Genomic DNA, 50,965 nt, shown 5'->3' on the forward strand with positions numbered 1-50,965 from the left:
CATTTGTACGTCTCCTTGATGTTGGAGACGCAACCATGCAGGCAGGGCGCACCGATGAAAATTATGTTGCCTATATGCGACCCGAAAAGGCGATTGAACTGATCTATAGGCTTGGCCGCAACATAACCGTCTATGCAACATATTCGAACCACTCGCCCCGGTAGAGTGGGGCTGCGTCGTCCTCGAGGCGGTTCGGTCGCTGTGCGTGGCGATCGAACAGACGGAACATCTGCCGGCGATCGGCGACGCCCTGATAGATCTTACGTATCGGAGAGGGGGACATTGGCGGGCTCCTTTGGCCTCGTCAGGCCGGAGCGCGGCTCATCCTTCGTGGATGTCCATCCTCTTCAGCCCTTCAGACCCCTCCCCCGCGGCCGCCTCTCCGTCCGGCCGGGTCAAGGGCCGGCGCAGCCGGGCGAAGCTTTACCCTTGACGCGGCCGGCGGGCATGCGGCAGCCGGGCTTCCCTTCCTCCTTTCTTCTTCGCCCTCCACCCTTGCCTTCAGCTCGGCGTTCCAGTCGACAAAGCGTGGCCGAAGACGGATGAAGCCGCATCCAGCCTCCATCGACGCATCTTCCAGGCGGCCCGCGTATCGGTCCCCTTGGGAGTTGTTGTCGGTGGCGGCGACCAGCAGCGCGCCGTCACGCGCCGCGAGGGTGCGGATCGCGGCATCGGTCGCCGGCGACCAGCCGCCGCCGGTACTGAGATACAGGCTGTCTGCGCGCTCGTATTCGAGCGCGGCCAGGCTCATGGCGTCGATGGCCGCTTCGGTAACGCAAAGACGATGGGCGTGGACCGGGCCAAACTGGAAGAGGACCTTCGCGCCTCCTGTCGAGAAGCCGCGCCACTCGGGGCCGCGCTCCTCCCAGCCTGTTATGCGTCCACAGCAATCCCGGTGAGCCGCCCACATGCTGCCGCGCGGACCCTCGCGCAGGACGTCGTTGCGGCTTGCAGTGCGGATGACGGCATCGGGCAGGAACCGTTCGCCGTGAAGATAGCACCAGGTCATCGATCCGGGCCACGGCTTGCGGCGCCTCGCCCATCGATCACGGACCGGGGCGGCTGGCTCGATCTTGCGCAGCGGCCGCGACCAATCCGGATCCTGTGGGGCAAAGCCGACAAGCGAAGCGACACGTTCGAGAACGTCGACGAAGGGAACGCGGTCCAGATGTTCGACCAGGCTGAAAACATCGCCCTTGGCGTCCGAAAGCGGGTCGAACCATCCCCGGCCCTCGTGGATGACGATGACGATCTTGCCGCTGCGACGGTATTTGACCGCTCTGCGTGTGCTCTCCTTCAGGTCGATCGCGAAGCCGGCATTTTCCAGCACGGCCGCGCATAGCACCCGGTCACGCAGCTCTATCAGTTCATTCTTTTCCATAGCTTTGCCGGCACGCCCCTGCGTCCGCCTTTCCTTCTTTTCCTTTCCCCGCACCTCGCGGAGCCCCTTCCGGACGCCGCGAAGAGCAAAGGGGGCAAGGGCGCGGCTGGCACAACTAAGGGAAATATCAGCGCGCACCACCCTCCCCGTGCCAGCCGCGGCGAAGCTTCCCTTGCCGCCGCAGCTCGCAAGCGGCACCGCCGGAAGGAAGAGGGCCGGCTCATTGAGCCGGGCCGCCAGAGAAGGGATCGAACTCGACGACCATCTCGACCTCGTCGTCGTCAAGCTCGTTGCTCGGCAGGACGCCGAGCTGGTCGTTTGACCGGAAAAGCGTGACGGGGACCATGAGCGTTTTGGCCAAGTGGAAAGCGTGAGCGCGTGCGAGGGAAAGATCGTCGGACATCTGAGGCTCCATCTTCGGAGCGGGCCAATTCCCGCTCGATGGCTACCGGCAGTGTCCGGTCCCGGTCGCGATCACCGCGAAGGCGCCAGCCGAGCGGCCGCAGCTTGCTAGCGGACCCCTCGCGGGTTGATCGTGGAAGACCCGGGGCCGGACCAGGAAGCCATTACCTGAGAGCGGGATTGGACCGCCTGTTTGGGGGCATGCCGGCGATCAAAACAACGATCCGTGGGCGGGGATCACGGCCTTCGTCGCGTGGGCAATCATTGGCGGCGAAGCCGAGCCCTGCGGTGCTAAGACGGAAAGGGGCCGGCTGCTTGAGTAAAAGACGGTGTAGATCCGGCACCCTCCCCGCGCCGATCAAGGTGGGTCGCCGCATATCTGCACCACGAAACGACCCTGGCGCAGACGACCGTCATCGGCCTGCGAGGATCGAACCAAGAGCAGAAGCTCGCTCTGAGGTTGGCGCTCAAATCGGCGTACCTTGAAAGTTCCTGGCGGGTGCGGCCTGAGCAGGTCCCGCTCGTCATCGCGATGATCGAGCCATTGCATCCGGTCCGCGCGGCGCAATACGGCCATTTGCCTGTAGTGGTAGGGCGCTACGTCCGCGTTCGCTTCGGTTGTCAGGATCGCGTAGGACTCCGGCCAGTCCCGTGTGGCCGGGCGCCAGATGCTGGCGAAATAGAACCAGTCGTCATCGGCTAGAGCGAAACTGTAGTGGGTGCCGCGGCTGCGAAAGCGAACTCGGAAGCCGGCACAAGGCAGCGATGACTTGGAAAGGTCCGGCCTTCCGCGCGGACCACGGTGAAGGGACGGCCTCCCCGCTCGCGCGGCTGCAGGCCCCAGGGCAGCTCCACCATCTCAACATCGCCGGCGGAACGCCTTATGATGACGCGCCGTTCATCGAGGGGCGCGTCGGTATCGAAAGCCTTCGCGGTCATGATATGCGAACATACCAAGAACGATCTCGCAATGCAAAGGTGATCTGAACGGAGGACGGATGTGTAATGACTATCGGCTGAAGGTGGCAATCTCCTCGATCATCGAAGAGTTCGCCGACCTGAAGATCAAGATCCGGTTCTCGGAGGGCCGACCGAACGTCGAGGCGCGCGATGACATCAAAATCACCGACGTCGCGCCGATCGTGCGCACCGTCGACGGTGAGCGCGGCGAAGGCGATCTCGTGCAACGGCGCTGGAGCTGGCCGGGCCAGAACAAGCGGCCGGTCTATAATTTCAGGTCCGAGGGTCGGGAGTTCACGTCCAACCGCTGCCTGGTCGTGGCCGACGGGTTCTACGAATTTACGGACCCCACTGATAAGGCCAAGAAGCGCAAGGACAAGTGGCTGTTCACGAAGACGAACGAACCCATCTTCTGTATCGCCGGAATCTGGCGCGACACAAAGGATGTGGGCGGAGCCTTCACCATGTTGACGATGGAGCCTGGTCCCGACATAGCGCCCTACCACGACAGGCAGATCGTCATTCTGGAACGCGCTGCGTGGGTCGACTGGCTCGATCCGACCGTACCCGCGCAATCGCTGATCCGGTCGCTGCCGGCAGGATCGCTCGCGGTCGAACAGGTTGGCTGATGCGTTTTGCCTTTCCGCATAGCCATGCGTTTCCCCGTGGCCGCGTCGATGTCGAAGATGACGGAAGCGGTGGGCCGGAATGCCTGGTTGAGTTTGGCGATGGCATGACTGTCATCGCACGTTGGCACCGGAATGGCGAGGCGATCGATCTTAACGTTCCAACCTACCGCACCGCGAGGGGCACGCAGGTCGCGGCGCATGACTGGCGCCTCAGCCGGCGCAAGGATGGCGTGTGGCGTGCAGAAAGGCGCGGATCGTGAAACGGAGCCTCCGATATATGTAGGGATCCTATTAAGGTTCTTGCCAGTTTGCTTGGCCGCGTCCGATCCGGAATATTCGGGAGCTCTGACGATCTTCTGCAAATGATACGTGCAAGAGGCTGGGCTGGTATTGTCGAAGTCTGTGCCGAATGCCGGTGATTTGTCGATAGTCAGGCGCTATTACTGAAACTACCCCGGAGAGTGGATCGACAGCTATTCGGCCGGGAAACCTCGTATCGATCGCTTCGGGGACCGGACCATTTAAGAGCCAGTCTTGAGACTCCCATTTGAGCACGCCTCCGGCTAAGGCATCGGTACGGAATTTTTGCCAGATTGATGCTGTTTCCGGCGTCGGCCAATTCGGTTGATCCGATAGCGCTACGATCTGGTTACTTGCCAACCATTGATTCATTTCCGTGACGGTGATGAACACCGCTGCGGTATCACGAATGGCGGCCATGGCCGCGACACGGGAGGGCAGACCGTTCCTGATCAGCATCGCCATCATAGCCTGGGGAACACCTGTCTCGAGTGTGGCCGCAGCGCTTCCTTCGATCTGCTCAGAAACCTCCCCATTCGCGCGTCTCCTCATCCGGACCGCTTCGATGGCCCAAACCAAGCGATAGACGAACGCGTCTTCGACCACGCGCATATTGTCCAAGCCCATGGCTGTTACGCTCACGCCGCCGAGCCAGGAACGAAGCAGTTCTTGCCAATTTACCGGGAGGGCCTCCTCTGGCGTAAACGGTCGGATTGCGAACAAGCGTTGACCAAGAGCGCTAAGGCAGCCCGCAAGTTCATCTAGGTCACCTCTAACTGCTGCTGCATCTGCCTGATCAAGCAACGCCGTCAGCTCGAAGCCGATCTCGTCAATGGCGAGACCGGCTTCGAGACCTACGCCCATCGCGAATGTCGACCGCCTCTGAACCGGAGTCGATTTGTTCCAGATCAGTCGCGCACGTGCTTGAAGGATCCAGAGCTCGTTGTTGCGCCATTCAGGCGCTAGGCGCGCGATTTGTCGTGACCACAATGAACCGACGAGAGCCTCGTCGAGAAGACGGGGCAACTCGGCACTGTCAGCATCTAGCGCATCGATAAGGCCCAGCACGGTCGCATCAAGTTTCTCGATCAAGCTTTGGATTGGCTCCGCGTCTCCTTCTTGGTCCTGGGGGAACCAAGCCTCTTGAGAGTTCGCGAGATACTCCATCGCGTCTGCACGCATGAAGACATTTGCGCGCGCTAAGCGGTTCAAAACTTCAGCGACGATTGTGATGATGCCGCTGAAGACCGATCGTGCTTTGGCTGACCGAACAAGATCGCGCCAACCTCGAAGCCGCCATCCGTCTGGTTCGTACATCACGTGGAGGATCAGGCCTTCGAGGTCCACGAACGCACGACCCGCGCGACCGGCAACGTTGGCAAATTCCTCTCCGGACAATGGCGCGCCCGCGCGATAAAGGTTCGGGATCAAGAGGACCGCGGCGTTCAGATTCAGCCCCTGAGCTAATGTGGGCGATGCGATGGTGACCCTCAATATGCTGGCGGATAGCAGCGCCTCGACCTCGCGAAGGAACGGCGCCGGAAGCCGACCATGGTGGATGGCGACGCCGAGGCGCAGGCATCGAACTGCGGGATGGTTCTCGCCGAGCCATTCGCGACCCACGGCAACAGCTCGTGCTACTTGCTGTTCATCGTCAAGGAGGGTCGGGAGATATCCACGGCGGTTGAGGTCGACGATCGCTTCTGCGTATCCCTCCACGTGATCGCGCTGGGTACAGAAGATCAGTGAGCGTTTTCCCTGCGCATTGAATTTCCATGCCGCCGCCAAGGTGAGTTCTCGCGTATCGCGGGGGAAAGGTGTGCGGCGTGGGCGTCGGGCAGGCTCCTGTGGAATGAAATGGCGAATAAAGGGACCGGCCGCCTCCAGGTCGAAACTCAACCGTCCAGACTGTCCCTGCCAAGCGAGAGTCCCGAACCGCTGGCGCGTCGGCCGCCAGTTGGATTGCACTGGGTTGCCGGGGGCATCGCTGCGTATCCAAGCGTTGAGATCGTTGAGCTGATCGCCCTCCGGAAGGATCGCTGATAGGCAAACGATCCGCCGAGCCGCATTGTCTGGACGACGGAGGAGCCTCTGGACGAGGTTTTCGTACCTGATTTCACGTTCGCTCGGGCCGATTAGGTGGCCTTCGTCGAGAACGACGAGCCCGACGTCGTCAATGATCGCAGGATCGTTGCGGAGAGCGAAATCCAGCTTTTCGGGTGTAGCAATGACGATGTTTTTGGATCGCAGCGCATCCTCATCTCCAAGAGCAGCGCCGCTTGCGCCGTACAGAGAGGATACGGTGAAACCGAGACTACCGAATGTCCGACGGAACGACTTTTCTGTCTGGGCCGAGAGGGCGCGCAGTGGCGTGACGATCAAAACGCGACGGCCAACTGAAAGCGCCATCAACGCAGCGATCTCGGCGATGCGGGTCTTACCCGCACTCGTCGGTAGCGCAACGACCAAATCGTCCGTCAAATCTCCGGCACGCCGAGCTGCTTCGATTTGCGAAGGCCATAGCTCTATTTCGGCAACCGAACGGCTAAAGAGCTCGCCGAGGAAAAGGCGTCTTGAAGTTTCATAAGCTTGGGCGCCTGGAGGTCCATTCAGCGGGAGCACCTGATGCAAGCTATTTGACCAGAGATCATCAATCAGGTTGAGCGCGATACGCGCTATCCACCACATTGAAACGGCACCTGCATGTCCCGCCAAGGAAACAGCACGCTTCAACAGCGATCGCGCTTCATCGACGAGGGCGGGTATGCCGGTTTGTAGTGCGAACTCGAAATAAGCCAAAGCACGATACATGGTCGACGTCAGGACCAGGCGGATCACGTCGTCACCGTCAATTTCGCCCTGCTGAGCCAAAGCAGTAATCTGTTCATCGCTGTTGGCGGGAGTGGTCAGCCAGGTTCGAGACCGTGACTTCAGCGTTGTCAGGTCGCGCAAGATGAGGAGCGCGATGGCTTCCTCGGCCGGAGAGAGGTTAGGATTTTCGGGACGTTGCGAGATCAGTGAAAACGCAAGCGCCGAATAGCCAGCAAGATGGTAGGCTGCTGCTCCTGCCACCCTGTGGAAGCCACGTGCAACATCGTCAGGTGGACCGTTCTGAACGAGCGCCTCGAAGGCGTTGCCGGCCTGCACAAAACCGCGACGCCAGACCTCGGGTTCGCCCTGCCTTTCGCGGAGCGCCATTGCGGCTCGAAGCAATGAAAGTCCGAACTCCGCGAGATCGGTATCGACCGTTTCGCCAAAGGCTGGAGCATCGTCGGGGAGAACACCGTCTCGGCGGATGATCGCTCGAGCCTCCCCACGAGCGCGCAAGCGTCCACGGGCGCCATCAGCGGTGGCTCCGTTTAGAAAAGTGGTTAGCTCATCAGCCGTTTCCAAGCGCCAACGCCCCCTCGTATGTCACCCGAATGAATTCTTGGTGATCTTCAATCCGCAGATGGATCACGGTCTGGTACCGGTCCGTTCCTGCGGCCTGCAGATCCTCAGCAAGCGCTTGTGGCGTAGCATTGCCGGACATCGTAAACAGCGCATGGTCTATGCGGTTCGCTGGAACGGCCCGATTGGCCACCTCGTTGCGTATCGTCCTGCCGAGCTGGGCACCCTCGCCGTCGCCTTCCATCAGGCGGTCGGCGACAAATAGCAGGGATGTTGCGGTGGGCCTTCCGCCGTCACGGGATAGTGCGGCTCGCGCGTCGGTAATCGTTCTGCTCGCAAGATTTGCGCGGCTTTTGGCTTCGCCCTTCATGAGGGCAAGCCCACCGTCGGCATCGAGACGAATGCCAATGAAGTCGTCGCCTCGTAGAGCCATCTCGCGGCCATCCTTGTAACGAAGTCGACGAACCGGAATGGTGAATCCAAGAGCTTGTTCCACCAACTCGCTGGCGAAGATTTCGCCGAGTTCCCCTGATCGCGCGCGGGCGGTGCGAGGCAGGCGTTCTGCCAGCAATGCAGCAGCGCCCGCGTACCCGAGAGCTGCGACATCCTCGGCTATTCGGTTCATGTCATCGTAGTGTGAGCGGACAAGGTCCGGCAGGCGGCCGGCTATTCCTGCCCGACCACCTTCGCGCTCAGTGTATCTGAGCAGCCGTTTTCGGTCGTTCTCGCTGACGTCGCACTCACACCACTCATCAAAAAGTGGCACCGATCCCCCCAGTTTCCTTCCTACTCGCCCTATGCATCAGCGGTCGAGGCCGCTGTTCTAATAAGAATAGCAATTGCCGCGGCTTCTGGCAGCACTCCATCTTATTTTCTGTCTCGGAGAAAGGACATCATCGGAAATTACGACCCTTCACGGTGATCTGGCGGATATGGCCATAGTTGTCCGTGAAGGTGCGGCCCTGGAACGATCGCGGCGGCAGACCGCGTGGATCCGGCGACGGCGAGCCGTGGTGAAATTCGTCGCCGCGTCCATGAGGCAATGGAAAGGCGGCGTCGCGCGCGCCGACGCTCGCCAGATCGGCCGAGAGGTCGGTGATCCGCTGCGCGACCAGATGCACGACGGCGCCCTCGCGCTGGATGCGTCCACGCACGGCGAGCATGCCGGCCGATAGCAGCGCGCGGCGGTTCGCATCGAAGACCTTCGGCCAGATGACGAGATTGCCGATGCCCGTCTCGTCCTCCAGCGTCACGAACAGCACGCCCTTCGCGCTGCCCGGCCTCTGCCGGACAAGCACGATGCCGGCGGCTTCAAGCCAGCGGCCATCGCGGGCGTCCATGGCCTCGGCCAGCGAAACGATGCGCCGGCGGCGCAGGTCCTCGCGCAGGAAGGAGACCGGATGAGCGCGAAGCGACAGGCCGGTATGGCCGTAGTCCTCCACCACCTCGCTGCCGGCCGTCATCGGGCGAAGCGAGACGGAGGGCTCGTCGACCTCGGGCACGACGTTGGCTTCGCGCGTGGACGCGGCCGCGAAGAGCGGCAGCGGCTCGTCGCGCAGGCCGCGGATGGCCCAGAGCGCCTCGCGCCGGGCGAGCCGGAAAGCCGGCCGGAAGGCGTCGGCCTCGGCGAGCTGGACGAGCGCGGCCTGCGGCACGTCGGCGCGACGCCAGAGGTCGTCGACGGAAGCGAAGGGCTGGCCCGCCCGCGCCGCGACGATCGTGGCGGCATTGGCGTTGGCGAGGCCCTTGACCATGCGAAGGCCAAGGCGCACGGCGAAGCCGTCCTCGTCGCCGGTCGGCTCCAGCGTGCAGTCCCAGCGCGATGCATTCACGCAGACCGGCCGGATTTCGACGCCATGCTCGCGGGCGTCGCGCACGATCTGGGCGGGCGCATAGAACCCCATGGGCTGGGAATTGAGCAACGCCGCGGCGAACACGTCGGGGTGCCAGCATTTGAGCCAGGACGATGCGTAGGCGATCAGCGCAAAAGAGGCTGCGTGGCTTTCCGGAAATCCGTAGCTCCCGAACCCCTCTAATTGCTTGAATGTGGCTTCCGCGAAATTGCGCTCGTAGCCGTTGGCGACCATGCCGTCGATGAGCTTGGCCTTGAAGGCGCTGACGCCGCCGGTGTGCTTGAATGTCGCCATCGACTTGCGCAGCATGTCGGCCTCGCCGGCTGTAAAGCCCGCACAGACGATCGCCACCTGCATGGCCTGCTCCTGAAACAGCGGGACGCCGAGCGTCTTGCCGAGCACCTTTTCGAGTTCGGGCTTCGGATAATGGGCCGGCTCCAGCCCCTCGCGGCGACGTAGATAGGGATGCACCATGTCGCCCTGGATCGGACCGGGCCTGACGATCGCGACCTGCACGACGAGATCGTAATAGGTGCGGGGTTTCAGGCGCGGCAGCATCGACATCTGCGCGCGGCTCTCGATCTGGAATGTGCCGAGCGTATCCGCGCGTCGGATCATCGCGTAAGTGCGCGGGTCTTCGGGCGGGATCGTCGCGAGGTCGAGGTTGGCGCCCTTGTGCTCGGCCAGAAGATCGAGGCCCTTCTTCATGCAGGTCAACATTCCCAACGCCAAAATGTCCACCTTCATGAAGCGGAGCGCGTCGATGTCGTCCTTGTCCCATTCCACCACCTGGCGGTTTTCCATCGCCGCCGGCTCGATCGGCACCAGATCATCCAGCCGGTCGTGGGTGAGGACGAAGCCGCCGGGGTGCTGGGAGAGATGACGGGGCGCTCCCTGCAATTGTCTGGCAAGGTCGAGGGTCAGGCGCAGGCGCCGGTCGGCCGCGTTGAGATTGAGTTGTTCGACCTGGCCCTTCGACACGCCCTCTTCCAACCAGCCCCAGACCTGGCCGGAGAGCGTCGAGATCAGATCCTCGGGCAGGCCGAGCGCCTTGCCGACGTCGCGCAGCGCCCCTTTGGTGCGGTAGCGGATGACCGTCGAGCAGAGCGCGGCGCGATCGCGGCCGTAGGTGTCGAACACCCATTGCATGACGATTTCGCGCCTTTCGTGTTCAAAATCCACGTCAATGTCGGGCGGTTCGCGCCGCTCCTCGCTGACGAAGCGCTCGAACAACAGATCGTTTCGGCCTGGGTCGATGCTCGTGATGCCGAGGACGTAGCACACAGCCGAATTGGCGGCCGAGCCGCGTCCCTGGCACAGGATTTCGCGCGAGCGGGCGAAGCGAACGATGGAATTGACCGTCAGGAAGTATGGCGCGTAGTCAAGCTTGGCGATGAGCGCCAGCTCGTGCTTGAGCGAGGCGACGACGTTGTCGGGCACGCCTTCTGGATAGCGCCGGTCCGCACCTTCCCAGGTCAGTCTCTCAAGCGTCTGCTGCGGGGTGAGCGAGGGATCGTCGCGCTCTTCCGGATATTGGTAGCGTAGCTCGTCCATGGAGAAGGCGCAGCGCCGCACAATTTCCAGCGTGCGGGCGAGCGCTTCGGGGTAGCGCGCGAACAGGCGGTGCATCTCGGCCGGCGGTTTCAGATAGCGATCCGCATGGCGCTCGCGCCGTTCGCCGAGGTCGTCGATCGTGACGCCATGGCGGATACAGGTCACCACGTCCTGCAGGACGCGCCGGCTGGGCTCGTGGAAGAGTATGTCGTTGGTGATGACCGTCTCGACGCGCATCCGCGCTGCCAGGTTGGACAATTCGTGGAGCCGGAGCTGGTCGTTCGGCCGACGCCGCAACGTCAGCGCCATGTAGGCGCGGTCACCGAAGGCGTCACGCAGCCGGCGCAGATGGAAGCCGCAGTCCTCGTCGGCCATGTCGGGAACGAGCACGGCGATCAGGCCGTCACCATGGGCGACCAGATCGGACCAACGAAGATCGCATTTCGCCTTTCCGGCGCGCTGCTTTCCGAGCGACAGCAGACGGCAGAGCCGCGAATAGGCGGAGCGGTCGGTGGGATAGATGAGGATCGGCGGCGCATCGACAAGATCGAGCCGGCATCCGACGACAAGCCGCACGCCGGTTGCCTTCGCAGCCTCATGGGCGCGCACGATGCCGGCGAGCGAATTGCGATCGACCACGGCCAATGCCTCGATGCCGAGTTCGGCAGCGCGCGCGAACAGCTCCTCGCAGCTACTGGCGCCACGCAGAAAAGAGAAATGCGTCGTGACCTGAAGCTCGGCGTAGCGGGGCTCGCTCATCCGAACACCCCGTGCAGATACCAGAGATGCGAGCCGGTTTCGGGGTCCTCGCCATTGCCGGCACGGTAAATCCAGTAGCGTTCACCGGTCTGGTCCTCGATGCGGAAATAATCGCGGATGGCGGCAAGCTCGGCATCGCGCTTCCACCATTCGGCATGGACCCGCTCCGGACCGTCGGCGCGTTTGACGCGGCGGCGGACGCCGCGCCACGTGAAGGAAACGGGCGGATGATCCGGCAAGAGCGCGATCGCCTCGATGCACTCGGGATGGGCAAAGAGACGCGCCGGCCGTGGCCAATGGCTCGGCCATGCAGCACCTGTGTCCGGCGACAGCGCCGGAATGCGGCAGACGGAACGTTCGGGCACGTCGCTGGCGACGGGGGCCGCCCGATAGATCGCCCGCTCGCCGACGCGGTTGGCCAGCGTGTCCACGAGGTCGGAGATATCTGGTGTCGCGATCTCTATGAGGTCGCTGGCCATCTGCCGGCGTTGCAGCGGCTCGGCTGTGGTGGCGGCCAGCGCCATGAGTTCGATGCCGAAACCCGGATCGATCTTCTCGATCTGGTCGCACAGCAGACGGGTCAGGCGCCGGGCGTCGCGCACCGGTTGCGCCGTACCGACGCGTACCGCCTCGACGCGGGCGTCGACGCGATGGCAAAGGAGATCGAGACGGCGCACGCCGAGACCTTTTGCCTCGAGCGCGGCACAGAGCTGGGTGGTGAGCTTGCCGATGTAGCGGGCGATCGTCTCGGCAGCCCCAATGGGCTCCGCGAAAGCCCGCCGCACCTCGATCAGGTCGGGCGGCCGGATCGGCTCGATCGGCTCGGACAGTTCGCCGAGGGCCTGGTTGAGACGGCGCGCGAATTCCGGCCCGAACCGCAACGTCAATGGCGCGCGCGGCTGGGCCAGAAGATCACGCACGCGTTCGAAGCCGAGAACCCGGAGATCGGCCCCCATTCCAGGCGGCAGGCGCAGAGCCGCGAGCGGCAGTTGGTCGAGCACCGCCGCGCCATGTCCCGGCGGTGCGACGATCGCCGGCTCGGCGGCGAACCGCGCGAGCGCATGGGCCGCGCCCCAGGTGTCCGCCACCGCGGCGCGCGCGGTGACGCCCGACATGGCGAGCCGGCCGATCAGGGTTTCGATCATGGCCGCTTCGCCGCCATGAAGATGGTCCGCGCCGGTCGAGTCGATCACGATGCCGTCCGGAGGATCGGGCGCGACGATCGGGGCGATGCGCTGGAGCACCCAGAGCGCCAGCAGCTCCAGCGCCTCCGCGTCGGCGGCGGGATCAGCGTCCTGCACGATCAGGCCGGGCACCAGCACCTGCGCCTTGGCGGCAGGCATGCCTAGCCGCAGCCCGGCGGCCTGGGCGGCGGCGTCCGCCGCCGTCACCACCCGCCTGTTTCCTTCCCGGCCTATCATCACCAGCGGCGCCTCAGCCGGAGGCGCCGCGTCGCCAGCCTTGTGCCGCAGCCGGTCGGTCGGCCACGCCGGCAGGTAGAGAGAGACAACCCTGCTCATCACACGCTTCCACTTCGAAATCAGCACTCTCGCCGCCCTTGACGTGGGCCAGTTCGACCAGCCAGCGATGGCGGCCGACGCCCGGCACCGGGAGCGTCTCGGACGGAATGACGGAGACGCGCCAGCGCGTCCGCGCGGCGGTCTGCACGCCGAAATCGTAGGCATCGGTGTGGCGTCGCCAGCGGCGCAGCGCGATGCCGATCGATCCTGTTCCCTCGGCTGCAAGCTGAAGCCGACGCGATGCCGTCATTTGCAGTCTGGCGATCTCGCCGACGACAGCGCCGAGACCGCCATGACGAAGCCCCTCCTCCATGCAAGCCAGAACGGTCTTGTCGTCTCCGGCCTCGACGTAGACGACGCGGTCAGCGGCAAGGCCGGCTTGGGCCAGTGCCGGCGCGAACAGATCGGGCTTGGCGATGCACCAGAGGGTCTTGCCGGTCGTTCGCCCTGCTATTCCGGCGGCGAAGAGAGCCGCCGCCGCGCCGTCGATCGCGCCATTGCCGCCGCCGGCGACCTCATGCAGCGCGCCGCGCGCCAGTCCGCCACCGGGGAGTCGCGCGTCGAGCTCGGGAATCCCAAACGGCAGCACCGATTTCGCGCGCCGGGATCGGCCTTCGAGGCGGGCGATCCGCTCTTGAAGTTCGATAACCTTTGAATGGGACGCCGAGGCACGCATCTATCCCTTGAAAGCTGTTCTGTCCGTGTTATGTTCTATGTTTGTTCTCATCCTGACAAAGAGTCAACGGGACTCATTGGATCGGGATGGATGCCGCAGCGGAACCGTGATGCTGCCGCGGCACAATCGTGGAGCAGGCGAATGACGATCACCATTCACGTCCAGGGCGCCAGGCCGGAAGAGATCATCCGCGGCCTGCTGGCCGCGCAGCTGGTATTCGACAAGGCGGGCGTCACCCCGGACGAGGCGGCGACGGCGCGCTTCGTTGTCGAGGGCTGGGACATCGAGGGGTTTCCCGAGCCGGCACCCGACGCGGAATTGGCAATCTGCCATGTCTGGGACGAAGCCGACCAGGCGGCGGTGACAGCGTGCTGCGCGAACTGGCCGAAGGAGACAATCCCGGGCTCCGCCGATCTCAAGCTTGTCACCGAACCTGCGCGCTTCAGGCTGACGCCGGGCGAGAATGACCAGGACTGGGAGTTCGAGACGGCCGAGGCCGGCATTCTCGAGGAGATGTGCCAGGAAGGGTATTTCAACGACGGGCGGCCCGAGGACAAGGTGGCCTATCTTCTGGACGACTGGGATTTCGGGCAGCTGAGCGACGAACAGCGCCGGCTCTACGAGGAACGCATTCGACCCCTGATGCGCATCTGGACCTTCGAACGGCATCGTTTCGAGGAGGAATATGCCCGGCGCCGGGCCGAATGGACGGGCGGTCTTTCGGCCGACGATCGGCAAACAGACCTGTTTGCAGCGTGAGCAAAAAAGCCAGAACCGTCTGGTCTTGCAATTTTGCGTTCGATTCCAATCTCAATGAGAGACAAGAAAAAGAGAACAGGCATGGCGGCTTTTCAGGTCAGGATCGCGTATCTCACGCCGCTGAAGCGATCGCGGCATTATTTCCATCAGCTTGTAATAGCCGGCGACCGGCAAGGCGCGCTCGCACAAGGACGCGCGCTGCTGAAGAAAAGGTCACCGGAGGCGCGCATCGTTCATGCGGCCGCCAATCTGCGTCCCGACAGCAAGGATGCAGAAGCTGCGATCCAGGCCGGCTGGCGATACCGCGACGGCTGGTGGTCCCGGCCGATCCGCGCTGGCGATGACCTGGCGGCGATCGCCCTTCATGGCTACGTCGACAGCAAGGCGATCAACGCACGCAGCACCGCCGGCTGCGTCGATATCGACCGGCACGTCCTACGAATGGCTGCATGACCGGGCAATGTCGGGAGAGCGCTATCGCCACATCCCGCGCATCTTCGTCTTGAGATCCACCCGGACCTCGGGCTGCGGCGCCCTGCCGGGCGCGGCCGACGGCGGCGGCCAGGAAACCTGCTCGAAGCGCTCGAGGATGTGGTCGGGAATGAATCGCGTGCGCGATGCGTAGACGTGGCGATCGCCGCGGGCCGACTGCCCGCTGACATAGAAGCGCTGCGGGGTGACCAGATGCAGTGAGTCCTTCGCGCGCGTCATGGCGACATAGAGGAGCCGGCGTTCCTCGTCGAGATCGTCGCGCTCGCCGACCGCCAGGTCGATTGGAATACATCCGTCGACGGCATTGAGCACGAACACTTTCGTCCACTCCTGACCCTTGGCAGAATGGATGGTGGACAGGATGAGATAGTCCTCGTCGAGGTGTGGCGGGCCCGCTTCTGCGCTCGTGGCGTCAGGCGGGTCCAGCGTGAGGTCGGTCAGAAAGCGCTCACGCGACGGGTAGCCGCCCGCAATCTGTTCGAGTTGCAGAAGATCGGCACGGCGCGCGGCGGCGTCCTCGTGCACGCGTTCGAGGTGCGGTTCATACCATAACCGCGCCCGCTCAAGGTCCGCTGGCCAGGTCGACCTTCCACGCAGCGCCGAGAACAGGTCGACGAAGGCGGGCCAGTCCTCTTCTGCTCGTGCCGGCACCTTGAAGAATTGAAGTCCGAGGACCGGGTCGAGCGCGCGCTCCATCGCCTCGATCGCAGCACCCGCGGCGGATGGTCCGATGCCGGGCAAGAGCTGCATCACGCGAAAGCCGGCCACCCGGTCGCGCGGGTTTTCCGCGAAGCGGAGAAGCGCCAGCACGTCTTTCACATGCGCGGAGTCCAGGAACTTCAAGCCGCCGAACTTGACGAAGGGGATGTTGCGGCGTGTCAGCTCGACTTCGAGAGGACCGGAATGGTGCGACGCCCGGAAGAGAACCGCCTGGGCCCGGAGCGCCGTGCCGCTCTCGCGCTCTTCCAGCACTTTCTCGCAGACGTAGTTCGCCTGCTCGGCGTCGTCGCGCACGGTGACCAGGAGCGGCTTTTCCGCTGAACGCCTCTCGGTCCACAAGTTCTTGGTGAAACGGTCGGCTGCTTCGCCGATGACCGCGTTCGCCGCGTCGAGCACGGTGTTCGTCGAGCGGTAGTTGCGGTCGAGGGTGACGATGCGGGCAGGTTCGGGAAACAGCCCCGGAAAATCCAGGATATTGCGGACCTCGGCGGCGCGAAAAGAATAGATCGACTGCGCATCGTCGCCAACGACGGTCAGTCCCCGTCCGTCAGGCTTGAGCGCGGTCAGGATGGCAGCCTGCAAGCGGTTGGTGTCTTGGTATTCGTCGACGAGGATATGGTCGAAGCGCGAGCGCAGCTGTTCGGCGATTGCCGGTTCCTGGCACATCTGCGCCCACCACAGCAAAAGGTCGTCGTAGTCGAGGACGTTCTGTGCCTGCTTGGCTTCGACATAGGCACCGAACAGGGTTTTCAATTCCTCGACCCACCCCATGCACCAGGGGAAGGATTTGGCCAGAACGGCTTCCAGTTCAGCCTGCGCGTTGACCGTGCGCGAATAGATCGCCAGGCACGTGCCCTTCGCAGGAAATCTGCTCTCGGTCCCGGATAGTCCAATCTCGTGGCGTACGAGGTTCATCAGATCGGCCGAGTCTTCCCGGTCGTGGATCGTGAATGCAGCGTCGAGGCCGATTTCCAGGGCATGGTCGCGCAGCAGTCGGGCGCCGACCGCGTGGAACGTGCCCGCCCAGGTGAGCCCCTCGGTCATGATCGATGCCTTGTCACCGAGCACCCTGGCAGCGATGCGCTCGACGCGGCGCGTCATTTCCGAGGCGGCCCGGCGCGAGAAGGTCATGAGCAGGATGCGTCGAGGATCGGCGCCGTTCACGATCAGGTGCGCAACACGGTGCGCCAGCGTAGCCGTCTTGCCCGATCCCGCACCGGCGATGATCAGCAACGGCGCAGCAGTCGAACCTTCCCCATGCACCACGGCGGACAGTTGCTCGGCGTTGAGGCCGGCAAGGTAGTCGTCTGGTTCCGCGGCGGCCACAGTCGAATCAAGGACAGCAAGGTTCATTGTGCGAATGAATCGTGTTTCCGTTTCGTTCGCAACAAGGATCGGCCTGGTGAGGGTCCACTTTCCCGAATTCCTGCTCGGTGCGATGGATGCTGCGTCAGACCGAATTCAGCGCGGCAGCGCGCAGGAACTACCTCACGAGTTGTTGGCGCTTCCAGCTGTTGGAAAGTGGCGAGCAAACTCCCGCTCGTTGCCCGCGGCCAGGAGCTTCTCCTGTTCGACCCGCGCTCGCGTTCTATCCGCCCGTCGAACTCAAGATAGTCCTCGACACATTTGCGCTGATGAAGGCGACGTTTCCCAGGTCGAAGGGCATCCGCCTGCTCGGGATTTCGCTCGCCTCACTGCTGATGGAAGCGGACGAAGTCGAGTCACAGCTTTCACTTCGGCTGTGAGACCGGCCGACGGACGGCGCCTCCGGTCTCCTACCCTTGCTCCCGAACTAGAAGCTCCGCACGCCTTGGTCTGCTGAGTGAACCGTCAGGAGCTATCTCAGCCCGAGTTTCTTCTTGAGCTCGGCGTTCTCCTGCCGCAAGCGTTCCGCCAGCTGTTTTTTCAGCTGCGTGTTCTCTTGCTCTAGTGCAAGGAGATCATTCAGATCGGCAGGCGCGGCGGCAGTATCGGCGGCCTTTTTCCACTGGTAGTAGGTCTGTTCCGATATGCCCGTCTCGCTGACAGCGGCCTTGATCGACCCGCTGCGGCCGATCGACTTCTCGATCTTCGCGAGGATCTGCGACCGCTCCTTTTCGGAATAGGTCTTGCGCTTGGCGCGAGCCGGAGCGGTAGGGGCCTCCGCCACCTTGGGTGCCGACTTTGTGGCTTCCTTTGCGATCCGCGGCTTGGGCGCTGCCTTTGCCTTTTTCGACCGTGGAGCTTTTTTCTTTGGCTGAGGGGCTTCTACGCTCACGGGCGCTTCGGCAACGGCCTCAGCGGTTTGAGCTTCCTGCGGATCGGGCATAGTGTGCTCCACTGGCGGGTTGTCGTCGCTCGCAACATCATTCGACGGCGCGCCGGAGTCAATCACGGGCGGGGAAGTCGGCTCATCCTGTCCTAGGTCGCGCATGGTTTCCGCGGCGACCGCCGCAATATTCAGGTTGCCCCAGATCGACTGTTTCTTCGCTGGAGCGCGCCTGTGCTTCACCTCCACAATGAAGGGACGCGTTTGTCGTCTCATGTCTTCTTCCTGAATCAATGCGATTTGCACGACATGCGTATAGGCCCGATATGCGTCGTGCCGCCAGAGCGGAGCAAGGCCCCGTCCCCATATCTCGACCTGAGGACCTTGGGCGCATATGCCGCGAAGCACAATTCGCATTGCTGCCATGCGAAATCAACACTGGAGCGACGAGTCCGATCGGCTAGATTTGCGTCACTGAATTTCGTCAGGATCTACCTCCTCCCAGAGACTGGCGGATACGGTCGACCTTCACCTCCTCCCGATCGTCGACCACCTATATGACGCCCGCCGCTCCTCCTTCCGCGGCGGGCGTCGTGCTTTCTGGCCCTGCATGCCGGACCTTTCGTGATGAGTTTTCTAGAAGAGGCGGGTGGAAAACCGATTCCACCAGCACCGCACGTTTCCGCCCTCCGCTTTTGCCGCAAGCCGCCCCGTCGCGCCCGTGAAGTCCCAAGTGGGCGCAGTGTGTAAGAATTGCTCACATCTGTTCCGCGTTGGGGATTTGCTTCCAGAGGCCTTACATCGAATAACGGTTCGAGGCATAACGCACAGTGATACTAAAAGGTGAGTTTTGATGCCGCAGCATCCAAAAGCTGGAAAGCACGCGGCCGGATTGGCGCCGGATTGGGACGACGCCGAGCGTCTGCACAAGCGTTTGAGCAATGCGCTTATCCGGATTCGCGATGTATACGGTCTGACCAGCAAGGAAATGGCAGAACGTCTTGACGTGACCGAAAGCTATATGTCTCAGGTATTCAATGGACGCCGTGACGTTCGTCTGTCGATGCTGAACCGGATTTCGAAGGCGTTCGACATTGAAGCATTCGAACTGCTGGAAGATAAATGGGGCGAGGCGAAGTTGCGGCGGCGTCGAAGGAAAACGACCCGGCCACGCACAGCCGCCACCGAATAGGGGCACAGTCTTTGCAGGTCGCCGCATGTGAACAGCACGGAGACCCGAGACCTTGCTGATGATCCGAGCAGCTTACGCCGGTCATCTTAGCAGGGTCGGCCGATCAGTTCTCGAAAGAAACCGCTTCAGGCTTAAACCTGCCAACAAACCGTAGGGCGGAATCGCCAGCGAATAGTGGCCGCAGTTCAACTCAAGAACGTTGGGTCTGGCGCCGGTGTCCTTCAGCTTCCTCATGAAGCTTGCCGACAGTTCCGGCAAAACCACCTTGTCTCTCTTGGCCAATACGACGTGCAGGGCAAGATCCGTCCGTGACAGTCGATGAGCATAGTTCTCCAGATTAAGCGGGCCCCACGCGCGCCTGAGATCAGTCAGATCGATCTCAGGCTCAAGGCTATGGAGTATCGCTCGCGTTGCGCGACCTGTCCAAACCATATCGGCCAGGCTTCCCGCCGTCAGAAACAACGAGGCTCTCGACACGGCCAGGTCATGCGCCGCGACCAATCCGGCGACCCAGGATCCCAGGCTCATGCCGAGAACCGAAATGTCCCTGTAGCCTTCGCCCCTCAACCAGCGAATGAGCTTTCGACCGTCCAATACGGCCTGCCTTAAGGATTGGATCGTCCGGCCGAGGTTTGCACTGAGCATATAGTCGGCGTGTGAGGATCTGGGGCGGCTGCGCTGGAAATGATAGGGCATGGCCAGCTCGACAACCGTGATGCCGCGCTTGGAGAAGAAGCTGGCAATCTGGCGATTCCAGGAGGTCGCATTCCAATGGTGAAAAATCACCAATGCCAGATCGAGGGATCCGCTGTCGGTGATTTTTGCCCAGACAACATCGTTTTCTTCAACGTCGGTCGAAATATTCGATGGAAATTTGAGCCATTCGCCTTGTCTTTCAAAACCCTGGTCGTTGCCGCCCGGTTCATCGAAAAAGGCTGGGTCGGCCACGGCTTGGTCGGCCAGGACACAAAACTCCTCGATAGTTCCTGCCTGCTTTTCGCCTGGGAAGGCGCGATCGGCGTCGAGGATGAAAGCGGTTGCCTTCTTCCCTTCCTCACCGCGACGCGCCCGCCGTTCGTCCCAGCGATCAAGCCATCTATGATACACTTTGATCGTTTCCCAACTTACTCGCGCTCCCTTGGCCGAACCCCGGGTCGACCAGGCCGTATGTTGCGAGCAGCACTCCAACGCCGAGGAGGATCGAGAAGCCTGAAAATGTATCGAGCAACAAGTAGCTGGCAACGAGCAGTGTCACGACCGCCGACATCTTCCACAAAGGGACTTGGGATTGACGTCCGACGCCCAAACGGATCGCGCCATGCAGAAAAACGACACAGGCCGAAATTGCGATGAGAAGACTGCTGAAATGCGTCGGCAATCTATAGCTGAATCTGTTGCCCGCATGAGCGCGCTCATACACGGCCGACGATAGATCGCCGACCAACCAGGTTACGATATTCGTTCCGTCGGATGCGAGGTACGAGCTTTGAAGCTTCATGACCGTGGCGATCAGGACGCCCAAAATGGTGCACCGGAACACCCACCGCATCACTCTGAAGCCGGCTTCATCTAGATCTGGATCACGTTGGATGTCCGATCGAAATTTCGATGCCTCGCGAATTTTCCGCAGGTCGTCGATGACCGAATAGAGCAAAATGAGACCAGCGAAGAACAGATAGAAGCACAGGCACATATATAGGTAGGCGAGCCCTGTGAACGCGATCTCCGTCGGCACCGATATGGCCTCCGGGCGTATGATCGCCAACTTTCCCCAGTCTATAGCATAGTTGCCGCCGCCTTTGATCAACGGGATCAGACACACGCCGATCCACTGGAAAAGTCCGGCGAACAACACACAGATCAGAAAAACCGCCCAGAAAGAATAAGATGACGCGTCTATGACGGCTTCCCAAGTATGGAAGCTTTCACCCAGATTGCCGGATCCTACAAGCTTTGGTCGCTCTTCGTATTTCCACGAGGTCACGAGTTCAGACACGAAGGCCAGGAAGAGAGGCAGGAACACCATGAACACGAACGTCCAGTTCGCGGCCCACAGGAATCCAACTTGCTTAACGATGCCGTCCGCACGCGCATATTTCACGTTGTGAATGCCGAGCATAAACGACAAAAATCCAAGTGCGGAGATGCCTGCGAACACCGAGGCTGGCAGATTCAAGGGGGAGCCGTGGCTAAAAAGCGCTTCCGATCTCCTCGCTAGACTAAGACGTCTGGTCGCTTCCGCTGCGTCCGTATCCCGTGCCAGTTCCGCCCGGGGCTCTGTCGCGGCTGCGGAAGTGCTGAAAGGCGCTGGATTTGGAACCGGGAGCGCATCATCGATTCCCGTTCTCTTCGATTCGCGTCGTCTGGCCGTCAGTCGCGATTGCGCGGCACTGAGCGCCACCTGCCATTCCCCAGTTGCGATTGGATCATCGCACCCGAAAACCCTTGCCAACCAACGAATGTTAGCGGCGCTAATCCCTTTGTCGTTCTCCTGAAACCAAAGCTGTACTGTCCGCAGGTCGACTCCAATCCGGTTGGAATCAATCTGTGAGATCGCCTCGGCAAGAAGTTCGGGCGTCCATGGTCCGGCGGGAAAACCATCTGCGCCCATTGGCCGTCCAGCGCCCGCCGCAGCAAATCGCCTGAACAGCTCTTTGAAATCACTCCCCTCAGGTGGCGATGGGAGAAAATATTTTCCGTTTTTTATCAAACTCTTACAGGCGATGGGTTCGTATCGCTTCGCTTGTCTTCGTATCGTATCGTGCCCTCGTCCCCAATCAAAGTTTCTATCAGTTCGATTTTGCCCTGCATAGGAGCGGACCAGGGCGAGCGGCAGGAGAGAGCAGGGCGTCGGGGGCCAAACAAGCTGTGACCGAAGGACGCCAATCATGCGACTCGAAACTACTTGCCCGAATTCATCAGAGAATGCAGATGGAGGCGTTTTCGCAGCAATATCCGTCCATCGCCGCAAAATGCGTGACCTGGTGAATTTTACTCGCGACTGCGACAACAATTTCCACACCGACCAATTCTCCGCGAGACAAATGGAACGTTTGTCGCGAGACGAGCAACTGGCTTTGAGCGCAGTCGCAGAGATGCCCGTCGCGTCAGCCGACGATCGTCGGGCAAAGGCGGTGTATCTGGCCAAACTGATCGACGCTGATCCTGAGTGCATGAGGCCCGATGATCTTGTGGCCGCATTGCTGTCGTTGGCGTGAACGTGGCAACGACTCTCGGGCCAGTTCAGCCATTGACGAAGCGAAGTCGCCTACGCGCCGCGTGGGCAAGCACCCATCGCTGCAGGTCCTCGCCGAGGGCTTGTGCGTTGGCCGGTCGGATGTCAGCGGGATGAATCTCGTAGGTCGGGCCGATTTCCTTCATCCGTGGCGATTTCCTTGCCTTGGCGGCGCGATATTGTTCAGTGTCCATGCCCATGGCCTCGATGACAAGGTGGACCGGCGGGTGGTTTGCAAACACTGTTTCGAGGACAAAATCCGGTCGGCACAAACCTTTCGGGGTCGCGATGGCAAACAGCGGCTTTCTGATTGTGATCCGCAGTCGCGGTGCAGCGTCAAACAGCGATGTCTGCAGCCAGATCAGCAAATTCGTTAGGTCCCGTTCAAATCCCGATTCGACAGGAAAAAGCGTCTCGCCATTGAAGACGGGCTGCGCATACGCCTGCACCGCACGTAAGTCGCCATCGTCATCGTCGCCGAAGTCAGCGTTTGCGATCACGAGATACGGCCCGCGGTGCCGGGGATCCCTGCGCAGCGGCTGGCGCACCCGTGATAGGACCTCGATCGGCGCCGACGTTGCGGCGGGATGGATAGCCTTTTGCGTGACGCTCGTCGAAAACAGGATCATGAAGCCGGTCCGGCGCTGGTTCGGCGCCCAATCCGGCCGTGACTTGCGCAACAAACGCTGAAACCGCGAGTTTTTGTCACCGTAGTCACCGGGCCAGGTTGTCGACAAAGCCCCGAAGCGCCAGGTGCGCGTGACGCGCATTCTGGCGCCGGCGTGGCGCAGGGCCGCGAGCTGACTTTTCAGTTGGTACTGTGAAGGCCCCTCCTGAAGGGGTTTGAGAATGTTTATGCCGGCACTATCCATGAGCCTCCAGAGTACAATAGCGAGCCGGGAAGGACGGTCATTTCGTTCGTGGTCAGGATCGGGCGGATTTCGATCAGGATCCGCAAGTTGAGTCGGAATGGCCGGTAAGGCATCGACATACGCGGTCTCGCGGTGCGGCACTGGCCGCAGATTGAAGGCGCGATCGTGAGCAGCCGGGTCGAAGGCTCGATCGACATGGAACGGGCAATCGTCAGCATGGTTCGGCCGATCTATGCGAGTATGGGGATCTCCGTCGGCCGGAGAGAGCCGGCGCAAGGTAAACGTCCGTTCCTGTTGCTGGGGGGCGAGCAGGGGTTTATGCGCGCCGCCGATGCAATCGCACTCAATCCAGCCGTCGCAGAGCTTCGCCTGGCGGATGACTGCGAGAGCGATTGCGTCCTGCTCGCTGGATGACGAGTGCACGTACCATGATCGCAGGGCCTCGGCTTCCTCTGTGGAAATCACGTCAACCTGGTAGTCCGGCCTGCCTCTAAGGACGATCCTCATGACGGATCAACATGGCTCAGCTGAGTAACTGCTGCACGCGTGGGCTGAGGCGATGTGCTCCACGGTCTACGCCCGCAGGCCAAGAACGCCGGTATGACGTACAAGTCACCCGACGGGGTTGGAGGCGGTCGCCCTTTATGCTGCCCCTCTTGCCGCAAGCGGTTCTCCCGATCGCTGCCTGGACTGGCCAGTCAGAACGAAAATTCGCGTCCGCTGACCGCGCCAACGTCACGCTCTTGATCCCTAAAATGATACTCTCGTATAATTTGATCTGCGTCCAGTATGTTCCTGCCCCTCCGAGAAGGGGCAGGCTCGCGTGATTTGGCTTGCTCATTCCGATACCGCGGCCTGGCACGCAGCTTCGGCACGGCGCTTGTCCACGCATATCCAGAGCAGTTTAGTCTGCCCGAAGAGCTAAACGCTAGACGGAACGTGCCAGCGCTGCTCGAGGCTATCGGCCTTGCCCCGCGCGCAGTTCTCCTAAGTGCCAAGTGCAACCTTCCTGTTTTGTCTGTTTTGGATGAGTTCGTCGACGACGTTTGGGTCTGCGAGGGTTGAGGTGTCGCCGAGTGCCGCGAAGTCGTCCTCTGCGATCTTGCGCAGAATGCGGCGCATGATCTTGCCGGAGCGCGTCTTGGGCAGGCCGGGGGTGAACTGGATCTTGTCGGGCGAGGCGATCGGCCCGATCTCCTTGCGCACGTGGGCGACGAGTTCCTCGCGCAAGGCCTCGTCCGGCGCCTCGCCGTCCATCAGCGTCACATAGCAGTAGATGCCCTGGCCCTTGACGTCGTGCGGATAGCCGACCACCGCCGCCTCCGACACCTTGTCGTGCGCCACCAGCGCCGATTCCACCTCCGCCGTGCCCATGCGGTGGCCCGACACGTTGAGCACGTCGTCCACACGGCCGGTGATCCAGTAATAGCCGTCGGCGTCGCGCCGGCAGCCGTCGCCGGTGAAGTAGCGGCCCGGATATTGCGAGAAATAGGTCTCGATGAAGCGCTGGTGGTCGCCATAGACCGTGCGCATCTGGCCCGGCCACGAATCGGCGATGCACAGATTGCCGTCGCCAACCCCCTCCAGCACGGCGCCCTCATTGTCGACAAGCTGCGGCCGCACCCCGAAGAAGGGCCGTGTCGCCGAGCCGGGCTTGAGGTCGGTGCCCCCCGGCAGCGGCGAGATCAGGATGCCGCCGGTCTCCGTCTGCCACCAGGTGTCGACCACCGGGCAGCGGCCCTCGCCAACCACAGTGTAGTACCACTCCCACGCCTCCGGGTTGATCGGCTCGCCGACCGAGCCCAGCACCCGCAGCGATGCGCGCGAGGCCCGCCGCACGAACTGGTCGCCCGCCCCCATCAGCGCGCGGATGGCGGTGGGGGCGGTGTAGAAGATGTTGACCCGGTGCTTGTCCACCACATCCCAGAAGCGGCCCTGATCGGGATAGTTGGGCACCCCCTCGAACATCAGCGTCGTCGCCCCGTTGGCCAGCGGCCCGTAGACGATGTAGGAGTGGCCCGTCACCCAGCCCACATCGGCCGTGCACCAGTAGACGTCGCCGTCACGGTAGTCGAACACATGCTGGTGAGTCAGCGCGGCATAGACCAGATAGCCGCCGCTGGTGTGCAACACCCCCTTCGGCTTGCCGGTGGAGCCGGAGGTGTAGAGGATGAACAGCGCATCCTCCGCATTCATCTTCTCCGGCGCGCATGTCGCCTCCACCGAGGCCAGTTCCTCGTCGTACCACAGGTCGCGGCCACTCGCCCAGCCGACCGCGCCGCCGGTGCGGCGCACCACCAGCACGTTCTTGACCAGGACATGGCCCCGCGCCGCGATGTCGATGGCCTTGTCGGTGTTGTCCTTAAGCGGAATGGCGCGCCCGCCGCGCAGCCCCTCGTCGGCGGTGATGACGAAGGTCGACTGGCAGTCGACGATGCGCCCGCCCAGCGCGTCGGGTGAAAAGCCGCCGAACACCACCGAATGCACCGCCCCGATGCGCGCGCAGGCCAGCATCGCATAGGCCGCCTCCGGGATCATCGGCATGTAGATGGTGACCCGGTCGCCCTTTTGCACGCCGTGCTTCTTCATCACATTGGCCAGCCGGCACACCTGCTCGTGCAGCTGCCTGTAGGTGATCTTCCGGTTCTCGGCAGGGTCGTCGCCCTCCCACAGGATCGCCACCTGCTCGCCGCGCGCCGCAAGGTGGCGGTCGATGCAGTTCGCCGAGACGTTGAGCTCGCCGTCCTCGTACCAGCGGATCGAAACGTCGCCCTCGAACGACGTGTTCTTCACCTTCGTGTACGGCGTCAGCCAGTCGAGACGCCGCCCGTGCGCGCCCCAGAACCCATCGGGATCCTCCACGCTGCGCGCATACCACGAAAGGTAAGTTTCATTGTCGATCAAGGTCATGGCCTTTGATGAAGGCTGCACTCGATACATAGTAGACTCAGACATATATTCCTCCGGAGAATCTGCGCGCCCGCCTCTTCCTCGAGCTTCGACTACCAGCTTAGAGATTGTTGTGCCCTTAGCTTCGGCGGTAGGGTTCCATTAACGCCGCTGGCTGAGCTACACGCCCGATAAGGCCAGACACTGCGATGATCGTTAACACGTAAGGCAATGACAACAGCAGTTGCGGGGGCAAATCAAAGGCGAAGAGTTGCAGCGACAGTTGAAGGGCATCCGCCGCGCCGAAAGCGATCGCGGCAATAGCCGCATAGATCGGACGCCATCGACCAAAGATCACAATGGCCAGGGCAATAAACCCTTGCCCGACGACAATGGTATCACGAAAAAGACCAACCTGTGCGAGTACGAGATAGGCGCCAGCGGCACCCGCACCGGCACCCGATAAGAGTACCCCGACATAGCGCATAAACGGGACAGAGATTCCTGCATTGGCTGCCGCTATGGGATTCTCTCCGACCGCACGGATATTTAAGCCGAAGGTGGTACGAAATAGCGCAAACTCGGCTGCGAGCACAGCGAAGATTGTAACGTAGAGTAGAATTGAATGTGAAAAGAGCACTGGGCCGAAGAACGGAATGTCCGATAATATGGGGATATGCAAGCCCTCGAACATTGGCACTAGCTCGGGACTCGCGGCCGAGCCAGCCGCGAGTTGATAGCCATAGCTTGCAACGCCGAGGGCTAAGATGTTGAAGACGATACCAACTACCACCTGATTGGCTAGCACTGTGACGTACATCCAGGCAAGGAACAGGTTCACAAATATTCCGACTAATATCGCTACGACGAACCCTAACCAAGGGCTGCCCGAATGGAAGGTGACGAGATAGGCTGCCAGCGCCCCGAGCAGGATCGTCCCTTCGATACCGACATTCAACACTCCTGAACGTTCGGCGAAAATCTCGCCCAGAGCTGTCAGTAGCAGTGGCACGGCGAGGCGCACGCTCGCCGCCAACCAGGTGACGAGAAACGAAGAAATAATGAAGTCATCCAGCATCTTTGACACTTCCCATTTGGTTCCTCGACATCATCGGCGGTCGTATTGTCCAGTAGCGCAGGAAGTCACTGGCAATGACAAAGAGCACGATGAGGCTCTGCAGGATGAAGATGATCGACGAGGGCGCATCGGTGCTGCGCTGCATTGCGTCCGCGCCAACCGAGAGCGCCGCATAGAGGATGGCGATGGGCACTACCGCGAGGGGATTGAGCTTGGCAAGAAGTGCAACCACAATCCCAATGAAGCCCATTCCTCCGCTGAGGCCATCCAGGAGCCGGTGTTGTGTGCCGAGAACCTCGACCAGTCCGGCGAGGGCTGCCACGCCACCAGCGAAAACTGCCGCGAGTACGTAGCGTTGCCCCACGTTGATACCACCGTAGCGCGCCGCTCGGGGGTTTAAGCCGGTCACCACAAACTCGTAGCCGAGGCGCATGCGGCTCATCAGCAACCAGATTGCTGCTGCTGCCAGCAGCGCGATCAGGATACCGGCATGAGTCCGGGTTCCCGGGATGATGATTGGTAACCAGGTCGTCTCTGGTAGCCGCGGGCTCATGGGTAGGTTACCGGTGGCCCGCATCGGGCCGGAGACCAGGAACTGCACGATCAGGATCGCAACATAGTTCGCCATGAGTGAGATTAGCACTTCGTTGCCGCCAAATCTGCTTCGCAGGACACCGACTCCACCTGCCCAGGCTCCACCGACGAGGAACGCCAGGATCGAGGCAATGAGGAGAAAGGCCAAGAACGGCATGGATGCGGTTACGCCGCCATCCAGCGCCAGAAGTGCGTACCAGGTCGCTGCAGCGGCGCCGAGCGTGAGGCACCCATCGAAACCAAGATATCCGAATCCCGAGCGCCAGGCCACACAGGTGCCGAGTGCAACGAGAATCAGCGGGGTGGCGCGGTTCAAAGTGATCCCAAAGCCTCGCAGACTACCGAAGCTTGCATCAAAGAGTGCGACATAGGCATCGATTGGGTTCGAGACGAATGGCATGACCAAAATGATGCCGATCAGGAACGCTAGAACGACCGATCCGATCATGCAGCCGGCAATAGCCAATGGTGAATCGACAGGCGCGAGGCGGCGTTCAAACAACATGAGGATTAGCCTCTTCGAGCAACGCACGTGCCGCTGTTTGTTTCATGCCAGCCATCATAAGGCCAAGGAGCTCGTCGCTCGCCTCAGCCGGGTTAAGTTCGCCCATGATGGCGCCGCCGTGGAGAACAATGATCCGGTCCGCGAGATTGCGGATTTCCTCAAGTTCGGCCGACACCATGAGAACTGCTTTTCCTTGGCTACGCGCCGCCAATATCTCGGCCCATACCCCCTCGATCGCACCGACATCGAGACCCCGGGTCGGTTGCTCGATGACCAATGCCAGCGGATCGCGCATAATCTCGCGCCCAAGGATCAGCTTCTGGAGATTGCCGCCGGACAGCTTGCCAGCATGGAAGCGCACATCTGGGGTCTTTACCCCAAACCTTGCAACGAGTTTCTGTGCATGTTCGTTGATACGCCGTTTGTCACGGAACATCGTCCGTAAGTGGGTAAGCCGACGCTGGCTCCCAAGGATTGCGTTGTCGTCGATGCCAAGCGACACAACCGACCCCACACCACGGCGGTCGGCGGGAACATAGGCCATGCCGAGGTCGTTACGCTGGGCTGGCGACGCCTGCGTGATAGGTGTGCCCGCAAGCTTTACATCGCCCTGCTTCGCCGGTCGCAAGCCCATCACAGCTTCGACGAGCTGTGATTGACCGTTGCCGTCAACGCCTGCCACTCCGACGATCTCGCCTGCATGCACCGTTAGGTCGACATCACGCACTGCCGGCTCGCCGCGATCGTCATCTACATGAAGGCCCTGCATTGTAAGCACCGGATTACCCTGGGGCATTGTTGGGCGCTGGACCTTTAGTAGGACGTCACGCCCTACCATCATTCGAGCCAGCTCCGCCTCATTCGTGTGTGCCTTGTCAACCGTGTCGACGGTGCGTCCGTCGCGCATGATAGTGATGCGATCGGCAACCTCCATGATCTCGTGGAGCTTGTGGGTGACAATGATGATAGAGCGGCCGTCTGCGGCAAGCGCCCGTAGTGTCGCCAGCAGCTTGTCTGTTTCCTGTGGTGTGAGCACCGCGGTCGGCTCATCGAGAATTAGGATTCGCGCGTCGCGGTAGAGCAACTTGATGATCTCTACTCGCTGCTGAACCCCAACCGGGAGTGTATCAATCCGCGCCCAAGGATCGATTTCGAGTTGATGTTGTTCCGATATCGCTTTTAACCGCGCCGCCGCACTACCAAGATCCAGCAGTCCGTGACCGCTCTCGAGGCCAAGAACAACATTTTCGACTACTCGGAAATCTCGCACCAACATAAAGTCTTGGTGGATCATGCCGATGCCACAGCGGATCGCCTCGCGCGGACTAGCAAATTTGACTGGCTGGCCATCGAGAAGTATCTCGCCCTCATCGACCCCGTATGATCCATAGAGAATTTGCATCAGCGTGCTCTTGCCGGCACCATTCTCGCCAAGCAGCGCATGCACCTCACCGGGCATCAATGTTAGACTGGCATGGTCGTTTGCAAGTACGCCGGGGAAACGCTTGACCACGTCCCGTATCTCCAGTTTTGGCCGCATACTTCCTCTTTGCCCGCCAAACAGCGCATGTACCTCCCCCGGCATCGACATTAGACTGGCCTGGTCGTTTGCGGGCACGCTAGGGAAGTGTTCGGCCGCGTCCCGTATTTCCAATTTTGGCTGCATGCTTCCTCCCTTTATTTGCCGATTCTTGGTACCATTAGGCGCGAGCTATTACGGCTGACGCGACGGTCAGCCCATCGATCATTAGCTCTATGCGTGCGTGCCTAATTTAGCAGCAGTGGACTGTACAAGATCGAACATCTCTTGAGTTCACTAGGGCGCACCTGCCGCTCCCTGTTGGCCGCGCCGGTCCGCCGCCGGGTAAGATGGTGAATCAACGTGACGCCTTCGTGCTTGAAATCTAAGCGACTCACTTATTCGAAGGCGTCCAGATCAATTTTTCCGGATTCGAGGTCGTCAAGGATCGATTTGAATTTCGCTTTGGCGTCGGCATCAACTAGTGAAGGGTTGAATTCGGTCAACTGCTCGCCCGTGCCATAGGCTTGAATCCAAATATCCTTGATCGATGGCCTCCATTCAGTGCCGCCTGCGAACTCTCCCGCAGCTAAGGATCGTCCTAACTCGTTCACCATCCAGCGCAAGTTCAGCATGAAGCTTGTCGCCATCCGGTCGGGGGCAAGCGCTGTCTGGTTGGCATAGCATCCGATGACCTTGGCACCAGCGCCAGCCGCACCTTGGATAACACCGAGGCCAGTCACGTCAGCTGCATGCCAGATCACATCGGCACCATTCCCGATCATCGTCAACGCGGCCTCCCTTCCCTTTGCGGCATTATTGTAGTCGCCGGTCACTATACCAAGGCCGCGGATACCTTTAACTGTATTCTCGGCACCGCTGATGAAGGCACGGTTCATCGCCTGCTGCGTCGGATTGTCTCCACCGCCGACGAAACCAACCGCCTTGCCGGCATCAGAAATCAGCGCCGCAAGCGCGCCCGCTGCATACGAGGCGCCGACATAAGCGAGATGGATGAATTGTACGTTGCTGACCGGCTCTAACCCCGCCTGAAAGGCGGTCACGAAGAACTTCTGATCCGGGTATTCCGGTGCAAGTTCGGCAATGGTGTTGCCGAAGTTGTAGCCGTGACCAATGATCAAGTCGAAGCCGTCGTCGGCATAGCCACGGACTACCTCGGGGATTCGCGCCTGAGTGACATTTTCGACATAGGCAGTACCGAAGCCCTTGGCCTTTAGATCGGCAAGGCCTTCAAAAGCGAGCTGATTCCAGCCACCATCTGAAATTGAACCCACCATGAGCAGCGCAACACGCTGCCCGTCCTGAGCCCATAGCCTTCCGGGTAGAAGGGCTGCACCTAGTCCTGTACCTAATCCGGCGAGTACCGCGCGTCGACTAAAATTGATAGAATTCAACCGCATTTCTTCCTCCCTAGGCAGTTAGCCTATTGCTTTATGACATATTTTTGGCACGGTAAGCCCCTCCAATTTTTAGCATTAGAGCAGACCAATCGACCGGCGCGATCTCACTCGAGCTATACACTATGGATAGCTAAGGTAGCAGCGGCACGGCGAGGCGCACGCTCGCTGCCACCAGGTGACGAGAAACGAAGAAATAATGAAGTCATCCAACATCTTTGACTCTTCCCATTTGGCTCCTCGGCATCATCGGCGGCCGTATTGTCCAGTAGCGCAGGAAGTCACTGGCAATGACAGAGAGCAAGATGAGGCTCTGCAGGATGAAGATGATCGACGAGGGCGCACCAGTGCTACGCTGCATCGCGTCCGCGCCAACCGAGAGCGCCGCATAGAGGATGGCGATGGGCACTACTGCGAGTGGATTGAGCTTGGCGTGAAGCGCAACCACGATCCCAAGGAAGCCCATTCCTCCGCTAAGGCCATCCAGGAGCCGGTGTTGTGTGCCGAGAACCTCGACCAGTCCGGCGAGGGCTGCCACGCCACCAGCGAAAACTGCCGCGAGTACGTAGCGTTGCCCCACGTTGATACCACCGTAGCGCGCCGCTCGGGGGTTTAAGCCGGTTACCACAAACTCGTAGCCGAGGCGCATGCGGCTCATCAGCAACCAGATCGCTGCTGCTGCCAGCAGCGCGATCAGGATACCGGCATGAGTCCGGGTTCCCGGGGTGATGATAGGTAACCATGTCGTCTCCGGCAGGTTACCGGCGGCCCGCATCGGGCCGGAGACCAGGAACTGCACAATCAGGACCGCAACATAATTCGCCATGAGTGAGATTAGCACTTCGTTGCCGCCAAACCTGCTTCGCAGGACACCAACTCCACCTGCCCAGGCCCCGCCGGCGAGGAACGCCAGGATTGAGGCAATGAAGAGGAAGGCCAAGAACGGCATGGATGCGATTACGCCGCCATCCAGCGCCAGAAGTGCGTACCAAGTGGCTGCAGCGGCGCCGAGCGTGAGGCACCCTTCGAAACCAAGATATCCGAATCCCGAGCGCCAGGCCACACAGGTGCCAAGCGCAACGAGAATCAGCGGGGTGGCGCGGTTCAAAGTGATCCCGAAGCCTCGCAGACTACCGAAGCTTGCATCAAAGAGTGCGACATAAGCATCGATTGGGTTCGAGACGAATGGCATGATCAAAATGATGCCGATCAGGAGCGCCGGCACGACCGATCCAATCATGCAGCCGGCAATAACCAATGGTGAGTCGACAGGGGCGAGGCGGCGTTCAAACAACATGAGGATTAGCCTCTTCCAGCAACGTGCGTGATGGCACTCATGTGGAGTGCCCTGACCGGCGTCTCGACGGCCAATGCTGGAGATATTGGGGTTTCCGGGACAGAAACCCCAAGCGCGGGAAAGTTATCGGTGGCCTAGGCGAGGATCGAGCCTTTGGTAGGTAGATTTCCACGGCGACGCTTCTTCGAACGCCGCCGATGCTGCCATGACATCGAAATCCGCACCCCTACGTCCCATAATTTGCATTCCAACCGGCAATCCTCCGGACATGCCGGCCGGGATACTTGCGCTAGGGTAACCAGTAAAATTAGTCAGATATGTCATGCACCAACCGATCAGGGGGTCCACTTCCTCCCCGTTGATCCAGGTGGGGCCTTGAGTGAAGCCGTCATCTTGGTTGTGGACTGGCAGACATGCCAGCGTGGGGGCAACGATGTAGTCATACTTTTCGAACGCCTTCGCAAACTCCCTAAAGACTGATTGACGCTTGCGCTGGTCTTGAATCAGATCCTCGACGGTGAGCCGCGGAACCATGTCGACCCACCGCATCATCGGGTCGGGCAATTCTTCCTTGGCAACCGTACGTAGGTCTAACCCTTCCGCCTTTAAACTTTTGAGCGCTTCATGCACCCCGATTGCCTGGAGTCGGTTCCATACGTCGCTAAGTTCACGCTGAGAGTGCGGAATGCGAAGATCTACAGGCTCTATCTCGGCACCGAGCGATTCGAATATCCGCACGGCTGCTGTTATAACTGTCGCCACTTCCGCTTGGACCGGAAAGATTCCGTAGTCGATGGTAAATCCAATTTTCTTACCTTTTACGCCGGCTTTCAACGAGCCGAAGAAATCCACGTTGTCGGTGAGCGCTAGAGCAACATTGCTGTCGAAGCCCTGCACTACGCTCATCACAAGTGCAGCGTCGGCGACGTTGCGAGTGATAGGCCCCTCATAAAGGTACAAGTTCGGCCCAAACTCATCCGGGCCAAGAGGGAATGGTAGGCGTCCAGGAGACGGTTGGAATCCAAACACACCACTCCACGATGAGGGAATACGAATAGACCCACCCCCATCGGTTCCTACCGCGATCGGAACCATACCAGAGGCGACAGCGGCCGCACTGCCGCCAGAGGACCCCCCCGCATTGCGGTCCAGGTCAAAAACATTGTGCGCCGGACCGAACTCCACACTATCTGTCGTCCCTCGAAATCCGAAGACGGGACTGTTGGTATTACCCAGAAATATGCCGTCGGCCGCCTCCGTTCGCTTGGGAAGGTTCGTAGAAGAAGGGGAGATGCGCCCGCGCAATGCTTTTAGCCCCGCAGAGCAAGGCCATCCCTCCTTGGCACTAAACGCATCCTTGTTCAGCAGAGGGACACCAGCTAATGGTCCTGTCTGCTCTCCTCGAACTATACGCTTCTCAAGCCTTGCTGCTGCCTCACGGGCATTATCGAACGCAGCGTAAGATATCGCATTGAGCTGCGGGTTCAATGTTTCGATTCGTTCAATGGCAGCCTCAATCGTTTCGCGAGGGGAAATCTCCTTCGCGTTTACCAATCGGGCTATTTCGGTGGCAGTCATGTCTACTTCTTGAATGTCTACTTTCATGACCGTCCTCTTGTGTCGCTGATGGTTGTGGAGCGTTAAGGCATCCCCCATGCCATACTTTTGGCACGGTAGACCCCGCCATTTTCTTTAATATGGCCATGCCATTTGATCGGCGGCGCGTCAGATCCAAGCAAGCTCAGCAGAATGTTGATCGAACAGTTCCCAACAAATTCGCCACAGTTTGTCGGAAAACCCAATCTCGACCGCGGGCGTGGACCACCTGATCAAGAACTCGATTAGCAGCTGATCGAGTGGACGCGAAACACGTTGCCTCTGCAACCTGTACCTGCTTCTTCGACCGCAACCGATCCGATCCGATCGAAGATATTGCCTTGCGTTGTCAGTTTCGCGCCTGTTTCGAAGTCATCGAGTGAAATACATTTGCTAGTCTCTTAACAGCAACCTCGATCTCACGTGGTGTGTATGCGGCAAAGCCAAGTAAAAATCCAGGCGTGCCTTTGCCTCCTGCGAAGAGTGCCGAGGTCCCGAATAGCTTGATACCATCCCGTTGAGCAGCATCGATGATGACCCGCTCGGAGACATCGCAGGTTAAGAGACAAGGCATTTGCAAGCCGCCAATGGGCACACGAGCCTCCAAAAATGACGAAAGATGTAATTCAACAAGACCGGCCAGAGTCTCAAGCCGCTCGGCGTAGACAGTCCGCATAGCGCGAACATGGGCTCCAAAATGACCGCCGTCGATGAACCGTGCGAGGGTTAATTGCGTGATCGGGGCAGCATACCCATCTAGCACTGTGCGCGCCACAGTCATCGGCCTCACCAACTGGGGAGGAAGAACAAGATATCCAATCCGGAGGCTAGGAAAGAGAGATTTTGTAAATGTGCCAATGTAAATCGTGCGATCATGCGGGTCAAGCCCTTGGACACAGGCCGTAGGTTTACCAGAATAGTGAAATTCACTATCGTAATCATCTTCGATGATCCACGCTTTTTCATGGGCTGCCCAGTCTATCAATGCGAGGCGGCGGTCCAAGCCAAGCTTCGCTCCAGTTGGAAATTGGTGGGATGGCGTCAGAAAGATTGCTTTTACGCCCTTTGAGTCATTAATGACTTGTTCTACCACGACACCCTGATGATCCACACGAACCGGTACGCTTTCCAATTCGGCAGCATCGAACGCTTTGCGTGCACCATTATATCCCGGATCCTCGATGAATATCCGGTCTCCGGGATCCAGCAGCATTGTTGCGCATAGTGTTATCGCCTGCTGCGAACAATTGAGCACAAGGATGCGATCTGCCGAGGCATGAGCACCTCGCTCAAGATTTATATAGTCGGCTATCGCTCTCCTCAGTGGCTCGGCGCCCTGTGGATCTCCATGCTGAAGCGCTTTTATACCAAAATCTTTTAAGGCTTGCCGCCCAAGGCGTTCCCATAATTGGAGAGGAAAATTCCGCGTTTCTGGTATTCCTTGCGTGAACGGCAGCGGGACCGGAGCGTCAGGAACGCCGCCGCCACGAAACGTCGCTGCTCCGCGTTTGCTAAGGTCCGATACTTGGTTACGTTGTAATTCGTAGCGTTTTGATTTTTGTCGAGTCGGCTGGAATTCTGTGAGCTCTGCCACAAAGCTACCACTTCCAACACGCCGTTCAATGAATCCTTCTGCATGAAGCTGGATGTACGCGGCCTCAATTGTATCGCGTGATACACCAAGCGACTTGGCTAGCCCTCTGGTGGCTGGCAATGATTTACCAGGTTCGAGCGCACCGCCTAGGATCAATTGCCGGATTGCGCGGTGTATCCGCGCGTGAAGTGGCATAGACGTATAGGCAGGATGGGCCATCCATGCTTGTACGGATTCAAGTTGAGAGTGCTTGAACAATTGGCCTAATCATCTCCGATGAATTGTGAGGGTAGCTCAGGCCATTGATCAACCATTGATGAATTAAGTGTCAAGGCAGGATCATGGGCAAGATTGTCGATGAGGGTATTTTCGGAAAGTCGGGCGGCTGCCGGGTTGTCGACTGGAGCGGGCCGAGCTTCCCGCACTGAAATCAGAGACCCGAAGCCGTCAAACCGAGACCCACGGGTGCCGTTGAAGTAAGTGGCGCTAGCTCGCCAATGCTAATCCGCCGTAACGACTGACCTCGGTCTCGATCTCGGATGTCAAGCTGTCCAAGGCGGGGTTCCTCGTCTTCCTCGCCCGACGTATGGCATAGGCGAGCGATTGAGGCGCGGGAAGGCGGCTCTCGATCAACTCCATGTCCGGACGCAGATGTCGGTCGCTCAGCAGCGCGACGCCCAGTCCCACGTTCACCGCTGCGACGAGCCCTGCTGCGCTCGAGCATTCAAACCCGGCTTCGAGGTCCGGGCCTCCGTCCTGTCCCATGTCGATTGCCCGCCGTTGGTAGCAGCAGTCGTCGTTGAAGCCGAGGACTGGGATCGCCCATTGAGGGGTCAACGACAGTTCGCGCGACTTGATCTAGTGCAGGTCCTCGCGAAACAGCGCCACGTCGGTCAGCCGGACCTCATCGGAAAAAACCTGAATGATGGCGACGTCCAGTTCGCCGCGCTACAGCATCGTGCGCAGCACCAAGTTCATGCGGATCTTCGTTATCACCACCCCTGCGGATGCAGGCGCCAGAAGCGGCCGGGGATCACCGGCTCCCTTCTTTCCCGTTCGTTTTAGCCTGCGATGAAAGCGTCTGTGCTGATCACTTCGCCATAGAGAAAGGCCAGTGCTGCCATCAGCGCGGCATGAACCTGCGCCGCCGGCGTCGCTACGCCGTCGAACTCCAGATCGCGGGTAGCGCAGGCATCGTGGATAGTGACGGTACTGTAGCCCAGATCGTTGGCCGCGCGTGTGGTGGCATCCACGCACATATGGCTCATCGCGCCGATCACGACGGTTTCCTCGACGCCCTGCTTCTTAAGCAGATCGTCCAGCTCGGTTTCGCGGAAGGAGTTGGGAAAGTTCTTGGTGACGACAGGTTCATCGCCCTGCGGCAGAACTGTCTCGTTGATCTTCGCCCCGTCGCTTCCGGGTACGAAGATCGGTCCGCCGGGCATCTCATGGCGGATGTGGACGACCAGATCACCCTGTTTGCGGGCATGGGCGATGACGCGGGCTGCATTGGCGGCGGCGGCCCCGATCCCCACCAGCGGAAATTTTCCCGTCGGCCAGTATTCGTTCTGGAGATCGACGACGAGGATGGCGCGTTTCGACATTGCAAAATTCCTTTCGGCTCTTGTGTTGCTTGCGCCCAATATCGTTTCAGCTGATGGTCGCGGCCATTGGCAGAATCGACAGAATCAGGGGTAATAACGACAGATGGCAGATGCCCAAATCGGAATTGTTCTTTACCCCGGTGTTCAAATGTCGGCGATCCTCGGATTGACCGACCTGTTCAAAGTCGCCGACCGCATCGCGTTGGATGCAAATGCCGAAGCGCCCCGGCTCCGAGTGCGCCATTTGCAGGCGGATGGAGCGTCAGCGCCGACTGTGGTCTTCGACAGCGACGATGCCGCCGGAACGCCCAAACCAAAGCCCTGCGACGTGCTGATCCTGCCGCCCTCGCTTGAACCGCCGATTGCCCGCGAAGCGGCAGCGCCGCTGGCGGAATGGCTACGCAAGCGTCATAGCGAAGGTGTGGTACTAGCTTCCATCTGCGCCGGCGCCTTTCTACTGGGAGAAACCGGCCTGCCTGCAGGCCGGACGATGACCACTCACTGGAACTATGCCGAAGCCTTCCGAGATCGTTTCCCCGATGTGCTTCTCGATACCGACCGACTAATCATCGACGCGGGCGACATCATCTCGGCCGGGGGGCTGATGGCATGGACCGATCTGGGGCTGAAAATGGTCGATCGCTTTCTCGGCCCGGTCGTCATGGCCAGCACTGCAAGAATGCTGCTGGTCGACCCGCCGGGACGCGAGCAGCGATATTATAGCGGCTTCGTGCCGCGCCTGAATCACGGTGACGCGGCGATCCTCAAGGTGCAACATTTCCTGCAGGCCAATGAGGGTAAGGAGGCGCGGCTGTCGATTCTGGCTGAACAGGCCGGTCTGGAACAGCGGACCTTTCTGCGCCGGTTCCAGAAGGCGACCGGGCTGACCGCGACCGACTATGCGCAGCGCCTGCGTGTAACCAAGGCGCAGGAACTGCTCCAGTTCGGTCAATTGCCGATGGAGCGTGTCGCATGGGAGATCGGCTATTCCGACCCCGGCGCTTTCCGGAAAATCTTCCTGCGCATCGTTGGTCTTTCGCCCAGCGAGTATCGCCAAAGGTTCCATGCTTGAGGCTGGCGTGTTCGTGCACGGAACCTCGGGTGCACCGGAGAGAGCAGAGGCCATCAACCGCTCTTGGCCGGAACATTGCCGAACAGCGCATTCAAGCCTTCCGCCATTGTCGGATGGGCGAGAATAGCGTCTCGAAGCGCCATATGGGGAAGCCCGGCAAGCATCGCCGTCTGCACGACAGCCATGACCTCGCCGGCTTCCGAGCCAATCATGGCAAAGCCGATTATACGGTCGTCGGCATCGACAAGCGCCTTCATGAACCCTTCGGATTCCGATGTCGTGCGCGTCCGCAGTACCGCCTTCGTCGGCAGCTTGGCGACACGCACCGCCACGCCCTTGGCACGCGCCTCTTCCTCGCTTATTCCGACCCGTGCAAGCGGCGGGTCGATGAACATGCAATAGGGCGTCATCCGGTCTTTGGTCGACCGGTTGCCGCCCTTCAGATTGTCGCGGATGGCGCGGAAATCGTCGAGCGACATATGGGTGAATTGCGGCGTTCCCGCGCACTCGCCGATTGCCCAGATGTTCGGGGCGGTCGTCTCCAGCCGATCGTTGACGCGGATATAGCCGCGATCCGTCAGCTCGATGCCTGCCTCTTCCAGCCCTATCCCTCGTGTATTGGGCGTACGGCCGGCCGCGACCAGGATATCGGTGCCCTCAACCATCCGTTGACCGTCAGGAGTGTTGACCAGGACATGCACATGGTTGCCGGACCGCCCTTCCACGCGCTCGACTTCGGCGGACAGCAATAGCTCGACGCCTTCCGCCTGCAGAATGCGCTGGACCTCCCGGGAGACGTCCTCATCCTCGCGCTTGGCCAGTCGCGAACCGCGTTCGATGACGGTGACCCGGCTGCCGAAACGGCGGTAGGCCTGTGCGAATTCGAGGCCGACATAGCCGCCGCCGAGAACGATCAAATGATCCGGGACCCGGTCGAGTTCGAGCACCTCGATGTGGGTGAGCGGCCGGGCTTCCGCCAGGCCCGGAACGGGAGGTACGCTCGCCCGCGTACCCAAATTGAGAAACAGCTTTTCAGCGGCCAGCCGTCGCGTCCCGCCGTCATTGAGCGATACCTCGACGGTGTGCGGCCCGACGACATGCGCGGTTCCCATGACGAGTTCCGCCCCGGTCGCCTTGTACCGTTCGAGGTGGAAGGCGACGAGGCTGTCGACCATGTCACGCTTGCGCTGGAGAACCTTTTTCATGTCGACCGCGACAGGGCCGGTGGTCACGCCGAATTCGCCGGCGCGGCCGACCATCCGAGCGATACCGGCGCTCCAGATTTCGTTCTTGCTGGGAAGGCAGTTGATGTTGGGGCAGGAACCGCCAACCCAGCGGCGTTCGACCACGGCGGTCTTCTCTCCCGCCTGGGCAAGATGCCACGCGAGATATTTGCCACCTTCGCCGCTGCCGATGACAAGGGCGTCGTACCGTTCCGCGTTGGACATTGTTGCTCCCTTGAAGATTGGAAATGGAATCCTGGAGGTGCAGCGGCCGCTTGGGGCCGCTGTAATCATTCGCCAGCGAGTCTGGACTTCAATTCTTCCTCGTTGCGTGACCGAGTTACAAAATCACGCGACGGACACGCCCTACGCATCCTTCGGCAGCACCGAGCGCACCCTGGCAACGAAGACATGAAAATCCTGCATGAAGGTGCGAAGAAACTCGGCGGTGCCGTCATTGGTGACTTCTCCGTCATCGGTGATGAGGCCCGGCGTAAACTGGATATAGGCTTCCGGCGCGTTCATCTGGGGCGAGTTGCAGAAGCCGAGCACGCTGCGCAAATTCTGCTGGGCGACGGCGGTGCCGATTGCGCCCGGTGACGTGCCGATCACTGCCGACGGCTTGCGCGTGAACGAGTTGGTGCCGTAGGGGCGGCTTGCCCAATCGATGGCGTTCTTCAGCCCGCCAGGTATGGATCGGTTATATTCGGGCGTGACGAACAACACGGCATCGACGGCCGCGATCGCCGCCTTGAACGCCTTGCCGGCCGGCGGGAAGTCGGCGTCATAGTCGTAGCTGTAGAGCGGCAGGTCCTTGAAGGATATCTCCGACATTGCAAGTTCCGGCGGAGCGAGCCGTACCAATGCCTTGGCGAGCTTGCGGTTGATCGAGCCCTTGGCGAGGCTGCCGATGAGATAGCCGACCTTATGCGTGGTCATGGGTTCCTCCAGACATCAATGGTTGTCCAGTTCCGAGTTAGCACCGCCCACACCATTGTTTGCCGGTCGAAGGCAATTGTCACCTTGATTGTATGGAGAAGAGGCTGATGCGGGCGAGGTCACGATCAGTTGATTGCCGGAATCGGCCATGTTGCCGTCGCGGCCAATGACGATGATTGTGACTGCCGCCCGCCGGGTCTACCACAAGGCCGATAAGTTGTTTGCGGCTCGATCACCCAGTGAGCGAAACCGCCTTCAAAGCAGCGACAGGAGAGTTAGTCATGGCTGCACACACCCCTGCCAAGGACGGACCTGCGGTACTGCGGGACCTCGGCAAACTGCTGCCAGATCTGGAAGCGCTCTATAAGGACATTCACGCCCATCCCGAACTGTCGATGCAGGAGACGCGAACGGCGGGGATAGCCGCCGAAAGATTGAAACAGGCCGGCTATGAGGTGACGACCGGGGTGGGTAAAACCGGGGTGGTGGGACTGCTTCGCAACGGTGAGGGACCAACCGTGATGCCTATGCAGAGCGGCTGTCGGCCTGGCTGAGGACGGAGGCGAACAGGCCGCGTAAGCAGAAGCGCACGATCAAGCAGTTGCATGCCGACCTGATGAGCCTTGGCTATGAGGGCTCATATGGTCGTGTCGCCGCCTTTGCGCGGGCCTGGAAGGAAGAGCGCCAGCGTCAGATGCAAACGAGCGGGCGCGGCACCTTCGTGCCGTTGGCGTTCGAGCCCGGTGAGGCGTTCCAGTTCGACTGGTCGGAAGACTGGGCGGTCATCGGCGGCGAGCGCACCAAACTTCAGGTGGCGCACTTCAAGCTTAGCTACAGCCGTGCCTTCATCGTGCGGGCCTATCCGCTGCAGACGCACGAGATGCTGTTCGATGCCCACAACCACGCCTTCCGGGTTCTGGGCGGCGTTCCCCGGCGCGGAATCTACGACAACATGCGCACTGCGGTCGACAGGATCGGGCGCGGCAAGGAGCGTCAGGTCAATGCCCGCTTCTCGGCCATGGCCAGCCATTATCTGTTCGAGACCGAGTTCTGCAATCCGGCTTCGGGCTGGGAGAAGGGACAGGTCGAGAAGAACGTCCAGGATGCGCGCCACCGGTTATGGCAGCCGATGCCGCGCTTTCCATCGCTGGAGGCCCTGAACGACTGGCTGGAGCAGCGCTGCCGGGAGCTGTGGCAACAGATTCCCCATGGCCTCAGGCCGGGATCGATTAAAGACATCCGGGTCGAGGAAGCGCGGTTCCTGATGCCCATGCCCCGAGCCTTCGACGGCTTCGTCGAATACACCAAGCGGGTCTCTCCGACCTGCTTGATCCATCTGGAGCGCAACCGCTACAGCGTGCCGGCGTCCTTCGCCAATCGGCCAGTCAGCCTCAGGGTCTATCCGGAACGGATCGTGGTTGCCGCGGAGGGGCGGATCGTATGCGAGCACCGCCGCATCATCGAGCGGTCGCATGACGGCCCCGGTCGCACCGTCTACGACTGGCGTCACTATCTGGCGGTCATCCAGCGCAAGCCCGGAGCCTTGCGCAACGGCGCTCCCTTCACCGAGTTGCCCGAAGCCTTCAAACGGCTGCAGCAGCATCTGCTCAGGAAGCCCGGCGGCGACCGCGAGACGGTCGAGATCCTGTCGCTCGTCCTGCAACATGACGAGCAGGTCGTGCTGACGGCCGTGGAGATGGCGCTGCAGGGCGGCGTTCCGACCAAGGTCCACATCCTCAATCTCCTGCACAGGCTGGTAGACGGCAAGCCGATCGAGACGCCGATCGTGGATGCGCCGCAGGCGCTGAGCCTGGCCAAGGAGCCACAGGCCAATGTCGAGCGCTACGACGCGCTGCGCCAGACCCGGGAGGTGCGCCATGCGTCATGATCCCGCAAGTGCCGCCCTCGTCATCATGCTCAGAAGCCTCAAGATGCACGGCATGGCACAGGCCGTCGCCGAACTCACCGAACAGGCTTCTCCCGCCTTCGAGGCCGCCATACCCATCCTGTCGCAACTGTTGAAGGCCGAGATGGCGGAACGGGAGGTCAGGTCCGTAGCCTATCAGCTCAAGGCAGCCCGCTTCCCGGTCTATCGCGACCTGGCCGGCTTCGACTTTGCCAGCAGCGAGATCAACGAGGCCCTCGTGCGCCAGCTCCATCGATGCGAGTTCATGGACCAGGCCAACAATGTCGTGCTTGTCGGCGGCCCGGGCACCGGAAAGACCCATATCGCCACCGCCCTCGGCGTGCAGGCGGTTGAGCATCATCGCAAGCGTGTCCGCTTCTTCTCCACCGTCGAGCTCGTCAACACGCTCGAGCAGGAGAAGGCCCAGGGCAAGGCCGGCCAGATCGCCAACCGGCTCGCTCATTCCGATCTCGTCATCCTGGACGAACTCGGATACCTGCCCTTCAGCGCGTCAGGCGGGGCGCTGCTGTTCCATCTGCTGAGCACGCTCTACGAGCGCACCAGCGTCGTCATCACCACCAACCTCAGCTTCAGCGAATGGGCCACCGTCTTCGGCGATGCCAAGATGACAACCGCACTCCTCGATCGGCTCACCCATCACTGCCATATCCTGGAGACCGGAAACGACAGCTTCCGCTTCAAGAACAGCTCTGCCCAGACAACACCAACAAAGAAGGAGAAAGCACCCACCTTGACCAAGACCTGAGACCCAAACCATACATGAAGGCGGGTCACTTCTCGGCGAAAATCCCGGGTCAGCTCTCAGCGGAAATCAACACCCAGGGTTCTTGCCGACGGATAACTGCATCGAGCACCGCCAATGCGGCCCCCGTCGTCAATGACAAGTCCTCCATCGCCTCCGCTGCGCCGTCCGATGACGAAACGGCTCGGCGCAGCCAAATAGGGATTGGGGCGACAGGCACGCCAGCATGTGCCTGGTCATGGCGTCTCAGGACAGTTTCAGGGCTTAGAATCATCGCAAACACGATGACGCATCGCGGCGGTTTCGGCAATCATTTCGGTAGCGAAGCGCCGCACCTGCCGGCTTCGTATAATGAACGATAATCTTGCCTGGAGTGATGGTCGCGGAACCGCTCCGCCCGATATTTCGAGACCCGGACGATCACGATTATCGTCTGACCCTCTCGATTGGTCAATAACACTCGCGAAGCGCCCGATTTCGTTCCAGACGAACAGGGCTCCAACCTCCCTGTGGCATGATAGCTACCATTTAAAGCAAAAGCCTTCGTCACGGTTAACGCGTCCTTTCCAGGCCGCTGGCACGAGATCTAGAGTGAGCTGCGGCCGACAAGAGGAACTACGATGGCATCGAACTTTGCACACGCACGCGAGCTCCTCGCCAAGGCCAAACTGGAGCTGTCTGGCGATGATGAAACGAGTAGGAAATCGCGCCGCGCGATCGATCTCCTCATCGGCGCCATTATGGCCGAGGAATATGCGAGCCCTCGTCCGCCGGCGGAGATCATCTCATTTGAACTCGCGGCCCGGCAACGGCAAGGGTGACCTTCTATCAAGGAAACCATTGCCTCATCGCACGAGCAAACCGGCTCTTTAAACCTGATCATCCCGCCATCCTTGCCGTTGAGCCGTTCGATTTGAACGCCGCCATCAGCATCGGGCCGACCGTAAACTCCCCTGCCCTCGCCTTTTCGGTGAGCGCCCTCAGGTATCCGCCGGCCGAATTGATGTGCTGGGCACGCTGCAGAATACAGGCGATGACAATCGCCGCGGTTTCCGGCCCCATGACGTGGCAAGCATCCTCATAGGCCGACGGTGAGACCCCCAGATATCCCCTCACCTGGGCGGCCACCGCCATTAAATCTCGCCAACTGGGGATCCCGTCGACCGCGTAGTCGATGATTTCCGGGCAAGCCTTCAGCACAAATCCAAGGGGATAGCCTTTCGGTGGCTCCTGCGGGTCTCGTCTGGGCTCGGCCGTCGCCCCGCTTTTTTCCAAAGCAGGTTCAAATTCAATAGGAGAGTTGGTATTTGAATCAGAATACTGCCGCTCAGTTCGATCGTCATTGCCGTTTGAATTTTCGACATTCATGTGAGAATTCAGCAGGGTATCCACCTCTTCGCGGATCGCAGCCAGATCGCCCACAATTGGCTCCAGATCGGCGGTGGCCGCACGGCGCGGAATTGCATCGACAACAGCCCTGAACCGCTTCCAGAGACCGCCCCAGTCGCCTGGAACGTCTTCCTCGACGGCCGCCTCGATCAGCTTGCTGATGTCCCTGCGGTGCAGCGTGATGCGTTCCCGCATGAGCTTCAGGGCTCGGTTGCCTGCACGGACTCGCTCTGCGGCCGCGGAAAACTCATCGGCGCGGGCGAGCATCGGCGCGAGGGAGAACCCAAAGGCTTCCTCGAAGGCCCCTCCCCTGCCCTTACGAGCGTATCGTTTGCCGTTGGGGCTGTCCCGCCGGATGATCAGGCCGTTCTCGACCAAAGCCGCCAGGTGCCGCCGCAACGTGGGCTCCGACATTCCATGCGCCCGCAGGATCAACTGCCGGTTCGACGGAAACACGACCAGGCCGTTTTCCTCCGACAATTCGTCATCCGGATAGAACGACAGCAAGGCCGCCAGAACCGCGAGAGCGCGATCACCTATACCGACGACAGATTTGCCTTCGCAGATATCCCGGTAAGCCCGCCACTTGTCGACGGCCTTGCCGGCAGGGATTTCACGTGAATCGTTTTGTGCTGCCAATAAGGCAAGCGACACCGGCCGCCGCCCAAAAGGCGTCGTTGCAATGCGCGTATCCATATCTTTCCTTCACCCTCTCAATGGGCAAAAGAAATCTGCTCGCCGAATCGACGCTAATGACTCTTGACAGTGATTCGCGGATTTGCGATTCTCGCTCTTGCTGAGAATACGAGAGAGGCTTCCGCGGTTCGCCGTTCGGGGGCCTTTTTCTTTTGCGGTTTCAGACTCCTGTTGATGTTTTTTCCGACTTCCGGAACGCCTCGTAAAGATCGTCCAGTCGTTGTGCGATATATGTTGCGAAGCTCGGACCATCCTTGGCTTCGTAGGTCACTACCGCCTTCTTCGCGCTAGCCTTAACGGTGACGCTGACCGAGCCATCTTCGGGTTCCCAAGACTTGGACTTCGGCGTGTCTTTGATTGGCCGCGCGGGTGTCAGCGCGTCGAAAGCGTCTTGAAAGCGCTGGTCGCTTGAGTTGTCCGCGGACAACGATGCGAGAATTCTTTTCAATTCGGCTTGCGCAATCGGCAATTTTTCGGCCAGTTCCATCCAGCGCCGACGCCCGATCTGTGGCGCAGCACCGATCGCTTCTATTAACTCGATCGGAATCTGGCGCACTACGGATAGCATCTTCGACAGTGCCGCCTTGTCTACGTTAAGAGCAGCCATGATCACATCTCGCTCGAAGGATCGATCCTCGAGGCGGGACGCGAACAATGCCCGCTCTATGTACGATAGATTGGTTCGAGCGTTGTTTTCTTGCCCTTGGCTCACGACCAGTTGGTCGTCGGACAACTCCCGAATAACGGCCTTTACCTTGAAGCCGAGTTGCCTCACAGCTACCAACCGGCGGTGGCCATAGGCGACCTGGTAGCGGCCGTCGATCGTTGGATGAGGGCGAACGAGGATTGGCACTTGCTGTCCATGTTCGCGGATTTGCTCGACGAGGTCGTCCAGATCTGTTGGATCCATGCCGAGGCGGTCGCTGATGAAAGAAGCGTCGACCAAAGCTGGATCTAGATCCACGATCAGCTTGCCCTCAGCCAACTGCTTCTCGATGTCCTGAGCGCGTTCGACCTTCTGGGTGATATTGCCTAGCGTTCGAGTAATGCCGCCAATTGGCGCGCTGCGAACCTTTGGCGGAACGAAGCCGGCAATCGGCCTAACATCCGTAGGCGTAGTTGGCACTTGGTCGGAAGAGGATATTCCAATAAGATTCTTGCGTGCCATTATTTCCTGCTCCACGTGGTACGCAGCAGGCCTTCAATCTCGGAATTTACAGCGTTGAGCGATTCTATGGCTCTGTCATAGGTGCCCCGTGTAAACTGAGAGCGCTCGACCTCATAAAGCGTCTGTTTGGTGACGCCGGCGTCGGAAATCGCGGTAGACTTCAGCATATGGTTGTGGAGCATACGATTTCCGAAAATGGCTCTCATGAAGCCCGTCATCTGGCTTTGAGGACCGTCGTTCGGCTCATATCTGGTAACGAGATATCGCATCCAATCGTAGCTGGTACGGCCGCCAGCTTTCTCGACGACGGCCATCATCTCGCTCGTCATGGCCAGAAACTGGCTCATCGACATCACGTCGAGCATCTGAGGATGAACGGTGATCAGCACAGACGTTGCCGCACACAGGGCAGACATCGTCAAGAAACCGAGCTGCGGTGGGCAGTCGATGATTACGACATCATATAGGCTCTCGATGTCGGCTAGCACTTCTCCGATCCGAGCGAAGAACATCGATTCGACCGATCCGGAGGTGATCGCTCTGGGTGTTTCGTGTTCAAATTCCATCAGTTCGAGATTGCCGGGCACGATATGGAGGTTCTGCGTGTAGGTGGCTCGAACGATCCCAGCGATCGATACTGGCTCATCGTAACGGATCGCGCCGTAGAGGGTTTCACCTTCACCAACGTCAAGCTCGGGCTGGTGACCGAAGAGAGCCGAGAGCGAGGCCTGCGGATCGAGGTCAATTGCCAGAACGCGATAGCCACGCAATGCCAAAAACTGGGCCAGATGCGCCGATGTGGTCGTCTTCGCGGAACCACCCTTGAAGTTCATGACAGCGATTACCTGCAGCTTCTCGCCGGGTCGCCTGATCGGGATATACTTCGGTGTACCGTTCTTCTCGTCGAGCGATCGGCGAATGTTTTCCATGTCGGCCGGGGAATAGATTCGGCGGCCATTAGCCAGCGGCTCGGGGCCGTTTCCCTCTGAAGCGACTTGACGCAGGTAGCCCTCGCCGATCCCGATATAGTATGCGGCTTCGGCTGGCGTGAAATGCCGGATCGTCTTCTGGGACGTCGGTGGAAATATCTTCTGCTGGTGCAGTTGGAGTTGGCGTGACAACTCCGCCGAATCCGCGGACAACATCGATGGAAGATGCTCTTGTCCGGTGCTCCGAATCGTCGTCTGCAACATGGTAAATCCTCGAACTGCGCTTATGAATGGTGTTTCGTTCAATCTGCGCAGCTACAGTATGGTCCGATTCGTAAAGAATTTACAAACGTTTAACCATGACAGAAATCGGCTCACGCCAAGGCGAGTTGTCCGCGGACAACTCTTCCCGCCTGCGAAGTCGATCGAAGGTGCCTGGAATCTAACAAATCTACGATGACGACACTGGCTGAAACACTTCGCTCGATCACGTCGGCGTTCGCTTGAGGGGTGGTCGTTGGGCAGTCGGTGATGTTTTTCGGCACGAAAATTGGATCGTTCCGGTCTTGGCCCATCCCGCTGATTTTCGGATCTCGAGCTATAGAGACCCAGAACAGTATTGGCCCAATGGCAGCCTGGGCGCGCTTCAGATGCGTGCGTAGCCGACATGTCGGCGTCTGGTCGATGGGAAGCACGTAGGTCGCGTGCTAACAGCCATTTGGAGCGTCTGAGAGGGCAGGGTGCCTTGCCACACGGTTACAATGGGGCAGGGGACCTTCTCCCGTTGCCGTCAAGGAGCACCGGATCAGTCTACTTTACGAGGTGGGTCGACGTTATCCACAACCATGCTTCCGGACCGACTCCGGAACTAGATACCGTTGCGAACGCATTCCGACGCCAGGCGAAGGGGTACAATATCGATTTGACTGGGCTGAAGGGGGAACGGGTTCTCGGCAGTTTCTCTCGGAAACGACGGTCGGATTGAAATCGCTTCCAATCCGAATCAGTCGCGATGGCCGCCTGTTCGGGATGAGGGGCCTGTATTCGCAATGCTATCGCTCGGCGATGATCGCTTTGCAACGAACACATTGGGTGGGAATGGATGGACAAACGGAGATTCGATCGCCATAACGATCGGGTGGAAATGGGTGGAATAATAGAATGGCGCTGGACGCCTCAACGCTGCGCATTACGCCTGAGATACTGTCGCTGATCGCGCAGATCGATGAATTCAAGGGAGCATGGCGAGCGATCGGGAGGATTGCACCGGAACGTTTGTCCAGTTTGCGTCGTGTTGCGACCATTGAAAGCATCGGTTCTTCGACCCGCATCGAAGGCGCCAAGCTCACCGACCGTGAGGTCGAGGCGCTGCTGGCGAATATCCGGATCGGCTCGTTTGCGACGCGCGATGAGCAGGAGGTTGCCGGTTATGCTGATGTCATGGAGACGATCTTTGGCGCCTATGATGCAATCCCACTGACGGAGAACCATATTCAGCAGCTCCACCGGGATCTCTTGGCTCATTCCGGCAAGGATGAGCGTCATCGCGGTGCTTACAAGACCCTTGCCAATCATGTCGAAGCCTTCGACGAAGAAGGCAAGAGCCTGGGCGTTGTGTTCGAGACCGCGACACCCTTCGACACGCCGCAGCGGATGGCCGAACTGGTCGCATGGACCGGGGACGAGGATGGCGCGCTGCATCCCCTGCTGGTCATCGCGATCTTCGTCGTCGTGTTTCTTGAAATTCACCCTTTTCAGGACGGCAATGGTCGCCTGTCGCGGGTTCTGACGACGCTTCTCCTGTTGAGGGCCGGCTACGCTTATGTTCCCTACAGCTCTCTGGAAAGCGTCATCGAGCAGAGTAAGGACAGCTACTATCTGGCCTTGCGGCGGACGCAAAAGACGATTCGATCCGATGCACCCGACTGGAATCCGTGGCTGGAGTTCTTCCTCCATGCGATGCAACGGCAGAAAGAGCGGCTCGAAAAGAAAATGGCGCGCGAGCGCGTGATGGTTGCCGCGCTTCCCGAATTGTCCGTCCTGATCCTCGAACTGGCCCGGGAACACGGAAGGGTCACGATTGCCGAGGTCGTGAGAGCGAGCGGCGTTAGCCGCAACACGGTCAAGGACCATATCAGGACGCTTGCCGAGCAAGGCCATCTACAATTGCATGGTGCCGGCCGTGGTGCCTGGTATGGCCTTCCCTGATTTCGTCCCCTGAATTAATTCGGCTGCGACTGTCTTTTCCCAATTGCGCCAACAAGCCTGCAATCGGGGCAGGGGAGGGGGCTTTTCTACAGCCCGGATGCCTTTGTGAGATTGACGCGGAATCTGTCTCTTCGGCGCTGGTATTTTCGGGTCATTTCGGCGGAGGCGTGGCCGAGCTGCTTTTGTACGTAGCGTTCGTCGACCTCGGCGGAGGAGGCGAGGCCGGCCCTGAGCGAGTGGCCGGCGAATTTTTGCTCGCGCTCGCCTTCGGAAAGATCGCCGCGCACGCCGGCGGCAAGTACCGTTCGCTTGACCAGGCGCGCCACCTCCTGATCGTTGAGCCGGTCGGCGCCAACGGCCTTGCCCTGACCGGTGACACGGCGAAACAGCGGCCCGTGGCCGATCTTTGCGAACTTCAGCCAGGTTTCGAGCGCCACCACCGGGCAGGTGGCGTCGGCCGAGCCGCGGCCGACTTCGACCTCGCGCCAGCCGGTTTTTCCTCGGAGCGTGACAAGCAGGCCCTTGCCGGGAAAAAATTCGACCCAGCCGCTGCTGTCTTCGGTCTGGTCGCGGCCTACATCGAGGCCGACGATCTCGGAGCGGCGCAGGCCGCCGGCAAAGCCGAGAAGCAGCATGGCGCGGTCACGCAAACCGCGCAGGGTCCCGCGGGGAAGCGTTTCGAGCATGGCGATCAGGTCTTCGGGCAGCACCGCCTCCTTCTGCCGCGGCGGGGAAGCGTGTTTGTTGCGGATACCGGCCATGACGGTCGCGATGTGCCGGTCCTTGCGGTCGAGCGGCTGGCCGCGCTGGGCAAAATTCCAGGTCAGAGCGGAAAGGCGGCGTTCGATCGTCGCCACCGATTTTTTGTCCCCTGAGGCGGCGCCTGCCGCACTGCCGGAGGCGAGCGCGGTGATGTAGAGCCCGACCGTCTGCGGATCGGGCGGCAGCAACGCAAAACCCTGCCGGCGGCACCAGCTGGAAAAATGCTTCCAGTCCGACGCATAGGCGCGGCGCGTGTTGGCCGAGCTCGCCGCCTCGACATATTTTCGTGCCTGATCGGCCAGCGTCTCCAGATGCGCGGGCAGGGGAGCCCCGGCCGCCGGGACGACCGCCAGGGGAGAGGCGTGGCTGGCATCGCCGGTGGAAAGCCGATGGTCGGCCTGCGAATGACTTTCGGGCGATGAACGGTAAGCCTCCGGCCTGTCTTCGGGCGTATCGGAAAGTCCGGTGGGCCTTCCGAGTGCGGGCGAACGCCCGAAGGGCTGGGAGCTATGGCGGAGGGCCTTCGCTTCATCCGCCGGCGGCTCTTGCGGCGCGCGGCCCATCTCCCGGACGATGTCGACGATGTCAGGCAGGTCGTTGTCCGGTTTAGCCGTGACGACCGGTGTTTCGCGCATGGCCGCGGCTGCCGGTGCTGCGGGATCGACGACAGAGGGTGTCTCCTGGGATCGAGCGGAGCGGTGCTCGGCCCGGTTTTCGGAGTTTTGTGTGGGTTGACCGTTTTTTGTGCTGCACACATGCGGCCCTTTTCAATAGCTTAGACGATTCAGATTTGCGAGACTGATTCACTTTTCGTGAGACTACGCTACAATCCGATTCGGATATAGTGAGATCACGTTGGCGATCATCGCAACAT

General features: G+C 60.5%; 39 protein-coding genes and 4 pseudogenes. 13 read left to right on the forward strand and 30 right to left on the reverse strand.

Annotated features, from left to right (window positions below):
• Positions 1-142: 142 nt before the first annotated feature.
• From AB4136_RS31020 to AB4136_RS31035, 4 genes and pseudogenes are all read right to left on the reverse strand, one after another.
• Positions 143-283, reverse strand: a pseudogene (locus AB4136_RS31020) (DUF1419 domain-containing protein); the annotation flags it as partial.
• Positions 284-355: 72 nt separating this feature from the next.
• The gene (locus tag AB4136_RS31025; protein WP_441932127.1) at positions 356-1,519 is read right to left on the reverse strand and encodes a DUF3991 and toprim domain-containing protein; all 1,164 of its coding nucleotides are present in this window, start codon (positions 1,517-1,519) and stop codon (positions 356-358) included.
• A gap of 82 nt (positions 1,520-1,601) precedes the next feature.
• Positions 1,602-1,784 (reverse strand): hypothetical protein, encoded by a 183-nt coding sequence (locus AB4136_RS31030; RefSeq protein ID WP_137902062.1) that lies wholly within the window; start codon positions 1,782-1,784, stop codon positions 1,602-1,604.
• Between the two features lie 435 nt (positions 1,785-2,219).
• Positions 2,220-2,725 (reverse strand): annotated as a pseudogene (locus AB4136_RS31035) (SOS response-associated peptidase family protein); the annotation flags it as partial.
• A gap of 56 nt (positions 2,726-2,781) precedes the next feature.
• Between AB4136_RS31035 and AB4136_RS31040 the strand changes: the two are divergent.
• Both AB4136_RS31040 and AB4136_RS31045 read left to right on the forward strand, forming a co-directional pair.
• A complete protein-coding gene (locus AB4136_RS31040; RefSeq protein ID WP_137902061.1) occupies positions 2,782-3,372 on the forward strand; it encodes an SOS response-associated peptidase in 591 nt (196 codons plus the stop codon).
• Positions 3,372-3,632 (forward strand): hypothetical protein, encoded by a 261-nt coding sequence (locus AB4136_RS31045; RefSeq protein WP_137902060.1) that lies wholly within the window; start codon positions 3,372-3,374, stop codon positions 3,630-3,632. The genes AB4136_RS31040 and AB4136_RS31045 overlap by 1 nt, the downstream gene beginning before the upstream one ends.
• Before the next feature lie 31 nt (positions 3,633-3,663).
• On the opposite strand, the gene AB4136_RS31050 is transcribed toward AB4136_RS31045, so the two are convergent.
• The 5 genes from AB4136_RS31050 to AB4136_RS31070 all read right to left on the reverse strand — a co-directional run bounded on the left by AB4136_RS31050 (position 3,664) and on the right by AB4136_RS31070 (position 13,424).
• On the reverse strand, positions 3,664-7,065 hold the full coding sequence (locus AB4136_RS31050; protein WP_137902059.1) for a DEAD/DEAH box helicase: 3,402 nt from the start codon (positions 7,063-7,065) through the stop codon (positions 3,664-3,666).
• Positions 7,052-7,828, reverse strand: a complete 777-nt coding sequence (locus tag AB4136_RS31055) for a Hachiman antiphage defense system protein HamA (RefSeq protein WP_137902058.1) — start codon at positions 7,826-7,828, stop codon at positions 7,052-7,054. The genes AB4136_RS31050 and AB4136_RS31055 overlap by 14 nt, the downstream gene beginning before the upstream one ends.
• Before the next feature lie 127 nt (positions 7,829-7,955).
• Positions 7,956-11,228 carry an error-prone DNA polymerase gene (locus AB4136_RS31060; protein ID WP_137902057.1) on the reverse strand — a complete coding sequence of 1,091 codons (3,273 nt, stop codon included), beginning with the start codon at positions 11,226-11,228 and terminating at the stop codon, positions 7,956-7,958.
• On the reverse strand, positions 11,225-12,748 hold the full coding sequence (locus AB4136_RS31065) for a Y-family DNA polymerase (protein WP_137902056.1): 1,524 nt from the start codon (positions 12,746-12,748) through the stop codon (positions 11,225-11,227). The genes AB4136_RS31060 and AB4136_RS31065 overlap by 4 nt, the downstream gene beginning before the upstream one ends.
• Positions 12,663-13,424, reverse strand: coding sequence for a damage-inducible protein (locus AB4136_RS31070; protein WP_137902055.1), 762 nt, complete (start codon positions 13,422-13,424; stop codon positions 12,663-12,665). The genes AB4136_RS31065 and AB4136_RS31070 overlap by 86 nt, the downstream gene beginning before the upstream one ends.
• A 141-nt stretch (positions 13,425-13,565) precedes the next feature.
• On the opposite strand from AB4136_RS31070, the gene AB4136_RS31075 reads away from it, so the two are divergent.
• Positions 13,566-14,183, forward strand: coding sequence for a hypothetical protein (locus AB4136_RS31075; RefSeq protein WP_137902054.1), 618 nt, complete (start codon positions 13,566-13,568; stop codon positions 14,181-14,183).
• An 81-nt stretch (positions 14,184-14,264) separates the two neighbouring features.
• The gene (locus AB4136_RS31080) at positions 14,265-14,636 is read left to right on the forward strand and encodes a hypothetical protein (protein WP_137902053.1); all 372 of its coding nucleotides are present in this window, start codon (positions 14,265-14,267) and stop codon (positions 14,634-14,636) included.
• A gap of 21 nt (positions 14,637-14,657) precedes the next feature.
• On the opposite strand, the gene AB4136_RS31085 is transcribed toward AB4136_RS31080, so the two are convergent.
• Positions 14,658-16,748 (reverse strand): ATP-dependent helicase, encoded by a 2,091-nt coding sequence (locus AB4136_RS31085; protein ID WP_137902052.1) that lies wholly within the window; start codon positions 16,746-16,748, stop codon positions 14,658-14,660.
• Positions 16,749-16,837: 89 nt separating this feature from the next.
• On the opposite strand from AB4136_RS31085, the gene AB4136_RS31090 reads away from it, so the two are divergent.
• Positions 16,838-17,140, forward strand: a complete 303-nt coding sequence (locus AB4136_RS31090; RefSeq protein ID WP_137902051.1) for a hypothetical protein — start codon at positions 16,838-16,840, stop codon at positions 17,138-17,140.
• A gap of 92 nt (positions 17,141-17,232) precedes the next feature.
• Here AB4136_RS31090 and AB4136_RS31095 read toward each other — a convergent pair whose 3' ends face one another.
• A complete protein-coding gene (locus tag AB4136_RS31095) occupies positions 17,233-17,919 on the reverse strand; it encodes a transposase (RefSeq protein ID WP_441932133.1) in 687 nt (228 codons plus the stop codon).
• Positions 17,920-18,496: 577 nt separating this feature from the next.
• Between AB4136_RS31095 and AB4136_RS31100 the strand changes: the two genes are divergently transcribed.
• Positions 18,497-18,835 (forward strand): helix-turn-helix transcriptional regulator, encoded by a 339-nt coding sequence (locus tag AB4136_RS31100; protein ID WP_083237635.1) that lies wholly within the window; start codon positions 18,497-18,499, stop codon positions 18,833-18,835.
• Between the two features lie 81 nt (positions 18,836-18,916).
• On the opposite strand, the gene AB4136_RS31105 is transcribed toward AB4136_RS31100, so the two are convergent.
• Both AB4136_RS31105 and AB4136_RS31110 read right to left on the reverse strand, forming a co-directional pair.
• Positions 18,917-19,942 (reverse strand): RcgR family putative quorum lactone hydrolase, encoded by a 1,026-nt coding sequence (locus AB4136_RS31105; RefSeq protein WP_137902050.1) that lies wholly within the window; start codon positions 19,940-19,942, stop codon positions 18,917-18,919.
• Positions 19,932-21,545, reverse strand: coding sequence for an RcgA family putative transporter (locus AB4136_RS31110; protein WP_137902049.1), 1,614 nt, complete (start codon positions 21,543-21,545; stop codon positions 19,932-19,934). The genes AB4136_RS31105 and AB4136_RS31110 overlap by 11 nt, the downstream gene beginning before the upstream one ends.
• Positions 21,546-21,723: 178 nt before the next feature.
• On the opposite strand from AB4136_RS31110, the gene AB4136_RS31115 reads away from it, so the two are divergent.
• On the forward strand, positions 21,724-22,053 hold the full coding sequence (locus AB4136_RS31115; protein ID WP_137902048.1) for a hypothetical protein: 330 nt from the start codon (positions 21,724-21,726) through the stop codon (positions 22,051-22,053).
• Between the two features lie 25 nt (positions 22,054-22,078).
• On the opposite strand, the gene AB4136_RS31120 is transcribed toward AB4136_RS31115, so the two are convergent.
• The 11 genes and pseudogenes from AB4136_RS31120 to AB4136_RS31170 all read right to left on the reverse strand — a co-directional run bounded on the left by AB4136_RS31120 (position 22,079) and on the right by AB4136_RS31170 (position 37,036).
• Complete coding sequence (locus tag AB4136_RS31120; RefSeq protein ID WP_137902047.1) at positions 22,079-23,449, reverse strand: hypothetical protein; 1,371 nt, start codon at positions 23,447-23,449, stop codon at positions 22,079-22,081.
• A 480-nt stretch (positions 23,450-23,929) separates the two neighbouring features.
• Positions 23,930-25,897, reverse strand: a complete 1,968-nt coding sequence (gene acs / locus AB4136_RS31125; protein WP_137902046.1) for an acetate--CoA ligase — start codon at positions 25,895-25,897, stop codon at positions 23,930-23,932.
• A gap of 73 nt (positions 25,898-25,970) precedes the next feature.
• The gene (locus AB4136_RS31130; protein ID WP_137902045.1) at positions 25,971-26,909 is read right to left on the reverse strand and encodes an ABC transporter permease; all 939 of its coding nucleotides are present in this window, start codon (positions 26,907-26,909) and stop codon (positions 25,971-25,973) included.
• Complete coding sequence (locus AB4136_RS31135) at positions 26,899-28,008, reverse strand: ABC transporter permease (RefSeq protein ID WP_441932137.1); 1,110 nt, start codon at positions 28,006-28,008, stop codon at positions 26,899-26,901. Before AB4136_RS31135 ends, AB4136_RS31130 begins: the two co-directional genes overlap by 11 nt.
• Positions 27,998-29,674, reverse strand: a complete 1,677-nt coding sequence (locus tag AB4136_RS31140) for an ABC transporter ATP-binding protein (protein WP_441932139.1) — start codon at positions 29,672-29,674, stop codon at positions 27,998-28,000. The genes AB4136_RS31135 and AB4136_RS31140 overlap by 11 nt, the downstream gene beginning before the upstream one ends.
• A 251-nt stretch (positions 29,675-29,925) precedes the next feature.
• Positions 29,926-30,948 (reverse strand): BMP family protein, encoded by a 1,023-nt coding sequence (locus tag AB4136_RS31145; RefSeq protein WP_137902044.1) that lies wholly within the window; start codon positions 30,946-30,948, stop codon positions 29,926-29,928.
• A gap of 202 nt (positions 30,949-31,150) precedes the next feature.
• Positions 31,151-32,242 (reverse strand): ABC transporter permease, encoded by a 1,092-nt coding sequence (locus AB4136_RS31150; RefSeq protein ID WP_441932142.1) that lies wholly within the window; start codon positions 32,240-32,242, stop codon positions 31,151-31,153.
• Positions 32,243-32,365: 123 nt separating this feature from the next.
• A complete protein-coding gene (locus AB4136_RS31155; protein WP_137902043.1) occupies positions 32,366-33,847 on the reverse strand; it encodes an amidase in 1,482 nt (493 codons plus the stop codon).
• Positions 33,848-34,187: 340 nt separating this feature from the next.
• On the reverse strand, positions 34,188-35,651 hold the full coding sequence (gene pdxR / locus AB4136_RS31160) for a MocR-like pyridoxine biosynthesis transcription factor PdxR (protein WP_441932143.1): 1,464 nt from the start codon (positions 35,649-35,651) through the stop codon (positions 34,188-34,190).
• 267 nt (positions 35,652-35,918) lie between these two features.
• Positions 35,919-36,466: pseudogene (locus AB4136_RS31165) on the reverse strand (LysR substrate-binding domain-containing protein); the annotation flags it as partial.
• Positions 36,467-36,493: 27 nt separating this feature from the next.
• The gene (locus tag AB4136_RS31170; RefSeq protein WP_137902041.1) at positions 36,494-37,036 is read right to left on the reverse strand and encodes a cysteine hydrolase family protein; all 543 of its coding nucleotides are present in this window, start codon (positions 37,034-37,036) and stop codon (positions 36,494-36,496) included.
• Positions 37,037-37,184: 148 nt separating this feature from the next.
• Here AB4136_RS31170 and AB4136_RS31175 point away from each other — a divergent pair, with 148 nt between their 5' ends.
• Entirely contained in the window at positions 37,185-38,108 is a 924-nt protein-coding gene (locus tag AB4136_RS31175) for a GlxA family transcriptional regulator (RefSeq protein ID WP_441932146.1), read from the forward strand.
• A gap of 53 nt (positions 38,109-38,161) precedes the next feature.
• Here AB4136_RS31175 and AB4136_RS31180 read toward each other — a convergent pair whose 3' ends face one another.
• Complete coding sequence (locus AB4136_RS31180; RefSeq protein WP_137902039.1) at positions 38,162-39,556, reverse strand: mercuric reductase; 1,395 nt, start codon at positions 39,554-39,556, stop codon at positions 38,162-38,164.
• A gap of 141 nt (positions 39,557-39,697) precedes the next feature.
• Positions 39,698-40,270, reverse strand: coding sequence for an NADPH-dependent FMN reductase (locus AB4136_RS31185; RefSeq protein WP_137902038.1), 573 nt, complete (start codon positions 40,268-40,270; stop codon positions 39,698-39,700).
• 281 nt (positions 40,271-40,551) lie between these two features.
• Here AB4136_RS31185 and AB4136_RS31190 point away from each other — a divergent pair, with 281 nt between their 5' ends.
• The 4 genes and pseudogenes from AB4136_RS31190 to AB4136_RS31205 all read left to right on the forward strand — a co-directional run bounded on the left by AB4136_RS31190 (position 40,552) and on the right by AB4136_RS31205 (position 43,760).
• Positions 40,552-40,824 (forward strand): hypothetical protein, encoded by a 273-nt coding sequence (locus AB4136_RS31190; protein ID WP_441932148.1) that lies wholly within the window; start codon positions 40,552-40,554, stop codon positions 40,822-40,824.
• Positions 40,791-42,158, forward strand: a pseudogene (gene istA, locus AB4136_RS31195) (IS21 family transposase); the annotation flags it as partial. The gene AB4136_RS31190 and the pseudogene istA, both read left to right, overlap by 34 nt.
• Positions 42,148-42,942: an IS21-like element helper ATPase IstB gene (gene istB / locus AB4136_RS31200; protein ID WP_137902037.1), complete on the forward strand. Its 795-nt coding sequence runs from the start codon at positions 42,148-42,150 to the stop codon at positions 42,940-42,942. The pseudogene istA and the gene istB, both read left to right, overlap by 11 nt.
• Positions 42,943-43,559: 617 nt before the next feature.
• Positions 43,560-43,760, forward strand: coding sequence for a hypothetical protein (locus AB4136_RS31205; protein WP_137902036.1), 201 nt, complete (start codon positions 43,560-43,562; stop codon positions 43,758-43,760).
• Between the two features lie 58 nt (positions 43,761-43,818).
• On the opposite strand, the gene repC is transcribed toward AB4136_RS31205, so the two are convergent.
• The 3 genes from repC to repA all read right to left on the reverse strand — a co-directional run bounded on the left by repC (position 43,819) and on the right by repA (position 47,385).
• Positions 43,819-45,024, reverse strand: coding sequence for a plasmid replication protein RepC (repC, locus tag AB4136_RS31210; protein WP_137902035.1), 1,206 nt, complete (start codon positions 45,022-45,024; stop codon positions 43,819-43,821).
• Between the two features lie 160 nt (positions 45,025-45,184).
• Positions 45,185-46,192 (reverse strand): plasmid partitioning protein RepB, encoded by a 1,008-nt coding sequence (gene repB, locus AB4136_RS31215; RefSeq protein ID WP_137902034.1) that lies wholly within the window; start codon positions 46,190-46,192, stop codon positions 45,185-45,187.
• Positions 46,192-47,385: a plasmid partitioning protein RepA gene (gene repA, locus AB4136_RS31220; RefSeq protein WP_137902033.1), complete on the reverse strand. Its 1,194-nt coding sequence runs from the start codon at positions 47,383-47,385 to the stop codon at positions 46,192-46,194. The genes repB and repA overlap by 1 nt, the downstream gene beginning before the upstream one ends.
• 897 nt (positions 47,386-48,282) lie before the next feature.
• On the opposite strand from repA, the gene AB4136_RS31225 reads away from it, so the two are divergent.
• Positions 48,283-49,329, forward strand: a complete 1,047-nt coding sequence (locus AB4136_RS31225; protein WP_137902032.1) for a Fic family protein — start codon at positions 48,283-48,285, stop codon at positions 49,327-49,329.
• An 86-nt stretch (positions 49,330-49,415) separates the two neighbouring features.
• On the opposite strand, the gene AB4136_RS31230 is transcribed toward AB4136_RS31225, so the two are convergent.
• Entirely contained in the window at positions 49,416-50,726 is a 1,311-nt protein-coding gene (locus tag AB4136_RS31230) for a site-specific integrase (protein WP_137902031.1), read from the reverse strand.
• Positions 50,727-50,965: the final 239 nt, after the last annotated feature.

The organism is Mesorhizobium sp. 2RAF21 (assembly GCF_052115345.1).
Classification (GTDB): domain Bacteria; phylum Pseudomonadota; class Alphaproteobacteria; order Rhizobiales; family Rhizobiaceae; genus Mesorhizobium; species Mesorhizobium terrae.

What these genes read in the sequence shown, in the direction of transcription:
- acs (WP_137902046.1), bottom strand. Translation starts at nt 25,897, where the DNA reads ATGTCTGAGTCTACTATGTATCGAGTGCAGCCTTCATCAAAGGCCATG.
- AB4136_RS31225 (WP_137902032.1), top strand. Translation starts at nt 48,283, where the DNA reads ATGGCGCTGGACGCCTCAACGCTGCGCATTACGCCTGAGATACTGTCG.
- AB4136_RS31150 (WP_441932142.1), bottom strand. Translation starts at nt 32,242, where the DNA reads ATGTTGTTTGAACGCCGCCTCGCCCCTGTCGACTCACCATTGGTTATT.
- AB4136_RS31180 (WP_137902039.1), bottom strand. Translation starts at nt 39,556, where the DNA reads ATGTCCAACGCGGAACGGTACGACGCCCTTGTCATCGGCAGCGGCGAA.
- AB4136_RS31065 (WP_137902056.1), bottom strand. Translation starts at nt 12,748, where the DNA reads ATGAGCAGGGTTGTCTCTCTCTACCTGCCGGCGTGGCCGACCGACCGG.
- AB4136_RS31075 (WP_137902054.1), top strand. Translation starts at nt 13,566, where the DNA reads ATGACGATCACCATTCACGTCCAGGGCGCCAGGCCGGAAGAGATCATC.
- AB4136_RS31040 (WP_137902061.1), top strand. Translation starts at nt 2,782, where the DNA reads ATGTGTAATGACTATCGGCTGAAGGTGGCAATCTCCTCGATCATCGAA.
- repB (WP_137902034.1), bottom strand. Translation starts at nt 46,192, where the DNA reads ATGGCACGCAAGAATCTTATTGGAATATCCTCTTCCGACCAAGTGCCA.
- AB4136_RS31140 (WP_441932139.1), bottom strand. Translation starts at nt 29,674, where the DNA reads ATGCAGCCAAAATTGGAAATACGGGACGCGGCCGAACACTTCCCTAGC.
- AB4136_RS31045 (WP_137902060.1), top strand. Translation starts at nt 3,372, where the DNA reads ATGCGTTTTGCCTTTCCGCATAGCCATGCGTTTCCCCGTGGCCGCGTC.
- AB4136_RS31190 (WP_441932148.1), top strand. Translation starts at nt 40,552, where the DNA reads ATGGCTGCACACACCCCTGCCAAGGACGGACCTGCGGTACTGCGGGAC.
- repC (WP_137902035.1), bottom strand. Translation starts at nt 45,024, where the DNA reads ATGGATACGCGCATTGCAACGACGCCTTTTGGGCGGCGGCCGGTGTCG.
- AB4136_RS31100 (WP_083237635.1), top strand. Translation starts at nt 18,497, where the DNA reads ATGCCGCAGCATCCAAAAGCTGGAAAGCACGCGGCCGGATTGGCGCCG.
- AB4136_RS31205 (WP_137902036.1), top strand. Translation starts at nt 43,560, where the DNA reads ATGGCATCGAACTTTGCACACGCACGCGAGCTCCTCGCCAAGGCCAAA.
- AB4136_RS31080 (WP_137902053.1), top strand. Translation starts at nt 14,265, where the DNA reads ATGGCGGCTTTTCAGGTCAGGATCGCGTATCTCACGCCGCTGAAGCGA.
- pdxR (WP_441932143.1), bottom strand. Translation starts at nt 35,651, where the DNA reads ATGGCCCATCCTGCCTATACGTCTATGCCACTTCACGCGCGGATACAC.
- AB4136_RS31185 (WP_137902038.1), bottom strand. Translation starts at nt 40,270, where the DNA reads ATGACCACGCATAAGGTCGGCTATCTCATCGGCAGCCTCGCCAAGGGC.
- AB4136_RS31170 (WP_137902041.1), bottom strand. Translation starts at nt 37,036, where the DNA reads ATGTCGAAACGCGCCATCCTCGTCGTCGATCTCCAGAACGAATACTGG.
- AB4136_RS31145 (WP_137902044.1), bottom strand. Translation starts at nt 30,948, where the DNA reads ATGCGGTTGAATTCTATCAATTTTAGTCGACGCGCGGTACTCGCCGGA.
- AB4136_RS31085 (WP_137902052.1), bottom strand. Translation starts at nt 16,748, where the DNA reads ATGAACCTTGCTGTCCTTGATTCGACTGTGGCCGCCGCGGAACCAGAC.
- AB4136_RS31095 (WP_441932133.1), bottom strand. Translation starts at nt 17,919, where the DNA reads ATGAGACGACAAACGCGTCCCTTCATTGTGGAGGTGAAGCACAGGCGC.
- AB4136_RS31120 (WP_137902047.1), bottom strand. Translation starts at nt 23,449, where the DNA reads ATGAGGATCGTCCTTAGAGGCAGGCCGGACTACCAGGTTGACGTGATT.
- AB4136_RS31070 (WP_137902055.1), bottom strand. Translation starts at nt 13,424, where the DNA reads ATGCGTGCCTCGGCGTCCCATTCAAAGGTTATCGAACTTCAAGAGCGG.
- istB (WP_137902037.1), top strand. Translation starts at nt 42,148, where the DNA reads ATGCGTCATGATCCCGCAAGTGCCGCCCTCGTCATCATGCTCAGAAGC.
- AB4136_RS31090 (WP_137902051.1), top strand. Translation starts at nt 16,838, where the DNA reads ATGCTGCGTCAGACCGAATTCAGCGCGGCAGCGCGCAGGAACTACCTC.
- AB4136_RS31135 (WP_441932137.1), bottom strand. Translation starts at nt 28,008, where the DNA reads ATGTTGTTTGAACGCCGCCTCGCGCCTGTCGATTCACCATTGGCTATT.
- AB4136_RS31130 (WP_137902045.1), bottom strand. Translation starts at nt 26,909, where the DNA reads ATGCTGGATGACTTCATTATTTCTTCGTTTCTCGTCACCTGGTTGGCG.
- repA (WP_137902033.1), bottom strand. Translation starts at nt 47,385, where the DNA reads ATGTTGCAGACGACGATTCGGAGCACCGGACAAGAGCATCTTCCATCG.
- AB4136_RS31230 (WP_137902031.1), bottom strand. Translation starts at nt 50,726, where the DNA reads ATGCGCGAAACACCGGTCGTCACGGCTAAACCGGACAACGACCTGCCT.
- AB4136_RS31060 (WP_137902057.1), bottom strand. Translation starts at nt 11,228, where the DNA reads ATGAGCGAGCCCCGCTACGCCGAGCTTCAGGTCACGACGCATTTCTCT.
- AB4136_RS31155 (WP_137902043.1), bottom strand. Translation starts at nt 33,847, where the DNA reads ATGAAAGTAGACATTCAAGAAGTAGACATGACTGCCACCGAAATAGCC.
- AB4136_RS31030 (WP_137902062.1), bottom strand. Translation starts at nt 1,784, where the DNA reads ATGTCCGACGATCTTTCCCTCGCACGCGCTCACGCTTTCCACTTGGCC.
- AB4136_RS31115 (WP_137902048.1), top strand. Translation starts at nt 21,724, where the DNA reads ATGCGACTCGAAACTACTTGCCCGAATTCATCAGAGAATGCAGATGGA.
- AB4136_RS31175 (WP_441932146.1), top strand. Translation starts at nt 37,185, where the DNA reads ATGTCGGCGATCCTCGGATTGACCGACCTGTTCAAAGTCGCCGACCGC.